At 62.2% G+C, this 54,656-nt stretch carries 59 protein-coding genes and 2 pseudogenes (1 of these 61 running past the window's edge); 28 read left to right on the plus strand and 33 right to left on the minus strand.

What is annotated here, in order from left to right; translation table 11 throughout:
• Positions 1–145, minus strand: a 145-nt coding sequence (locus tag H147_RS0103255) for a helix-turn-helix domain-containing protein (protein ID WP_211216506.1), incomplete at its 3' end; no start/stop codon positions are given.
• A 105-nt stretch (positions 146–250) separates the two neighbouring features.
• Positions 251–361: pseudogene (locus H147_RS20465) on the minus strand (cation transporter); the annotation flags it as partial.
• Between the two features lie 92 nt (positions 362–453).
• Between H147_RS20465 and H147_RS0103265 the strand changes: the two are divergent.
• Together H147_RS0103265 and H147_RS19275 are read left to right on the plus strand one after the other, a co-directional pair.
• Positions 454–900: a MerR family transcriptional regulator gene (locus tag H147_RS0103265; protein ID WP_019953910.1), complete on the plus strand. Its 447-nt coding sequence runs from the start codon at positions 454–456 to the stop codon at positions 898–900.
• Positions 897–1,232, plus strand: a pseudogene (locus tag H147_RS19275) (YnfA family protein). The gene H147_RS0103265 and the pseudogene H147_RS19275 overlap by 4 nt, the downstream one beginning before the upstream one ends.
• A 20-nt stretch (positions 1,233–1,252) precedes the next feature.
• Here H147_RS19275 and H147_RS0103275 read toward each other — a convergent pair.
• The gene (locus tag H147_RS0103275) at positions 1,253–2,566 is read right to left on the minus strand and encodes an MFS transporter (protein ID WP_019953912.1); all 1,314 of its coding nucleotides are present in this window, start codon (positions 2,564–2,566) and stop codon (positions 1,253–1,255) included.
• Position 2,567: 1 nt separating this feature from the next.
• Positions 2,568–2,825, minus strand: coding sequence for a metal-sensing transcriptional repressor (locus H147_RS0103280; RefSeq protein ID WP_019953913.1), 258 nt, complete (start codon positions 2,823–2,825; stop codon positions 2,568–2,570).
• Positions 2,826–2,897: 72 nt separating this feature from the next.
• On the opposite strand from H147_RS0103280, the gene H147_RS0103285 reads away from it, so the two are divergent.
• From H147_RS0103285 to H147_RS0103295, 3 genes are read left to right on the plus strand one after another with little or no spacing between them, the layout of a single operon-like run.
• On the plus strand, positions 2,898–3,248 hold the full coding sequence (locus H147_RS0103285; RefSeq protein ID WP_162561621.1) for a hypothetical protein: 351 nt from the start codon (positions 2,898–2,900) through the stop codon (positions 3,246–3,248).
• Positions 3,249–3,305: 57 nt separating this feature from the next.
• Positions 3,306–4,031 carry a HupE/UreJ family protein gene (locus H147_RS0103290; protein ID WP_019953915.1) on the plus strand — a complete coding sequence of 242 codons (726 nt, stop codon included), beginning with the start codon at positions 3,306–3,308 and terminating at the stop codon, positions 4,029–4,031.
• Between the two features lie 15 nt (positions 4,032–4,046).
• A complete protein-coding gene (locus H147_RS0103295) occupies positions 4,047–4,901 on the plus strand; it encodes a hypothetical protein (RefSeq protein ID WP_019953916.1) in 855 nt (284 codons plus the stop codon).
• A 305-nt stretch (positions 4,902–5,206) separates the two neighbouring features.
• Here the strand turns inward: H147_RS0103295 and H147_RS0103300 are convergent, their stop codons facing one another.
• Positions 5,207–6,694, minus strand: a complete 1,488-nt coding sequence (locus tag H147_RS0103300) for a fused MFS/spermidine synthase (protein ID WP_043699342.1) — start codon at positions 6,692–6,694, stop codon at positions 5,207–5,209.
• Positions 6,695–7,161: 467 nt separating this feature from the next.
• On the opposite strand from H147_RS0103300, the gene H147_RS0103305 reads away from it, so the two are divergent.
• The 3 genes from H147_RS0103305 (at position 7,162) to H147_RS19280 (ending at position 9,859) form a co-directional block, all read left to right on the plus strand.
• A complete protein-coding gene (locus tag H147_RS0103305) occupies positions 7,162–7,662 on the plus strand; it encodes a peptidase associated/transthyretin-like domain-containing protein (RefSeq protein WP_026352212.1) in 501 nt (166 codons plus the stop codon).
• A 71-nt stretch (positions 7,663–7,733) separates the two neighbouring features.
• Positions 7,734–8,282: a ferric reductase-like transmembrane domain-containing protein gene (locus H147_RS0103310; protein ID WP_245541095.1), complete on the plus strand. Its 549-nt coding sequence runs from the start codon at positions 7,734–7,736 to the stop codon at positions 8,280–8,282.
• 326 nt (positions 8,283–8,608) lie between these two features.
• Entirely contained in the window at positions 8,609–9,859 is a 1,251-nt protein-coding gene (locus H147_RS19280; protein WP_110570901.1) for a cation:proton antiporter, read from the plus strand.
• A 398-nt stretch (positions 9,860–10,257) separates the two neighbouring features.
• Here the strand turns inward: H147_RS19280 and H147_RS0103320 are convergent, their stop codons facing one another.
• The 3 genes from H147_RS0103320 to H147_RS0103330 form a co-directional block, all read right to left on the minus strand.
• Complete coding sequence (locus H147_RS0103320) at positions 10,258–10,929, minus strand: outer membrane protein (protein ID WP_019953921.1); 672 nt, start codon at positions 10,927–10,929, stop codon at positions 10,258–10,260.
• A gap of 372 nt (positions 10,930–11,301) precedes the next feature.
• On the minus strand, positions 11,302–11,739 hold the full coding sequence (locus H147_RS0103325) for a helix-turn-helix domain-containing protein (RefSeq protein ID WP_162561622.1): 438 nt from the start codon (positions 11,737–11,739) through the stop codon (positions 11,302–11,304).
• 111 nt (positions 11,740–11,850) lie between these two features.
• Positions 11,851–12,093 (minus strand): autoinducer binding domain-containing protein, encoded by a 243-nt coding sequence (locus tag H147_RS0103330; RefSeq protein WP_019953923.1) that lies wholly within the window; start codon positions 12,091–12,093, stop codon positions 11,851–11,853.
• A gap of 110 nt (positions 12,094–12,203) precedes the next feature.
• On the opposite strand from H147_RS0103330, the gene H147_RS20240 reads away from it, so the two are divergent.
• The gene (locus H147_RS20240; RefSeq protein WP_162561623.1) at positions 12,204–15,413 is read left to right on the plus strand and encodes a VWA domain-containing protein; all 3,210 of its coding nucleotides are present in this window, start codon (positions 12,204–12,206) and stop codon (positions 15,411–15,413) included.
• Positions 15,414–15,415: 2 nt separating this feature from the next.
• Entirely contained in the window at positions 15,416–16,288 is an 873-nt protein-coding gene (locus H147_RS0103340) for a hypothetical protein (RefSeq protein ID WP_019953925.1), read from the plus strand.
• A gap of 265 nt (positions 16,289–16,553) precedes the next feature.
• Here the strand turns inward: H147_RS0103340 and H147_RS0103345 are convergent, their stop codons facing one another.
• Positions 16,554–17,915, minus strand: coding sequence for an aminotransferase-like domain-containing protein (locus H147_RS0103345; RefSeq protein WP_019953926.1), 1,362 nt, complete (start codon positions 17,913–17,915; stop codon positions 16,554–16,556).
• A gap of 248 nt (positions 17,916–18,163) precedes the next feature.
• Here H147_RS0103345 and H147_RS0103350 point away from each other — a divergent pair, with 248 nt between their 5' ends.
• Genes H147_RS0103350 through H147_RS0103380 form a run of 7 tightly spaced genes read left to right on the plus strand, consistent with a single transcriptional unit; the run spans position 18,164 to position 23,838 of the window.
• Positions 18,164–18,646: an MSMEG_0572/Sll0783 family nitrogen starvation response protein gene (locus H147_RS0103350; RefSeq protein ID WP_019953927.1), complete on the plus strand. Its 483-nt coding sequence runs from the start codon at positions 18,164–18,166 to the stop codon at positions 18,644–18,646.
• A gap of 54 nt (positions 18,647–18,700) precedes the next feature.
• Positions 18,701–19,666, plus strand: coding sequence for a Nit6803 family nitrilase (locus H147_RS0103355; protein WP_019953928.1), 966 nt, complete (start codon positions 18,701–18,703; stop codon positions 19,664–19,666).
• Position 19,667: 1 nt separating this feature from the next.
• Complete coding sequence (locus H147_RS0103360; protein ID WP_019953929.1) at positions 19,668–20,792, plus strand: MSMEG_0568 family radical SAM protein; 1,125 nt, start codon at positions 19,668–19,670, stop codon at positions 20,790–20,792.
• Positions 20,789–21,331, plus strand: a complete 543-nt coding sequence (locus H147_RS0103365) for an MSMEG_0567/Sll0786 family nitrogen starvation N-acetyltransferase (protein ID WP_019953930.1) — start codon at positions 20,789–20,791, stop codon at positions 21,329–21,331. The genes H147_RS0103360 and H147_RS0103365 overlap by 4 nt, the downstream gene beginning before the upstream one ends.
• Positions 21,328–22,302: a sll0787 family AIR synthase-like protein gene (locus H147_RS0103370; protein ID WP_026352214.1), complete on the plus strand. Its 975-nt coding sequence runs from the start codon at positions 21,328–21,330 to the stop codon at positions 22,300–22,302. Before H147_RS0103365 ends, H147_RS0103370 begins: the two co-directional genes overlap by 4 nt.
• The gene (locus H147_RS0103375) at positions 22,295–22,573 is read left to right on the plus strand and encodes an MSMEG_0570 family nitrogen starvation response protein (RefSeq protein ID WP_019953932.1); all 279 of its coding nucleotides are present in this window, start codon (positions 22,295–22,297) and stop codon (positions 22,571–22,573) included. Before H147_RS0103370 ends, H147_RS0103375 begins: the two co-directional genes overlap by 8 nt.
• Positions 22,555–23,838: an MSMEG_0569 family flavin-dependent oxidoreductase gene (locus tag H147_RS0103380; protein WP_019953933.1), complete on the plus strand. Its 1,284-nt coding sequence runs from the start codon at positions 22,555–22,557 to the stop codon at positions 23,836–23,838. Before H147_RS0103375 ends, H147_RS0103380 begins: the two co-directional genes overlap by 19 nt.
• A 206-nt stretch (positions 23,839–24,044) precedes the next feature.
• On the opposite strand, the gene H147_RS0103385 is transcribed toward H147_RS0103380, so the two are convergent.
• On the minus strand, positions 24,045–25,610 hold the full coding sequence (locus H147_RS0103385; protein WP_019953934.1) for an ABC transporter substrate-binding protein: 1,566 nt from the start codon (positions 25,608–25,610) through the stop codon (positions 24,045–24,047).
• Positions 25,611–25,704: 94 nt separating this feature from the next.
• Complete coding sequence (locus tag H147_RS0103390; protein ID WP_019953935.1) at positions 25,705–26,883, minus strand: alpha-D-ribose 1-methylphosphonate 5-triphosphate diphosphatase; 1,179 nt, start codon at positions 26,881–26,883, stop codon at positions 25,705–25,707.
• Positions 26,884–26,918: 35 nt separating this feature from the next.
• Here H147_RS0103390 and H147_RS0103395 point away from each other — a divergent pair, with 35 nt between their 5' ends.
• The gene (locus tag H147_RS0103395) at positions 26,919–27,593 is read left to right on the plus strand and encodes a DUF1045 domain-containing protein (protein ID WP_019953936.1); all 675 of its coding nucleotides are present in this window, start codon (positions 26,919–26,921) and stop codon (positions 27,591–27,593) included.
• On the opposite strand, the gene phnN is transcribed toward H147_RS0103395, so the two are convergent.
• The 4 genes from phnN to H147_RS0103415 are packed head-to-tail and all read right to left on the minus strand — an operon-like array spanning position 27,575 to position 30,397.
• Positions 27,575–28,117 (minus strand): phosphonate metabolism protein/1,5-bisphosphokinase (PRPP-forming) PhnN, encoded by a 543-nt coding sequence (gene phnN / locus H147_RS0103400; RefSeq protein ID WP_019953937.1) that lies wholly within the window; start codon positions 28,115–28,117, stop codon positions 27,575–27,577. The two genes, H147_RS0103395 and phnN, sit on opposite strands and share 19 nt — an antisense overlap.
• Entirely contained in the window at positions 28,114–28,797 is a 684-nt protein-coding gene (gene phnL / locus H147_RS0103405; protein WP_026352217.1) for a phosphonate C-P lyase system protein PhnL, read from the minus strand. Before phnL ends, phnN begins: the two co-directional genes overlap by 4 nt.
• A 2-nt stretch (positions 28,798–28,799) precedes the next feature.
• Positions 28,800–29,570 (minus strand): phosphonate C-P lyase system protein PhnK, encoded by a 771-nt coding sequence (gene phnK / locus H147_RS0103410; RefSeq protein WP_019953939.1) that lies wholly within the window; start codon positions 29,568–29,570, stop codon positions 28,800–28,802.
• Entirely contained in the window at positions 29,567–30,397 is an 831-nt protein-coding gene (locus H147_RS0103415; protein WP_019953940.1) for an alpha-D-ribose 1-methylphosphonate 5-phosphate C-P-lyase PhnJ, read from the minus strand. Before H147_RS0103415 ends, phnK begins: the two co-directional genes overlap by 4 nt.
• A 56-nt stretch (positions 30,398–30,453) precedes the next feature.
• Here H147_RS0103415 and H147_RS0103420 point away from each other — a divergent pair, with 56 nt between their 5' ends.
• A complete protein-coding gene (locus H147_RS0103420; protein WP_019953941.1) occupies positions 30,454–30,738 on the plus strand; it encodes a hypothetical protein in 285 nt (94 codons plus the stop codon).
• Positions 30,739–30,740: 2 nt separating this feature from the next.
• Here the strand turns inward: H147_RS0103420 and H147_RS0103425 are convergent, their stop codons facing one another.
• From H147_RS0103425 to phnG, 3 genes are read right to left on the minus strand one after another with little or no spacing between them, the layout of a single operon-like run.
• Entirely contained in the window at positions 30,741–31,823 is a 1,083-nt protein-coding gene (locus H147_RS0103425; protein WP_019953942.1) for a carbon-phosphorus lyase complex subunit, read from the minus strand.
• On the minus strand, positions 31,823–32,383 hold the full coding sequence (gene phnH / locus H147_RS0103430) for a phosphonate C-P lyase system protein PhnH (RefSeq protein ID WP_019953943.1): 561 nt from the start codon (positions 32,381–32,383) through the stop codon (positions 31,823–31,825). Before phnH ends, H147_RS0103425 begins: the two co-directional genes overlap by 1 nt.
• Positions 32,383–32,838, minus strand: coding sequence for a phosphonate C-P lyase system protein PhnG (gene phnG, locus H147_RS0103435; protein WP_019953944.1), 456 nt, complete (start codon positions 32,836–32,838; stop codon positions 32,383–32,385). The genes phnH and phnG overlap by 1 nt, the downstream gene beginning before the upstream one ends.
• An 88-nt stretch (positions 32,839–32,926) precedes the next feature.
• Between phnG and phnF the strand changes: the two genes are divergently transcribed.
• Together phnF and H147_RS0103445 are read left to right on the plus strand one after the other, a co-directional pair.
• The gene (gene phnF / locus H147_RS0103440; RefSeq protein ID WP_019953945.1) at positions 32,927–33,634 is read left to right on the plus strand and encodes a phosphonate metabolism transcriptional regulator PhnF; all 708 of its coding nucleotides are present in this window, start codon (positions 32,927–32,929) and stop codon (positions 33,632–33,634) included.
• Between the two features lie 64 nt (positions 33,635–33,698).
• The gene (locus H147_RS0103445; RefSeq protein ID WP_019953946.1) at positions 33,699–34,886 is read left to right on the plus strand and encodes an alpha-D-ribose 1-methylphosphonate 5-triphosphate diphosphatase; all 1,188 of its coding nucleotides are present in this window, start codon (positions 33,699–33,701) and stop codon (positions 34,884–34,886) included.
• Here H147_RS0103445 and H147_RS0103450 read toward each other — a convergent pair whose 3' ends face one another.
• The 5 genes from H147_RS0103450 to phnC all read right to left on the minus strand — a co-directional run bounded on the left by H147_RS0103450 (position 34,887) and on the right by phnC (position 39,538).
• Positions 34,887–35,501, minus strand: a complete 615-nt coding sequence (locus H147_RS0103450) for an LbetaH domain-containing protein (RefSeq protein ID WP_019953947.1) — start codon at positions 35,499–35,501, stop codon at positions 34,887–34,889.
• The gene (phnE, locus tag H147_RS0103455) at positions 35,501–36,829 is read right to left on the minus strand and encodes a phosphonate ABC transporter, permease protein PhnE (protein WP_019953948.1); all 1,329 of its coding nucleotides are present in this window, start codon (positions 36,827–36,829) and stop codon (positions 35,501–35,503) included. Before phnE (H147_RS0103455) ends, H147_RS0103450 begins: the two co-directional genes overlap by 1 nt.
• On the minus strand, positions 36,826–37,698 hold the full coding sequence (phnE, locus tag H147_RS0103460; RefSeq protein WP_019953949.1) for a phosphonate ABC transporter, permease protein PhnE: 873 nt from the start codon (positions 37,696–37,698) through the stop codon (positions 36,826–36,828). The genes phnE (H147_RS0103455) and phnE (H147_RS0103460) overlap by 4 nt, the downstream gene beginning before the upstream one ends.
• Positions 37,699–37,765: 67 nt before the next feature.
• A complete protein-coding gene (gene phnD / locus H147_RS0103465) occupies positions 37,766–38,668 on the minus strand; it encodes a phosphonate ABC transporter substrate-binding protein (RefSeq protein ID WP_026352218.1) in 903 nt (300 codons plus the stop codon).
• Between the two features lie 51 nt (positions 38,669–38,719).
• A complete protein-coding gene (gene phnC / locus H147_RS0103470) occupies positions 38,720–39,538 on the minus strand; it encodes a phosphonate ABC transporter ATP-binding protein (protein ID WP_019953951.1) in 819 nt (272 codons plus the stop codon).
• 223 nt (positions 39,539–39,761) lie between these two features.
• Here phnC and H147_RS0103475 point away from each other — a divergent pair, with 223 nt between their 5' ends.
• The 3 genes from H147_RS0103475 to nikR all read left to right on the plus strand — a co-directional run bounded on the left by H147_RS0103475 (position 39,762) and on the right by nikR (position 42,504).
• On the plus strand, positions 39,762–40,820 hold the full coding sequence (locus H147_RS0103475; protein ID WP_019953952.1) for a hypothetical protein: 1,059 nt from the start codon (positions 39,762–39,764) through the stop codon (positions 40,818–40,820).
• 2 nt (positions 40,821–40,822) lie between these two features.
• Positions 40,823–41,959 carry an acyltransferase family protein gene (locus H147_RS0103480; RefSeq protein WP_019953953.1) on the plus strand — a complete coding sequence of 379 codons (1,137 nt, stop codon included), beginning with the start codon at positions 40,823–40,825 and terminating at the stop codon, positions 41,957–41,959.
• Positions 41,960–42,039: 80 nt separating this feature from the next.
• Positions 42,040–42,504: a nickel-responsive transcriptional regulator NikR gene (nikR, locus tag H147_RS0103485; RefSeq protein ID WP_019953954.1), complete on the plus strand. Its 465-nt coding sequence runs from the start codon at positions 42,040–42,042 to the stop codon at positions 42,502–42,504.
• On the opposite strand, the gene arsJ is transcribed toward nikR, so the two are convergent.
• The 7 genes from arsJ to H147_RS0103520 form a co-directional block, all read right to left on the minus strand.
• Complete coding sequence (gene arsJ / locus H147_RS0103490) at positions 42,488–43,744, minus strand: organoarsenical effux MFS transporter ArsJ (protein ID WP_019953955.1); 1,257 nt, start codon at positions 43,742–43,744, stop codon at positions 42,488–42,490. The genes nikR and arsJ overlap by 17 nt on opposite strands.
• Positions 43,741–44,739, minus strand: coding sequence for an ArsJ-associated glyceraldehyde-3-phosphate dehydrogenase (locus H147_RS0103495; RefSeq protein WP_019953956.1), 999 nt, complete (start codon positions 44,737–44,739; stop codon positions 43,741–43,743). The genes arsJ and H147_RS0103495 overlap by 4 nt, the downstream gene beginning before the upstream one ends.
• Positions 44,736–45,569, minus strand: coding sequence for an arsenate reductase/protein-tyrosine-phosphatase family protein (locus H147_RS0103500; RefSeq protein ID WP_019953957.1), 834 nt, complete (start codon positions 45,567–45,569; stop codon positions 44,736–44,738). The genes H147_RS0103495 and H147_RS0103500 overlap by 4 nt, the downstream gene beginning before the upstream one ends.
• Before the next feature lie 75 nt (positions 45,570–45,644).
• The gene (locus H147_RS0103505) at positions 45,645–46,262 is read right to left on the minus strand and encodes an ABC-type transport auxiliary lipoprotein family protein (RefSeq protein ID WP_019953958.1); all 618 of its coding nucleotides are present in this window, start codon (positions 46,260–46,262) and stop codon (positions 45,645–45,647) included.
• A gap of 4 nt (positions 46,263–46,266) precedes the next feature.
• Positions 46,267–47,961 carry an MlaD family protein gene (locus H147_RS0103510; protein WP_019953959.1) on the minus strand — a complete coding sequence of 565 codons (1,695 nt, stop codon included), beginning with the start codon at positions 47,959–47,961 and terminating at the stop codon, positions 46,267–46,269.
• Positions 47,961–48,746: an ABC transporter ATP-binding protein gene (locus H147_RS0103515; RefSeq protein WP_019953960.1), complete on the minus strand. Its 786-nt coding sequence runs from the start codon at positions 48,744–48,746 to the stop codon at positions 47,961–47,963. Before H147_RS0103515 ends, H147_RS0103510 begins: the two co-directional genes overlap by 1 nt.
• Entirely contained in the window at positions 48,746–49,888 is a 1,143-nt protein-coding gene (locus H147_RS0103520) for an ABC transporter permease (RefSeq protein WP_019953961.1), read from the minus strand. The genes H147_RS0103515 and H147_RS0103520 overlap by 1 nt, the downstream gene beginning before the upstream one ends.
• A gap of 212 nt (positions 49,889–50,100) precedes the next feature.
• Here H147_RS0103520 and H147_RS0103525 point away from each other — a divergent pair, with 212 nt between their 5' ends.
• A complete protein-coding gene (locus tag H147_RS0103525) occupies positions 50,101–50,952 on the plus strand; it encodes a universal stress protein (RefSeq protein WP_019953962.1) in 852 nt (283 codons plus the stop codon).
• A 10-nt stretch (positions 50,953–50,962) separates the two neighbouring features.
• Here H147_RS0103525 and H147_RS0103530 read toward each other — a convergent pair whose 3' ends face one another.
• Both H147_RS0103530 and H147_RS0103535 read right to left on the minus strand, forming a co-directional pair.
• The gene (locus H147_RS0103530; protein WP_019953963.1) at positions 50,963–51,280 is read right to left on the minus strand and encodes a phasin family protein; all 318 of its coding nucleotides are present in this window, start codon (positions 51,278–51,280) and stop codon (positions 50,963–50,965) included.
• Between the two features lie 74 nt (positions 51,281–51,354).
• Positions 51,355–51,789, minus strand: coding sequence for an endonuclease/exonuclease/phosphatase family protein (locus H147_RS0103535; RefSeq protein ID WP_169379850.1), 435 nt, complete (start codon positions 51,787–51,789; stop codon positions 51,355–51,357).
• Between the two features lie 45 nt (positions 51,790–51,834).
• Between H147_RS0103535 and H147_RS0103540 the strand changes: the two genes are divergently transcribed.
• Genes H147_RS0103540 through H147_RS0103550 form a run of 3 tightly spaced genes read left to right on the plus strand, consistent with a single transcriptional unit; the run spans position 51,835 to position 54,350 of the window.
• A complete protein-coding gene (locus H147_RS0103540; RefSeq protein ID WP_019953965.1) occupies positions 51,835–52,497 on the plus strand; it encodes a DUF2238 domain-containing protein in 663 nt (220 codons plus the stop codon).
• Positions 52,498–52,506: 9 nt separating this feature from the next.
• Entirely contained in the window at positions 52,507–54,012 is a 1,506-nt protein-coding gene (locus H147_RS0103545) for a malonate--CoA ligase (protein WP_019953966.1), read from the plus strand.
• Entirely contained in the window at positions 54,009–54,350 is a 342-nt protein-coding gene (locus H147_RS0103550; protein WP_019953967.1) for a hypothetical protein, read from the plus strand. The genes H147_RS0103545 and H147_RS0103550 overlap by 4 nt, the downstream gene beginning before the upstream one ends.
• Before the next feature lie 4 nt (positions 54,351–54,354).
• Here H147_RS0103550 and H147_RS0103555 read toward each other — a convergent pair whose 3' ends face one another.
• Positions 54,355–54,656: the end of an ABC transporter permease gene (locus H147_RS0103555; RefSeq protein ID WP_019953968.1), read on the minus strand. 460 nt of this gene lie beyond the right edge of the window; only the last 302 of its 762 coding nucleotides appear in the window; its start codon lies off the right edge, out of view; the stop codon is at positions 54,355–54,357.

A 54,656-nucleotide genomic window follows, 5' to 3' on the forward strand; every position in this document is an offset into this window, starting at 1 on the left:
GAAACGCAGGTTCAACAATCCCCTCCCGCAAATACTTCTTGATCGTGTTGCGAGACACGCCCGTCCGCCGCGCGATCTCGCGAATGGGCATCTTGTCACGCAGCGCCCATTTCCGGATAACTTTTAAAAATCCCATGTCTATCACTCCAAGTGCTCCCAGCTGATTCAAGCCGGGGTAAGGTTGCACATGGGTCAATTCTCGATGACAATTTCTGCTGCTGCCGGGTCAGTTCTCAGTGACAATCAACACGCTGACCCCTGGCAGCCGTTCGACCGCCGTCCTGATCTTGGCGGCACAGGACGCGCAATCCATCCCCGAGACTGTCCATTCCTGCGATTCGGCCTCTGATTTTTGTGCCATTTCAAGCCTTTCCCTCCGGAGCCTTGGCACCGATTGTAAATGTTCAGGTATCTGTCTAATCTCTCTAGTAACTAGAGGTGCAAGGACAAACTATGCTGACCATCGGAAAAATCAGCGATGCCGCGGGGGTCAAGGTGCCGACCATCCGCTACTACGAAGAGATCGGCCTTCTGCCCGAGGCCGAACGCAGCGCGGGCAATCAGCGGCTTTACGGCCAAAAGGCGCAAGAGCGGCTGACCTTCATCCGCAATGCTCGCGAACTCGGGTTCCCGCTCGATGCCATACGCGATTTGCTCAGCTTGTCCGACCGTCCCGACCAGTCTTGCGCCGCAGCAGATGCGATAGCCTCGGCGCAGCTTGCAGCAGTCGAGGCGCGCATCGCGCGGCTGACTGCACTCAAGGCAGAGCTGGAGCGGATGCTGGTCCAATGCGCAGGTGGTATGATTGCCGATTGCCGCGTGATCGAGGTTTTGGGCGACCATGCGAAGTGCCATGCGGACCATGCCCCGACCGGACACCTGACCGAGGTTGCTGGATGAGTTCCGCCCCGACGGTGGCGCTCTATGCCCTTGCCGCAACGGCCGAGATCGCTGGGTGCTTTGCCGTCTGGGCCTAGATGCGGCTTGGTGCCTCGGCGCTATGGCTTGTTCCCGGTCTTGCCTCGCTTGCGGCCTTTGCTTGGCTGCTGACGCTCGCCCCGACTGATGCTGCCGGGCGGGCTTATGCCGCCTACGGCGGAGTCTACATTGCGGCGTCCCTGGTCTGGCTTTGGATGGTCGAGGGGCAGCGCCCTGATGGTTGGGATGTCACCGGGGCTGCCATCTGCCTGATCGGGGCGGCAATTATCCTGTTCGCGCCGCGAGCAGCTTGAGGTTGGGGGCGCCGATCCGGTCAGGCCGTCCGTCGCGGCCACTGCGGATGCAGCGGATCGATCATTACGGCATGCTGATGTGCCCCGTAACGCCCTTCGCGGAGGTGCGGATGATCGGGAGCTAGGTCTGCGTGGTCGTGGACCAATTCTACCGGGTCCGCTGCGGGCCAGAGCCGGAAAACGGCAACCATTGCAGCCGCGCCTACCGCAGCCAACCCAATGGCGGCCTGCGCCAGCCCGAACGCTGAACCGAGCCACCCTGCGAGCGGATAGGTGATCAGCCAGCATGCATGCGACAGCGCGAACTGCGCAGCAAAGACGGCGGGTCTGTCTGCGGGGCGGGCGGAGCGGTTCAGGATACGCCCGATGGGGGTCTGCGTAAGGGAAAAGCCAAAACCGATCACCGCCCACAACGCCATCAGCGCGCCCAGTCCGGGCATCAGCGGTGTTGTCGCCACGCCCGCCACCATCAACCCGGCCCCGGCCAGCATCACTGGGCGGTCAGCCAGACGTTCCAACAGACGTGGCAGCAGGAAAGCCGCGAGCATCGACCCCGCGCCAAAGGCCGCAAAGGCCAGCGCCACTTGCGATTCGCCAAGACCGAACCGTGCCTGTACTAAAACCACCGTGTTCACATAGATCATCGCCCCGGCCGCCGCGACTGCCAGCTCCATCACCATCAGCCCCCGCAGGCGCGGAGTGGCCAGATATATTCGGATGCCCTTGGTTGTGCTGGCCCAGAACTGGCCCGCCTCTCCCGGTGCCCGCGTTGGCAAAACAACCGTGACCACCAGCAGCGCGGACAGCACAAATCCCGCGACTGTCCCGCCGAACAGCATGGGAAAGCTGACAATGGTCAGCAGGGCGGCGGCCAGCATCGGCGACAGCAATTGCTCCAGATCTTCAGTCAGCCGCATCAGCGACAGCGCGTTGGTATAGTCCCTTTCGTCAGGCAGCACGTCGGGGATCGTCGCCTGAAACGCTGGGGTGAATCCGGCCGAGGCCGCTTGTAGCACAAAGATCAAAACGTAAACCTGCCAGACCTCGGCGACGAAGGGCAGGAACAGCACGACGCCTGCGCGGATCAGGTCCAGCGCCACCAGAAACGCCCGGCGGGGCAACCGTTCGGCGACGGCGGCGGCAATCGGGGCCAATGTGACATAGGCGATCATCTTGATTGCAAGGGCCGTGCCCAGAACCAGACCGGCATTCTCACCCGCCAGCTGCCAGGCCAGCAGACCCAGCGCCACAGTGGCAAGGCCCGTGCCCAAAAGGGCGATGACCTGTGCGGCGAACAGATGGCGGAAAGTGCGGTTGCGGAGCGTGTTCAGCATCTCAGAGAAGCTTCGTCAGGGCTTTGATCTCAGCCAGATCGTGATCGCCCCCGACCGTGACACAGTGGTCGATATGGTCATGGATCAATGCCCGCTTCGCCTCGGCCACCGCGCGTTCAACGGCGTGCAGCTGAGTTGCCAGATCGACGCAGGGCCGCCCTTCCTCGATCATGCCGATGACGCGGCGCAGATGCCCTTCGGCGCGCTTGAGCCGGGTGGCGATGGCGGCGTGACTTGCATGGACATGAGGTTTTGACATATATCGAGCCTATCCCCCCTAGGGGGATGAGGCAAGCAAGGAACAGGGGAGTGCATCCCCGAAGGATAAGGCATGAAAAGGCAGTTGGCAGGGTGGGGCAGGCTTTTGTCGCTGTGTGCGGCCATTGTGATGGCGCTATCGCTTGCCGCAGCGCCCGCCATCGAGGCCGTCAAGCATGGCCCCGGGGCTATGGTGGCCGAGGCCGATCACCGCGCCTATCATTCCGAGCACGGCCATTCCCATCCCATGCCAAGCGGCCACCACGATTCTGGCGATCATGATCATGTCAGCGCGGCTGTTCTTGCATCGCCTGGAGCCGCGTTCCATGCACCACCAACGAGCACCCTTCAACCGGAAGGCATGGTCGCCGACGGCACGATCCGCGAGGGCCCGCGACGGCCACCGCGTCTGATGATGATCTGAGCCGCCGCCTGCGTCAGCGGGCGGTCAGACAGTTTCATCAGTCAGGATACCAATGACATGACACCCACCTTCCGGGCGCTTTTGCGTCAACCTGTGCAATGGCCAGCCCTTGCTGCGCTCTGCACCCTTCTTGCCTCCCTGCTTCTGGCAGGTGCGGCCCTTGCCCATAACGTCACCGAAGGCGACGCAGGCTATGTGCAAGAGGTAACGGGTTTCCGCCCCATCGCCTTCATGTACCTCGGCGCCAAGCACATGGTGACGGGCTATGACCACCTGCTGTTCCTCGCCGGGGTGATCTTCTTTCTGTACCGGTCAAAGGACATTGCCACCTATGTCAGCATCTTTGCCATTGGCCATTCGGTCACGATGATCGCAGGCGTCTGGTGGTTCATCTCGATCAACGCCTACATCATCGACGCGATCATCGCGTTCTCGGTGGTCTACAAGGCGCTGGATAACCTTGGCGCGTTTCGGTTGTGGTTCGGGGTGCAGCCCAACACCAAGGCGGCGACGCTGATCTTCGGTCTGCTGCATGGCTTCGGCCTCGCCACCAAGATCCAAAGCTACGAGATCTCACCCGACGGGCTCTTGGGCAACCTCATTGCGTTCAACGTGGGGGTGGAGCTTGGTCAGTTGATGGCGCTCGCCCTGATCCTGACAGCAATGACCCAATGGCGAGCGCGGCCTGCCTTCGCGCGGCAAGCCTACGCTGCAAATGTCCTGATGATGGTGGCTGGCTTTGCCCTGATGGGCTTGCAGATCACCGGATATTTCGTCGCCTGAAAGGAGGGCTGACCCATGACCAACCGTTTCGACACCCCGAAAGCCCCTCTGCGTGCCGAACCCCGGCCACAAGCCGCAACGCAACATGTCCAGTCGGTGCCCGCCACCCCCGGCGGCCTGATCCGGTCAACCCTGATTGCGGCAGGGGCGGCAGGGGCAGTCCTCGTCCTCTTCTGGCTTCCCGCCGAATACGGCATCGACCCGACTGGCGTCGGCGCTCTGACCGGTCTGACCGAGATGGGCGAGATCAAACAACAGCTCTCCGCCGAGGCAGAGGCCGATGCACAAGCGGCCGCAGCTTCGGCCGTGGCCCCCGCAATCCCGACCGCCGCCGTGGTGTCGGAGGAGGTCCTGCAACGCCTTGACAGGATCGATGCCCAGCTTGCCACCCTTGCCACCGCGATCGGTGCCCCCGTCGGCACAGCAGAACCGGCTCCTGCGCCCGAATCTGCACCGGAGCCCGCGCCGGTCGCCGAAGTCCCTGTCGCCCTGACCCCCGACTCCGACCCCGTCGAGGCGGCAGTAGCTGAGGCTACCGAAGCCGCCCCTGCGGCTTCAGAATGGCGTGACGAAGTCAGATACACTCTTGCCCCCGGTGATGGGATCGAGGTGAAGCTTGTGATGGAGGAAGGCCAAGTCGCCCGCTTCGCCTGGTCCGCGAACGGCGGTGTCGTCAACTACGATACCCATGCCGACGGCGGCGGACAGAGCATCAGCTACGAACAAGGCCGCGCCGTTCCGGAACAGGAAGGCGAATTGGTGGCAGCCTTCACCGGCAACCACGGCTGGTTCTGGCGCAACAGGACCGATGCACCGGTCACGCTGACCTTGCGGACAGCTGGCCAGTATGCCGAGATGCGCGCGCCCTGAACCTACTCGCACCCGGTCACCTTCTTGGTGACCGGGTGCGGTCAGCGAAAAGTGCTTTTCGTTTGTGCTCGAACCATGTCAGCTCTCCAGAGAAGGTTGGACGGCAGTCGTGTTTCCTCCGCCAGCAAAGAAACTGTTGTTCGACGTTCATAAATTACATTGTGTTGCGCCCGGTCGGCTCATGTTGCAGATGACCGTCCGCATACCGCGCGGCGTTTACGGACCCCTGTCGACGCATATTTGCGCAAATACCGATCTCCTGAACCGGCGCTGTTTCCAACAGGATTTCGGACTTTCGCCGCCGCCTATCGATGGCCGACCCAGCCGCGGTCGTCTGTAAACGCTTGGCCCGGCGTGATCTCTATCATGTGATAGCCGTCAGGTAGCGCATCAACAACGGACAGCGGGTCCTGAGAGGCCGCCAAAAGAACATTGGCAACACCACGCGCGCTGACCGGCCCCTGAACGGCTTCAACATGCGGGTAAAGATCGGTCAAGATAGCGTGCAATCCGCGCACAAGAGGTCCATCCGGGGTATCAATCAGGTTCACGTAGACCGGTCCCGCGACAATCGCCTGGACCCGCGCGTAGGTCTCGCGGGTGGCTAGATGCGCCGGAACAGAGCCGGACGAAAAAGCATCCATCACGACCGCATCAAAACGCAGATCCGTTTCGTTGAGAAACACCCTGCCATCGGCGTGAACGATGCCAAGTCGGCCACCCGGCGCATCATCCGTACTTGCGTCATAACCGGCCCGTGCGATCATCGCACTTGCCCACGGCATCTGTTGGCGCACGACTTGCGTGACAAGCGGGTCGATCTCGACTGCGAGGGCCCGCGCCATCGGGCGCGCCTCCAGCAATTTGGTCGGCAATGTGTAGCCGCCGCCGCCAATAAACAGCACCGACGGCGCCGGTCCCAGATCGCGGTCCATGCGCGCCCATATCCATTGGACATAGGGCATCACCAGGTTGGCCGACGTTGCGTTTCTTGTGTTGTTCTGGTCGGTGCGTTCCGCCGCCTGTTGGGTGCGGTCGGCGATAAGATACACCACCCCGCCCTGGCGCACCACGTCGATGCACGACAGGCCGGATTCATAGCGACACACCGAACCCGCAGTCAGGCTTGCCGCTACAGCGAGTGTCGCCAGAGCAATTGACACAATCGATCCTGGACCCTGCGCAGTGGGCGTGTCGTCTTCGCCGTTACCTTCAGAGGGTCCGTTTCGGATAAAAAGAACACACAAAAGCGCCGCAGCGCCGCAACCGGCAAAGGTTGTGACCGATCCGAACAGAGGAAGCGCGATGAACCCGGCGAGGATCGCACCGAAGATCGCACCAACCGAGCCTGCCGCAAGAACCAGGCCAAGCGACGATCCTTCCCTGCCCGGTCTTGCCTCGACGGCCAGCTTCGCAAGGAATGGCGACGGCAAGCTGACCAGCACCGATGCCGGGAAAAAGGTGACAAAGACGGCCAGCAGCATGCCGCCGGTATCGCGGGCGCCGGATGCGTAGACAAAGGCAAGAACCATGGGCGACAGCGCCATCAGCACCGCCGTCATGACAAGCGCCATGCGCACGTTGGCCACTGCACGGGCACGTGGGCGTTCCGCCACAAAGCCCCCGACTGCGTTGCCCAGCGAAAAGCCCGCCAAAATGGTCGCGATCACCGTCGTCCAAGTCAGCAGCGAGGTGCCGAAAAACGGGGCCAGCACACGGCCTGCTGCGATTTCATAGGTCAGCCCGAGCGTGGACAGAACAAGGATCAGCCCGATGGTGGTCCAGAACCGCATGATTGCCTCCTCAGTCGCTGGATCGACGTCGTCTGACCTGCCTAGTGCCAATTTCTGTCGGAAACCAGCGCCAAACCCGATCGGGTGCCCTGCGTGGTTGAAAGACATCCCAACGGCAAAGGTCGATGATATCTTATCTCTGCCCACCTCAGACAATCGAAGATCATCTTGAACCGCGCGGATGTGCGGGACACCAAAGCCGACTGCACAAGCAGTCCAAGCGGTCATTTCCGGCATGCGGACAGAGCCTTGGGCGGCAGGGCGGTTTTCGCCTGTCGTATCTGTCATAATTGACGGACAAGGCTTGGCATTCCCATCACGAAACAGTGGGTCGCCTTCCAGAGGGTGCCCTTCATCCCAGATATTACGCTATCGTCGTTCCGCGCGACGCCCAATGATTACGTGTTTTCTGTTGGCTGGGGTATCCGATCCTTCGGGTGAAGCCATAAGGTTGATGGAGACTTGGAATGATACAGAATAGAACCAACCGTCGGAAATTTCTCGCGACAAGCGGTGCCGTGTTCGGCGCGACGCTGGTCACAGGCGGCTCCGGGCTTCTTGTGCCCGCGAGCGCGCAGGGCCTGGCGCCGACACCCACGATGCGCGGGGGCGCCAACAACTATATCGCCGGAGCGCCGATCGTCGACCGCATTGGGAACGGCGGTTTCTGGATGACGGGCAGCGTGCGTCGCGCGGGCGACGGCGCACCTTTGGCGGGCCAGCGCGTGCAGATCTGGGCGCATACAACCGAAGGGCACGAGCGCGATCCGCACAGCCATGGCGCCACACTTACCGATGAGAATGGTGAATTCCGGCTTGAGATGCCACAGATCGTACCCGCTTTTGGCCGGCCACACGGCCACCTTGCGTATGACAGCGGAGAGTTCAAGACGGTCTTTCTCCGTCCGATCATGCCAAGCGCCGGCGATACGAGCTTGAGTGCGCATTTTGTACTGGAGCCGGTCTGATCCCAACATTTTCGGTCCGCGCGATCCTGATCTGGGTCTGCCTTGCGCTTTTTGTCGTCATACCGCTTGCGGTGGCGGCAACCAGTCCGTTGCTCGCATGGCGCGCACCCGTTTACATCGCGGCGGGGTTTGCTGGCGTGATCGCGTTGGTGATCTTGCTTTTGCAACCCTTACTGGCAGGAGGGTATCTGCCGGGCCTGCCCACGACATTCGGCAAGCGTGTCCATCGCTGGACCGGCTTTGCATTGGTGGCGGCCATAATCATCCATGTAGGGGGGTTGTGGCTGACCAGCCCGCCCGACGTTGTCGACGCCCTGCTCTTCGCCTCACCGACACCGTTCGCGGTTTGGGGCGTGACGGCGATGTGGGTCTTGTTCGCTGCTGCGTTGCTCGCAGCTTTCGGACAGCGGTTGCGGGTACGGCCACAGACGTGGCGTCTCGGACATGCGGTCCTTGCGCTTGTCGGCGTCGCGGGCAGCGTGGTTCATGCGATGCTGATAGACGGCACGATGGGAACGCTGTCAAAAACCTTGCTCTGTGCATTGGTCATCGGTGCGACGATCAAGGTTCTATACGATCTGCGCGTCTGGTCGCGTATCACCCGCCGCCGGATCGGATGATTGTCTCGGATACCTCTTTCTGGCTTGGCAGCACTCTGCGTCGGCCAGCATGATCCGGACGCGTGCAGGATGTGGATCGCATACCCAAGACGGAACGAACAAGTATCACGTCGTCGGGCCTGCGATCCTCGCATGTCCTGCGTGATTGGCAACATGCGGTCAGAGCCTCCTCCAGATCGATAGGGTTGGTCAGAACCCGACGCTGGTATGGTCACACCCGAATACCCTGGAATGCCAACGACCCCGCACCTAGAATGACACACCACATCAGCGTCCAACTGAATCGTTTGGCGATCACTCAATAAACAAAAGGACGCCTTGCGACGATGAATAATCCTGACCCCTTTTTTGGCTTTTCTCAGATGCATGTGCTGATGGCGGCAGTCGGCGCGGCGGTATTCATTGCCCATCTGCTGCCGCGCATATTGTTCAAACGCGGGGCTTCATCCTCGGCGATCATGATGCTGGCGGGACTGGTGATCTTCAACCTGATCCCCGGCATGCCGGCAATTCCTGATCCGACCGTCTCACCCGCTCTGTGGGAGACCACCAGCGAGATCGTCGTCATCATCGTTTTGTTCGCGACAGGTTTGCAAATCGACGACATCAGCAGTTGGAAACGCTGGCGACCCACAGTGCGGCTTTTGGTGATTGCGATGCCGCTGACGATTGTCGCGATTGCGCTACTGGGATGGGCTCTGGCGGGCATGACGGCGGCAGGCGCAGTGCTGTTGGGTGCGGTCTTGTCGCCCACTGATCCTGTGCTGGCGGGCGACGTGCAGGTTGGTCCTCCGCTTGAGGGCCGCGAGCATCCGGTGCGCTTCACCCTCACGGCTGAGGCCGGCCTGAATGACGGCCTGGCCTTTCCTTTTGTCTATCTTGGCCTGATCATCGCGGCACAAGGGTCGGATGCATCGGTCTGGTTCGCGGAATGGTTCACGCGCGACTTGATCTACCGCATCGTCGTGGGCGCGCTGGTTGGTGCTTTCATTGGCTGGTTGTTGGGGCGCAGTCTTTTTTCGTCGTGGGGAAGCGCCGCGATCGAGAAAAGTGGCCCAGGTGTCCTTGCTCTGGGGGCGGTCCTGTTGTGCTACGGGTTGGTCGAACTTGTCGAAGGATACGGCTTCATCGGTGTTTTCATGGCCGGTCTGGCGTGCCGCCGTGTGCAAAAGCAACACCATTTCCACAAACGCCTTCACGCGTTCAGTGAAGCAATCGAACACGTTCTGACCGTTTTTCTGCTGTTGCTGTTGGGAGGCGTGTTGCCGGCACTTTGGCCTGCGCTGGATTGGCGACACACGTTGATCGGCTTTGGGCTTATCCTGATCGTCCGGCCTTTGGTGGGCTGGCTGTCTTTGTGGCGGACGGGTTTACCACCGGGTGATCGACTGATCGTCAGCTTTTTCGGCGTGCGCGGGATCGGTTCGATCTATTACGTGGGCTATGCGACCGGACATATGGAATTCGTGAATGAGGACCCACTCTGGGCACTGGTCGCCTATACGATTTTCGCCTCGGCTTTAATCCACGGTGCAACAAGTTTCTTGGTCGAGCGTCATGCCTCACGTCCTGCCTAAGCAAGGCCCCGCTTTTATGGGCGCAACCGAGACAGCCACCGCAAACACACAATCACGACCCATCCGCGCATATTGGCGGGTCAATATGTGAAGACGGCCGAGAAAACGACCCGGCCAAAGGCCTTCAGAACCCATCATCAAAGGGTCTTGCATCCGTCTGCCCAACGATGCCCGTCGGCCGTCAGAGAGATTACGGCCATCTGACCCAATCAATTGCAGCACGGCAAACGCATGGCGGCATCGTGGAACGCTGTACCGATCAGATTTCTGCAAGCGTTTTCTCTCAGGTTCAACGGCATTGTATCGTGCCCGCCCAAGTATGATCTGTCGATCGGTGTTGCGGGCAGACCGGCATCAGGAACACTGATCAGACAGGATGCCGGTCCAAGTGGTATCGTTTAAAACCTGTACGAAGCTCTGAGCGACATCGTCGTGGCGTCGATATCGACGGACGTATCGAAACTGTCATCGAATTGATGGCGCAGAATTTCACCGCCGACCAGAATGCTTTCGGTTGCCTTGAAGGCGATACCAGCGCCAAAGAACGTACCGTCGGTGTCTTCCGATTCCAATTCAAGTCTTGCAAGTCCGGCGGTCGCATAGGGCAGCAAGCGCCCAGCATCGTAACCGGCGCGCGCCTTCAGCCGCAGGATCGATCCGTCTGTGTCGACTGGAATTGTTGCCGTCGTGCCGTCAAATGTGCTCGTTCCTTCGTCGAGTGTGATCACATCATAGTCGACCTCACCACCCAGAACCAATCTGCCGACGCCGTGCATATAGCCGATGTGCAGCCCGTACCCGCTACCGTCGATGTCATAATCCGCAAGTTCATTCGGCGTATCGCTTAGCGGAGACACGTCACCGATCCTGATCGACGTCTCAATCGTCACATTGCCAACCTGACCGCCAACGTACAATCCGTCCCATCCGCTTGCTGAACGAACGGGTAGCGGCGTCGCCGGCACAACCGGCGCCTGTTCCATGACAGGTTCGGCCAGACCGCCGGCAAAGGCAGGAAATGCGTTGAACCCAAGGGTTGCGATCGCACAACTCGTTATCATCTTTTTCATTTCAGTTCCTGTTTTCAGAGGCGCCCAAAGTGGGCATCGCGAAAACCTGATCACTGATTGACAGCGGCAAGACCACTACCAGTTGGTAGTCGCCAGCGACAAAGCCACGGTGATCGCGGCATCAGCCCCGGGGGACGGGCGCGAAACGGCCTGCGCAAAGCACGCCTTGCTGCGCGTGCAGACGCACCCCGCAAGGTGCCGATGAGGCCGGTCCAGAGATTTGCAAACGACTGCGCCGTGGTCGGCCGTCGGCAGGCCGAGACCCCCAAAGACGGCTGCAAACGCGGGCGATCATGGAAATCATGTCGCCATTTTCGTGAAATCAACTCTCAACCAACCCGCTGACATCGCGCGAGGCTGCAGCGGCTTTGTCTATTGTCGGTTCTTGACCCGATGATCCGCTGGCACGCTATGGTGTTGGGACTGCAAGGTCACATTCCGGGATGGATAAGTTGCGGTTCCACTGCCTGCCGTTGCGTCCCAATACTTTTTCAACAGATATTTGGTCGTCGGCGCGTCCAGCTTTCTTCGGGCATTTGCCAGATGCAGATCAACCGTGACCGGCTTGATGTCCAATTCCTCCGCGATGGCCTTGATCCGTAATCCGGCTGACAAAAGGTCGAGACATTCGATTTCACGCGGGCTTAGCATCTTGATCAGCCCGTTCGGGACCAAACGATCGCTGAGCGCGAACAGCAACCCTCGGATGTCGGCAAAATAGCTGGCGTGAATCGCTTCTACCTCATTTCCGCTCAGGCTTGATCCAAGGTTCCAGGCCTCTGCGCCTTTCACCGAGGGGAATCGTGTCACAAGAGAAAAGCCGGCGTTGAAACCAACATCTCCTGCCGCTTCGATCAGGCCTTTCTGGCGCGGCGTCAGATAGTGATAAGCGTCGAGATATGACTGCCCAGTTTTTATGGGCTACCGCGATTTGAGGCAATAGACCAGAAAAGGGTCATCCTGCTGATAGCCATTCTTGTCGTAGAATTGCTGAAATGCTTTCGGCATCGTGGTGCGGATGGTCGGGGCCAGGCCCTGCGGATCAAGCCGGAGGTAGATGATTTTGTCGAAACCATGCGCTTTCAGGTATTCGCTTGTGGCGGTCCAACAGGTTTCCGGGTCGGCCCCCGAGGCGATTAGGTGATAGATGTCATCCGATTTCATCAGACCCCCTATGGAAAACCATAGCTATCATTCAACGCGGATACACCAGATTTTTCAAGCTCGTTTGACTTTCAGGTGCCCGACCGGGCTGCCTTCGCAAGGAATTGAAAATGCGATCTGCCCTATATGCCTTTTTCCTGACCATCTGGGTCATTTCACCAATTGCCTCTTGGGCACAGGACCGGGCGAGTATTCTGATACTTGACGCATCCGGGTCGATGTGGGCGCAGTTGGATGGCGGAAAATCGCGGATCGAGGTGGCGCGTGATGTCTTGGCCGACTTCCTGTCCGCCCGCGACCCCGCACAGCCCCTTGGCGTGATCGCATACGGCCACAACCGCAAAGGTGATTGCGCGGATATCGAGGTGCTGGCCAACGTGGCAACGCAGGATGGCGCCACGCTTGGTGCGCGATTAAGGGCGCTGAACCCACGCGGCAAGACGCCGCTTGCCGATGCCTTGCGCCTTGCGGCCTCGCAGATTCCGGCGACGAGCGAAGAGGCTGATATTGTGCTGGTCACAGACGGGCTGGAAACCTGTGGCGGCGATGTCTGTGCCGTCGCTGCGGAATTGGCCGCGAACGGTATTCCGGTGCGCGCTCATGTCGTTGGCTTTGGCCTGACCGAAGGAGAGATCGCGCAGATTTCCTGCATCGCAGACCAGACGGGTGGCCTCTTGCTGTCCACCCAGTCCGGGGCGGAACTGGCTGATGCCTTGGTCCGCACGACCGCTCCGGTCATCGTTGAATCCTTGCCCGCAGGTCAGGCGCTGATGAATGTCACGATCCGCGCCGATATTGCGGGTCGTCCGGATCAGGTTGCAATCCGTGCCGAAAACGCGGCGACAGGGAATGTGCAGGACTTCGGCATCCTTGATTTCGCCCAAGCGGCAGCCTTGCCCGTTCTGTTGCGCGAAGGCGATTGGACCATCATCGCGGATGCGGGTGAATTGGGCGGTGGCCAGTTGGACATCACCGTTTTGGCCGATGACAATCGCACCATTTACGTGCCGTTCCGGGGCTTGCTGCCGACACTGGACATGCCGCCCCCAACGGGCGCCTTTCGTGCGGGGATCAACGCATTGATACCCTACCGTGTCTTGCAGGAAGGGCTGGCGACAGGCGGCGGTGACTTCATCTTTTCGCTGCTACCACTTGATGCGACGACGACAACCGACCGGCGCTATACCTATTCAACACAAGACAGCCGCGTTGGAGGGCATGTCGGCGCCTTCCAGCACCCGCCGGTGCCCGGAGACTACCTCGTGGCCTTTTCCCGCAACGCAGCCTTGCCGATCGAAGAGGCGATGAAAACACTTGTCGTCACATTCGTGGACCGCCCGGAGGTGACGCTGGTCGCACCGCCTGCGGTGGCACCCGGCGCACAGATCCCGGTCACGATTACGGGCGGCATGGGGAGCAATGACCGCCTTGAGGTCTGGCGCGATGGCGCGCTCGTCTCTTGGGATCACAGCGTCAACTTGCAGGATTTCTTTGACAATCGATATGGCCCGGCCAAGCCGCTGATCGCCCCTGAAGAGGCTGGCGCATACGAGGTGGTCTATGTCTTTTCAGAGCTTGATGCCGCCACAAATGTTGCAGCCCGCCTGCCCCTGACCGTTGGCACATTGCTGGACTTTCAAGAGGAGGCATCGCTTCCACCTGGACCACAGAGCGCTGGATCCCGTGTCGCGGGTTATGAACAAAACTCTGATCGGGGCGGATTTGATATCGCCGCGACCCCGCTGGACCAACCAGACCCCCGCTTTTGCGATGCGCTGTGTGCGGCAGACCCGAATTGCGCGGCCTGGACCTTTGTCAAAGCAGGTCTTCAGGGCCCGCAAGCCATGTGCTGGACGAAATATGCCAGCGGCGAGGCGCGCCAAAGCGAGTGTTGCGTTTCAGGTGTGATGGCTGATCTGGCCCGTCTGGGACCAACCGCGCAGGTGACGGCTGTTGCTGCGGATGACGCCGATGACGTCGCGATGAACGACGATGTCGGCTATCGCTGCGATCAGGCGATCTGTCTGATCGAGGATGCCACGACGGGGCTGAACTTTGCCCTGCCGCAGGGCTGGTTCACGGACCTGCCGACATTGGAATCCGCTGTCGCTGGTGGTCAGCCGGGCGCGCCGCGGGTGAATTTCATGTCCGACAGCAACGGGCAGACCGAAACAATTGCACTGAACCCGCATCAGTGGACCACGATGAACGGTCCTTGCATGGATTTATCGATGGGGCAGTTGTGTTATTTTGAAAGCGCCGACCCGACCGTCGCACAGGTCGCTGCCGTGCTGTCCCAGACCCTGCGCTGGACGTCGCCGGCGATGTCGACGGTCGAGATCGACATGACCCACGGGCCGGATGCCGTTTTGCCACCCGCGCTGATCGGCTATACCTGCGCGCAGGATGGTTTCCCCTGCATCATCGTCGATGAGCCGACGGGCATTGCGCTGGTCATCCCTGCGCGCTGGTTCACCGATATCCCGGTGCTGGAACCAGCGCCGCCGGGCAGCACGCTGGATATGGCACGACTGACCTTCTACAGCCCGATGGAAGTGCCGGATGTGATTGCCATCAACCCGCTGGACTGGTCGCCAGATCGCGGCCCATGCACTGAATTTCGGTATGGGCTTGCCTGTCTGACGACAGCAGGCGCGCCATCGACGCAGGCTGCCTTCGACTTGATCGTCGACAAACTGTTCTTGACCCGCCCCGCGGTGCGCGCCGCGCCGGCTGCTGACCCACAGGACGCCTTGGCCGCCATTATCGGGACGCTCGCGCAAGAAGATCCCGCTGCGGCCGCCGCAATGGCCGGTCTTTTGGGTGCGGCACAGGGTGCCGTTCACGGCGGCAGTGACGCAATGCCGGGGGCGATCATCAGCCATGGCTATACACCCGGTCCGGTCTTGAAACGCTGCCCGCTTGATGCGCCCTGCGCTTTTGCGCAGCCGGACGTGCAACTGGCTGGGGCCATGCCCTCGGGCTGGACGGTCGAGGTGGCTGTGCGGCAGCCCGACACCTCCATCGCCACATGGTTCACCGATGTCGATCCGGCCGGCAATGTCAAACGCATCGGCCTTAATCAGCCAGGCGGCGAGGCGTGCATCGACACCCGCGCCGGACCGTTGTGCGAATTCACCCCCTATATCGCCGGTTCCGAGATGGACGTGATCGCGCGGACCCTGACACGCGGCGGTATCGCCGAGGCCGAGGCGGCCTTGGCCGCCTATCAGAGCGTTGTTCCACCCCAGGGCACGATGATGACACCCGAAAGCGTGGGCGCCCTGCTTGAGCGGATCAGAACCGGACAAGGAAATTGACCATGCAGACACCATTTCAACGCCTTGCGGCGTTCGCCATCGCCACTGCGGGATCGTCAGCTTTTGCTCAGGACCTCTGCGGCCCGCTGGTTGCCAGCTATGAAAATGATGGGCTGCGCTTCACCTCCATCGCGGCAGATCAAACCCGCGAGATTCTGGGGGCGGAGTTGACGGCGAGCCGCCCCTCTGACACTGCCATTCTTGTTGCGATCCCGGGCTTCAACCTCTCATGGTACGAAAGCTCTGCCGAAGCGATTTCGGCCCTTGTTGGGTCGGACGGAAACTGGATCTATAACGGCCCGGCCGCATGTGACCCCGATATGCAGGACCCGATCACCTTTACCGAAGACGAAGGACTGATCGTCGCGCCGCCCCCCGATGATCTGGTTTTTACCCCCGAAGAGGGGTTGGAAATTGATCCCGATGGCGCTGTCTTGACCCCGCGCGACGGGCTGTGGAAGGCAACGGTCGGGCCGACACGTATGGAAGGTTGCCCGGCGATGATGGCGCAGGCTTTTCCCGTCTCGCCAGGTGCTTTGCCGGGGATGGAGGGCGATACCAGACGGATGTCCTTTTCGCGGCCCTTCGATCCGAACGCGCTTGAAATGACCCAGTCCTTGCGAAGCGCGTGGGTCGAGGTGGGGCCAAACACCTGGATCACCGAAGCGATGCCCGGGGCCTTTGCGCAAATCCCTCAGGGGCAAAGCGGCGGTTCGCGCCTGCTGATGGAATTGACCGTGGCAAGTCCAGATTTGATCCTTTTCGACCGCACGATCGAAATCATTCTGCCCGACGTGGCAACCGCGATGATGGGGATCAGCCCGGATGGCTGCCGGGTGCGGGGCAATGAACGATGGGAAAGGATCGGCGACTAGGTCCGGATCGGGACGTATCCTGGACCAGACGACCACAGCCAGTCGGCGCATGATTGACACGCGTGCCAATCGGCGCTGTGCCGGATTACATCGGCGGCGACCGCACGACAAGCCGCGACGATGGCCACTTTCTGGCAGCGACGGGCGCCGGACAGGCCCGCTGGCCTGGACAAGAAACGGAGCCTTCCCTGCCCCGGATTTCACATCAGCGCGGTCATACGGTGATCACGATCGAAAGGTGCTGTCAAACATGCGGCTGCAAGCGTTAGTCCGCGGCCGACATGATATAGGCAAGAAGGCCGATGGCATCGCGCAACTGCGTCCGCTGAATCTGGCCCCCAAGACAGACCCGGATCGATTCCGTGGGCTCGCAAGAAACGGTAAAAGCATCTGACGGCATGATCCCCAATCCGGTGCCCGCCATGCGCCCGATGATTTCGGCCCGCGTCACACCATCCGGCAAATGCAGCCAGATATTGAAGGCATGCGGGGCAGCTTCAAAACGGAACGCGCTCAGCGCCTGAGCCGCGATGGACTGACGTGCCTGACTTTCGTCGCGGACAAAGCGGCGGATGCCGTCCGCCGTGCCGTCGATGATCCAGCGCGTCGCAAGCGCCATCATCAAAGGTGACGGCATGACAGAGATGATCTTGATCTGATGCGCCAGTTCACGGGCCGCGTGACTGTTGGGCGCGACAGTATAGGCAAGCCGCAACCCCGCACCGATACATTTGGCAAGCCCGCCGATATGCCAGACCAGATCAGGCGCGAAATTGGCCAGTGGTGCCGGGGGGTGTGGCGGAATGAAACCGTAGGCGTCGTCCTCGATCAGTGGCAACCGATGCGCGGTAATCACATCGGCGATGGCCTGCCGCCGCGCAAGAGAGATCGTGCGCGTCGTGGGGTTGTTCAGCGTCGGGTTCAGATAAAGCGCCTTTGGCCGATGCTCGCGGATCGCCGCATCGAGCACGGCTGTATCAATCCCATCCGCGTCACCGCGAAGCCCGACCAAACGCAGCCTGAGTCGCGCGCAGATACTGCGTATTCCCGGATAGGTCACATCCTCGCATAACACGACATCGCCGGGCTGCGTCAGGCTCATGAGGATCGCAAGGATCGTCGGATGCGCACCGGGCGTCACGGCAACCCGGTCAAGCGACGGGACAAGGCCGCGCAGCGACAGCCATGTCGATGCCGCTTCTTTGTCGATCTGGCTTCCTGTGGATGATTGGTATCGCAGCAAGTCGATCAGATTGGCAGTGACCGTCTGCACGCCCGCTTCCATCCGCTCCAGAAGAGCGGGTTCGCTTGGCTCCGGCGGCAGGTTCATCGTCAGATCGACATCGGCCTGTCGACGATGTTCGCGCTGGGGGTCTTGGCGTTTGGTCCCGATTGCAAAGGTCCCGCGCCCGACGTGGCTGTTCACAAGGCCGCGGTCCCGCGCCTCGACATAGCCACGCGACACGGTTGTAAAGTCGATCCCCAACCTGTCAGCAAGCTTGCGCTGCGGCGGCAGGCGGACGCCGTCGCGCAGGGTGCCATTTGCGATCGCCTCTGCGATTGCATCGGCAAGCTGGAGATAGCGGGCGGGCCCGTCGGCGCGCAGAATCGGTGTCCAGTCCTTCATCGTGAAACGCTATCGCGCGGAGATCAGTAATTGAAGCGTTTTGTATGGATTTTGCGGCAATTGCGCATTTTTTCTTTTTACAAAGACGGAAGATTGGTCAGTTCTGCCAAATAAAACGCAGTGCCCCTGCGTTTGACGCGATTATTGTATGCATAATTGAATCAAATATTGATTGGATTTTAGACCGTGCGGCAGGGTGATGAGGCATCACGGCCAGTCACGGCCGACCAACCCAAGGGGAGCCTGATATGCCTGCAGTCACGCAAGAAAAACACAAGGACGGCGACTTTTTCGTCGATTACGAAGACAAGGTCTTTGAAGATGTGAAGGCAGAGCCGGGCCAGAAGGCGCTGGTGACTTTCCACACCGTCGCCTTCGAAGGCTCGATCGGCTTGGTGAATATGCTGAACGCCATCCGTCTGGCCCGCAAGGGGTTCGAGACATCCATCCTGCTGTACGGGCCGGGTGTCACGCTTGGTATCCAGCGCGGATTTCCGACACTGGGCGATGCGGCGTTTCCGGGGCACCAGAACTTTGCCGATAACCTCAAAAAGTTCATGGCCGAGGGCAGCAAGATCTATGCCTGCCGTTTTGCCTTGCAGGCGCTTTATGGCCACGGCGAAGCGTCGCTGCTGCCCGGCATCATCCCGATCGCGCCGCAGGATGTGTTGGACCTCAAGCTGCTGCATGTCCGCGACAATGCGGTGATCGTCGATACCTGGACGCTTTAGTCACGCCGCGCCGGGGCGTCTGGCGTCCCGGCTGACCCCTTTGGGAGAAATGCCATGTCACGCAGCGTAAAGGCGGCAGCCGTCCAGATCGCACCGGATCTGACCAGTCGCGACAAGACATTGGCGCGCGTTCTTGACGCGATCGACGAGGCTGCGGGAAACGGGGCCGACCTGATCGTCTTTCCCGAAACCTTCGTGCCATTCTATCCCTATTTTTCATTCGTGCTGCCCCCCTGCAAACAGGGCAAGCCGCATCTTCACCTCTACGATCAGTCTGTCACGGTCCCGTCTGACGCCACCCGCCGCGTCGCCGAACGCTGCGCCCACCATGGTGTCGTCGTAGTGCTTGGCGTGAATGAACGCGACCACGGGTCTTTGTACAATGCGCAGCTGATTTTCGACAGCGACGGCACGCTTTTGCTGAAGCGGCGCAAGATCACGCCGACCTATCACGAACGGATGGTCTGGGGCCAAGGCGACGGTGCCGGTCTGCAGGTTGTTGACACAAGTGTCGGTCGTGTCGGTGCCTTGGCGTGCTGGGAACATTACAATCCGCTTGCCCGCTATGCGCTGATGACACAGCATGAGGAAATTCATGTCGCGCAATTTCCCGGATCGCTCGTAGGTCCGGTATTCGCGGAACAGATCGAAGTCACGCTACGCCACCACGCCCTTGAATCCGGCTGTTTTGTCGTGAATGCCACGGGCTGGCTGACTGATGACCAGATCGAAAGCATCACACCGGACCCCGACCTGCAAACGGCCCTGCGCGGCGGCTGCATGACCTGCATGGTCACCCCCGAAGGCCGTCACGTCGTGCCACCACTGACCAGTGGCGAAGGCATTCTATACGGTGATCTGGACATGGCGCTGGTGACCAAGCGCAAGCGAATGATGGATTCCGTGGGCCATTACGCGCGGCCAGAGCTGCTTTCGTTGCAGCACAACACCGACCTGACGCCGACACGGCACGTTACGGCAACCGGCCCCCAATTTCAGCCGATCCCATTGGAGGATTGATATGCAAGCAACAACCGGCGATCTGATCAACGACCTGCAGACCCGCGGCATGCGGCTGGTCGATCCGCATGCGGGCGCCGACAGTCGCCGTGGCGGTGCGGGTCCGACCGATCACAAGGCGATCACCATCGGGGGTCTGACCGTGATGATCCCGGTGCATACCGCGACGGCCTTTGACTCGCCCTATCTGGTCGAAGCGCCCGATGCGGCGGGCAATGCACGTGTGCTCAAGGACGGCGCGTTCTTTGCCGACGTGCAGTTCCCGCAACGGGCAAAGTTCCTTGACCTGTCGACGGCAGAGGGTGTCCCTTACGGCCATATCGCGCAATTGCATGCCAAGGACGTGCTGGCGACCACGGTGTTGCAGACCTGTATCCGCTATGAAAGCCGCAAGAAAACCTGCAAGTTTTGTGCGATTGGCCAAAGCCTTGCCGCGGGCCGCACGATTGCCCACAAAAGCCCTGCGCAACTGGCCGAGGTCGCCCGCGCCGCTGTGCTGTTGGATGGCGTCAGGCACATGGTCATGACGACCGGCACGCCCGCAGGCAAGGATCGCGGCGCCAAGGTACTGGCCGACAGCGCCGAGGCCATCCGCGCCGCCGTTGATCTGCCCTTGCAGGCGCAATGCGAACCGCCCGAGGATGACGCATGGCACCGCCGCATGAAAGACGCGGGTATCGACAGCCTTGGCATGCATCTGGAGGTCGTCACACCGGCGCTGCGTGCGCAGATCATGCCGGGCAAGGCGCAGGTATCGCTGGACAAGTATTTTGACAGCTTTGGTGCGGCGGTGGATGTTTTCGGCTGGGGGCAGGTGTCGACCTATATCCTTGCGGGGCTGGGCGATACGCAAGACGCGATCCTGTCGATGTGTGAACGGCTGACCGCAATCGGTGTCTATCCGTTTGTTGTGCCGTTCGTGCCTGTCACCGGCACTCCGCTTGAAAGCCATCCCGCGCCGACGGCGGCTTTTATGCACGGGGTGCTTGGCCCGCTGTCGCAGATGATCGTCGATCAGGGAATGCGGGCAGAGGATATCAAGGCAGGCTGCGGCCGCTGCGGGGCCTGTTCGGCCTTGTCGGCCTTTGAAAAATTCAAACAACCGGCACAGGCGCGCGCGCTATGATCATCGAACGCCCCGAAGCCTTTGTGACCCCGGAATTCCTGATCCGTCTTGCGACAGAAAGCTGGGAAATCGGCGGCGCTGCGTCTTTGCGGCATCGCACCTTTGTTGCGGAACAGGGCATCTTTGCAGGTCATGACCGCGATGCCATCGACCGGACGGCCTTGCCGCTGGTGGCCGTGTCCACGATGGCGTCAGAGGCCGATGAGGTCGTCGGCACCGTGCGCATCCACGAAGACAGCCCCGGCATCTGGTGGGGGTCGCGTCTGGCTGTTGCGCCCGATTACCGCCGTGTCGGGCGGTTGGGGGCGGAATTGATCCGGCTTGCGGTCGGCACGGCGCATGCGCGCGGCTGCACCGCATTTCTGGCGCATGTGCAGATGCAGAATGTCGCACTTTTTGAAAAGCTGAAGTGGCGGTCGCTGGGCGAACACGATCTGCACGGCCACCCGCATATGCAGATGCAGGCCGATCTTGCGGCCTATCCGCCTGTCATTGATCCCGCACGCGGGTGGATGGCGCTGACACGGCGGGCGGCATGACTGATCTGGCGGCGCTTGCTGCGCATCTGGCCGCGCATCCGCATGTCATCGGCAAGCGCGACATCGACGTCGCCTGCGCCGCGCTTGACCTGACGCAGCACAGCCCCGGACGCCCCGGCGACGATGCCGCCGCGATCCGCGACGGCGACGGCTGGCAGTTGATGGCGACCGAAGGGTTCATGAACGATTTCGTGGCCGCGGCCCCGTGGTTCGCGGGCTGGTGCGCGGTCATGGTCAACATGAACGATATCCTTGCAATGGGGGGCAGACCGACAGCCGTGACCAACGCGCTATGGGCGCCCGACATAGCCATCGCACAGGAAATCCTGCGCGGGATGAAAGACGCGTCAGACGCCTATGACATCCCGATTGTCGGGGGGCATACAAACCTGCACACAGCGCAGCCGCAACTCGCTGCGGCGATCTGGGGTCGCGCCAACGCGCTGATCACAAGTTTTGACGCGCAGCCCGGGGATGTCGTGATCACCTGCGCGGATCTGCGCGGCGCCTATGCGGGCGACAGCAGCAACTTTCCCGCCTTTTTACAGGCACCCAAAGACCGCCTGCGCGCAGATATGGCGATTTTGCCGGCATTGGCCGAAGCCGGTCTTGTGACCGCAGGCAAGGATATCAGCCAAGGCGGCATCGCCGGAACAGCGCTGATGCTGGCGGAATGCTCCGGCGTGGGTATCACGATCGACCCCGCCCGTATCATGGCCCCGGATGGCGACCTGACACGGTGGATGACGGCCTTTCCGAGCTTTGGCTTTCTGTTGACCGCAACCCCCGAAAACGCGGCCGCTGTGCTGGCACGCTTTCATGCGTGCGATATTGCGGCCACCGTGATCGGCGATGTTGTTGCGGGCAGCAGCCTGAGCCTGTCTGACGCCGCGCGCGCGCATCTGGTCTGGGATCATGCCGCAGCCCCCTATCTTGGCCTTGCCCCGCCCAAGGAGCCTGCCCATGCCTGAGACGATTTTCCGCATCCGCTGGCCTGACGGGACCGAGGAGGACTGCTATTCCCCGTCGACCGTGATCCATGACCACCTGACGGCGGGTCAGACCTATCGTGTGGATGATTTTGCAGTGCGCAGTCGCACCGCGCTTGATCTTGGCGCGCGGCGGGTTGCGGCGAAATACGGATTCCGCTGCAGTTCTGCCGATGCACAGGCGGCCAAGATTGCCACCGCTATCGCCCGCTATCACCCCGAGGAGAGTGTCACATGTCTGTCAATCCGCTGACGCCCGCACCGCGCGCGCATGTCACAACTTTGATCGTTGGCGCCGGACAGGCGGGCATGTCCGCGTCCTATTATCTGTGTCAGGCGGGTATCGATCACGTCGTGCTGGAACGCTACAAGCGGTTCCACGCATGGAAAGAGGATCGCTGGGACAGCTTTTGTCTGGTGACCCCGAACTGGCAATGCAACCTGCCCGATTTTCCCTATCGTGGCGATGATCCGACGGGCTTTATGCTCAAGGACGAGATTGTCGCCTATGTCGAAGGTTTCTGCGACAGTTTCGACGCCCCCCTGCACGAAGGCGTGACGGTGACCCGCGTCGAAAAGGTCAACGGGATTTTCGAGGTCGACACCGATCAGGGGCTGTGGTCCGCTGACAATGTCATTGTCGCATCCGGCGGATACGACCGCCCGATCACGCCGCCCTATGCCAGCAAGCTGGCACCGGGTATCACGCAGATCCATTCCAAAACCTATCGCCGGCCGTCGGATATCCCCGAGGGTACTTGTCTTGTCGTCGGCACCGGCCAGTCGGGTGTGCAGCTGATGGAGGATCTGCGTCTCGCCGGCCGTGATGTGCGGCTGGCTGTCGGACCTGCACCGCGCAGCCCGCGCTGGTATCGGGGCAAGGATGCGACGGACTGGCTGCACCAGATGGGGTATTACAAGATCACGATCGCGGAGCAACCTGACCCGAAAGCAACCGAGGCAAAGACCAACCATTACATGTCCGGCCGCGACGGCGGCCACGAGATCGACCTGCGGCGCTTTGCGCTGGACGGACTGCAAATGTACGGGTCGGTGTCGGATATGGATGGGACCAAAATCCGGTTTCTACCGGATCTGGCGCAAAATCTTGACGACGCCGACAAGAGCTATGTCGGCATCCGCACGATGATCGACGCCTATATTGCGCGTGAAGGGATTGATGCACCGCCTGCGCCGCCGTTCGAAAAAGTCTGGCGTCCAGACACCGAGATCACGCAAATCGACGCTGCGCTTGAAGGGATCACCTCTGTGCTTTGGTGCATCGGCTTTCGGCCGGATTATGACTGGCTCCGGGTCGATTGTCTGGACGTGCGCGGTCGCCCGATCCACACGCGCGGCGTCTGTGACGAGGATGGCATTTTCTTTCTGGGGCTGGGCTGGCTGCACACGTGGGGATCAGGCCGGTTTCTGAGCGTGGCAGAGGATGCCGCCCATGTCGTCAGGACAATCGCGAACCGGCAAGAGGCAACCGGCAAGCGGATGACCCTTGCAGTCTAGCCATGTGGCGTCGCTGCCCCGTCCGGCATGGGCGATACATGCGAAATGCGGGTATCGACCGTCACAGTGGCCCGGCCCATTCGGATGCCGCAGACGCGGCACCCATCCCATCGACAAACGGACGTGCGGCAGATCGCAGGCGATGCGCGACCTGACCTTGCGCAAAGGCACGGCTGGTCGCCCAAGCAGACGCAGCTTGTGCAGGTCTACTCCACCGTAACCCAGCGCAGCATGAAGAAATTGTCGGGACGCTGGACAAGATCGATGCCATCGCGCGCGGCCCATGCAAGCGGTTCGGTATAAAGCGGGACATAGGCCATGTCGTCCTGCAGGATGCCCGCGATTTCATCCAGCATCGCCTGCCGTGTGCTGGTGTCGATCTCTTGCTGGACCAGCGGCAGCAATGCGTCGATCCGCGCGTTCGAATAGCCGCCGAAATTCCATGTACCCAGCTGTTCGGTCGGCGTATGTGCCAAAAAGCGGATCGGGTGTTCGGCATCGAACGTGCCCGGCGACCAGCCCAGCAGGTACATATCGTAATTGTCGCCGCGCAATTCGTCCCAATAGGTCCGCACAGGGATGGTTTCGAGCTGCGCCGTCATGCCGACCTGCCCCAGCATCCCGGCCATCGCCTGACAGACCGCCTCGTCATTGATGTAGCGGTCGTTGGTGCATTTGAAATTGAAGGTGAAGCCATCGGGATAGCCCGCCTCGGCCAGCAGGGCGCGCGCCGCCTCGGGGTCGAGCGCGGGGCGGTCGGCATGGATGTCCGAATAGCCCGACAGCCCGGCGGGTTGCAGCTGCGACGCGGGTTCTGCCATGCCTGACAGCAAAACCTGGTTGATGGCCGCGACATCAATTGCCGCCGCGACGGCCTGCCTGACACGGACATCCTGGAACGGATTTGGCGTATCCGTTCCTCTCAACGTTGCCTGATCGTGGCCAAAGCCCAGAACGATCACCCGCGCCTCCAACCCCTCGAAGACCTGAATGCCGTCCGTTTCACGCAGACGCGCGACATCACGGATCGGGATCGGCGCCAGCATGTCGACATCGCCCGCGATCAATGCGGCCAGACCCGTTGCGGCATTGTCGATCGGATTGAAAATCGCCTCGGTGATGTTGTGTTCGGGGGTGTCCCACCAGTCAGGATTGGGCACCAGCCTGATCTCGACGCCCGGTTCGCGCGCGGTCAGGATAAAGGGGCCGGTTCCGTTGGTGTTGAGCGTGGAATATGTTTCAGCATCGCGGGCGGGCGTCTCTGCGCCGTTGGCTTCGGCCCAGGACCGGCTCATCATCATCCAATTGGCGATGCTGTCAGGAAAGATCGGGTTGGGGGCGGACGTGACGATATCGACGGTGAAATCATCGACGACGCGCACTTCGGAAACAGGCGCGAACCATGATCTGACGTCGGATTGTTCGGAAATACCCCGTTCATAGGAAAACAGCACGTCATCGGCGGTGAACGGGCTGCCGTCATGGAAGGTGACACCTTCGCGCAGCACGAAACGCCAGCCGTTCTCGCCGGTCAGCGGCTCCCAGCTAGTGGCCAGCGACGGTTCCAGCATCATGTCCTTGCCGCGCCGGACGAGACCTTCGTAGACATTGTTCAGAAACGACGTCACCGGCGCAAGGTTGGCGGCATGCGGGTCCATGGTCTGCGGGTCGGTCGTGCCCGCCCAACGGAATGTTTCGGCCTGCGCCAGCGATCCTGTCATCAGAAAAGTCGTCGCGGCCAGCGTGCGCAGCAATGTCCGGGTGCGTGTCATGTCATGGTCCTGTCGTCGTGTTGCGGTTTCAACGGCATTTGCTTGGCAGGCCGCACGAACCCCGACTGTCGCAGAAAATGCCGCATAAACCACCTCACTCACGATCAAGTGAAGCAACCGCATCGGCGGCAGGGCGGGACACCGCTGCGGTATAGGTCTGCTGGATCATCGCAGTCTCGTCGAGAAGCCGGAAAACGACCAGATCGGCCCGTTGACCCAGGGCGAGCCTGCCCCTGTCGGTCAGGCCGACGGCTTGCGCTGGGGCCGCAGTGACGGTCCGCATCCCGCGCGCAAGATCATCCCAGATCAACCCCAGCCGCACTGCTGCCAGCAGCAAGGACGCCGGCACATAATCGGATGACAGGATGTCGAGCCGGTCGCAGGCCGCAAGATCCGCCGCCGCCACATTGCCCGAATGCGACCCGCCGCGGATCAGGTTCGGCGCGCCCATGATCGTGGCGATGCCATGCGCGTGGCAGGCATTCGCCGCCGCGACGCTGGTGGGAAATTCGGCCAGCGTCACACCGTTGGTATGGCTGGTCGCGACCTGCGCAGGTGTCGTGTCGTCATGGCTGGCCAGCACCGCACCAAGGCGGCGGGCGGCTTCGACCGTCGCGGCCTCATGCGCGTGACCGTATCGCGCCTGCAAGCCATACAGGAAATCGACATAGCCGCGAAAATCCTCTGCGCTGAAATTATGTTTTCCGCGCACATAGGTTTCGAATTTGGAGATGTCGGAAAACTGCCGCTGGCCGGGCGTGTGGTCCATCATCGACACGATGCCGATCCGGTCGTCCTGGGAAAATTCGGCCAGTTCCTCGACCAGCGTTTCGGAACAGATTTCCGCGCGCAGGTGCAGGTGGTGGCTGATCTGCAGATGACCCGCCGCGCGCATCGCAAGGATTTCATCGGCCATCTGGCGGGCATATTTGCCATAGCGCTTGCCGCCGCCCGACAGGATAGACCCGACCCTGATCGCGTCGAACACCGTCGTGATCCCGCAGCCCGCCAATTCGCGGTCATGCGCCATGATCGCCGCGCGATAGGGCCAGTCCACCTTTGGCCTTGGTGCCAGATGCCGTTCAAGGTTGTCGGTATGCAATTCCACCAGACCGGGGGCAAGGTAATCGCCCCCCAGATCGACCGCGCCTTTCGGCACGGTGGCCCCTTGGGCCATATCCGCGATCACGCCATCCTTGATCGTCAGCGATCCCGTGACCACCTCGCCTTCAAGGATCAGGCGGGCGTTGGCAAGAATGGTAGGCTCTGTCATGTCGGTGTCACGATACTGTTGCTAAGGGTTTGGCCATGTTCGAAAGATTTGCCATTTTCTATACACCGACCGGCGCGCTCGCCGATTTCGGCGCGGCATGGCTGGGCTGGGATAGCGCGGCGGGACGCGCTGTGCCGCATCCCCGGATCGCAGGGATCGATGTGGCAGCGGTCACGGCGACACCGCGAAAATACGGGCTGCACGCCACAATGAAAGCGCCGTTCCGCCTGTCCACCGACAGCGGCCCTGCTGCGCTGCAACAAGCCGCGGCGGAGTTTGCGCAGCGGCATGCGCCGGTTGCTTTCGGGCATCTGGCCCTGGGGCATGACCACGGTTTTGTCGCCTTGCGCCCTGTCGCGGCCCCCCCTGCCCTGTGGGATCTGGAACGCGCCATCGTGACGGAGCTTGATCATCACCGCGCACCCTTGACCGAGGCTGATATCGCCCGCCGCCGCAAGGCAGCCCTGACCCTGCGGCAGGACCGGCAGATGCTGGACTGGGGCTATCCTTATATCTTCGACGATTTCCACCTGCACCTGACGCTGAGCGGGCAATTGCCCGATGCGCAGGCAGCGGCGGTCGTTGCCGCCTTGCAGCCGATGGTCGCGCCGCTGATTGCGGACCCCTGCATCATCGACGCTGTCACGCTGATGGGGCAGGATGTGGCGGGCCTGTTTCACCAGATCCACCGCTACACCTTGACCGGATAAAGCAGACGCAGGATCGCGCCGACAGTTGCATCAAGCTTGCCGCTGTTGTCGATGGTCACCGCGTCGACACCCGCAGGCAGCGCATGATCCGCGCGGTCCAACCGGCGCGCAATGTCGTTCGCGGTTTCACGCCCCCGCCCGGCAAGGCGCTGCGCCAGCACTTCGCGGTCAGCGCTCAGGTTAATGATGAGGCAGGGATCAAACCGTGCCTGCGCGGCGGGCAAGGCGGACCGGGACAGGTTCACCAGCATGTCGCGCCCCGCTGCCAGATCAGCGCCAACCGTTGCGGGGATGCCATAGCGCAACCCATGCGCCGCCCAATGCAGCGCAAAGGCGCCTTGGGCGGCCATCGCGTCGAATTCAGCATCGCTGACGCCGTCGAAATCCTCGCCGCCCGCATCCGCAGGCCGCGTGATGACGCGGCGCACCAAGCCAAGACGCGGATCGCGTGCGGCAAGGGCTGCCATCACGCTGTCCTTGCCCACACCGGACGCACCCACAATCGCGATAAACCGTCCGGTCATGCGGCAAGGCCGGGGGTGAATCGGGTCACGTCCACTTGCCGGTCGCATAATTCCTCGCGCGCGGCATGGTCGTGGAAGATGCCGATGATCGCGGCACCGCGCGCCTTGGCCTCCTGCACCATCGCCAGCACCGTGGCGCGGTTGACGGGGTCAAGGCTCGCCGTGGGTTCATCCAGCAACAGCGCGGGATAGGGAAACGCGAACCCCCGCGCGATATTCACCCGCTGCTGTTCGCCCCCCGAAAAGGTCGTAGGGCTAAGACCCCAGAGCCGCTCGGGGATGTTCAGCCGCGCCAACAGATCGGCGGCCTTGGCCCGCGCGTCTTCAGGCGCGGTGCCTGTGACCAGCAAAGGCTCCGCCACCACGTCGATCGTCGGCACACGCGGCACCACGCGCAGGAACTGGCTGACATAGCCCAGCGTCCGGCGGCGCAACGCGATGATGTCACGCGGCACAGCGCTGGCCACATCGACATCGCCCACCATGATCCGGCCCGCGGCGGTCAGGTAATTGCCATAGATCATCCGCATCAGCGTGGATTTTCCCGCCCCCGATGCCCCGACCAACGCCACACATTCGCCCGCTGCCACCCGCAGGCTGGCCCCCGCCATAACGGGGATTTCGGTGCTGCCCTGATTGTGCAGGGTAAAACTTTTCGACACGTTTTCGACGCTGATCATCTTCACACCTGCAAGACAGAGGACACAAGAAGCTGGGTATAGCCATGCTGCGGATCGTCCAGCACCTGATCGGTCAGGCCGGTTTCCACCACATGGCCATCCTTCATCACCATCAGCCGGTCGGCAAGCAGCCGCACGACGGCCAGATCATGGGTGACGATAATCGCACTCAGCCCCATGTCGCGCACGAGGCCGCGCAGAAGGTCCAGCAGACGCGCCTGTACGGACACATCAAGGCCGCCTGTCGGTTCGTCCATGAACACCAGACGTGGCCCCGTGACCAGATTGCGCGCGATCTGCAAGCGTTGCTGCATGCCGCCGGAAAAGGCGGTGGGGCGGTCGTCGATCCGGTCCTCGGTGATCTCGACCCTTCCCAGCCAGTCGATCGCCTGTGCGCGGATATCGCCGTAGTGGCGCGCGTTCACCGCCATCAGGCGTTCACCCACATTGCCGCCCGCGCTGACATTCATCCGCAGCCCGTCGCGAGCGTGCTGGTGGACAAAGGCCCAGTCGGTGCGCCCCAGCATCCGGCGTTCGGGTTCGGACATGGTGACCGTGTCGCGCAAGCCTTCCGCGCGGGTGGCGAAACGCACCGCGCCATGATCGGGCTTCAGATGGCCTGCCAGACAATTCAGCAAGGTGGATTTGCCCGACCCGCTTTCGCCGACGATGCCCATGACCTCGCCGGGGTAGAGATCAAAGCTCACATCCGCGCAGCCGATGCGCGCGCCATAGTATTTGGCCAGATTTTCGACCTGCAACAGGGGGGTCATGCGGCCTCCTCCACGCGGGTTGCGCAATAATCGGTGTCCGAACAGATGAACATCCGCCCGCCCGCGTCATCGGTGATCAGCTCGTCCAGATAGCTGGTGGTCGATCCGCAAAGTGCGCAGGCATGCTCGGCCTTGGTGGGCTGGAACGGATAGTCGTCGAAATCCAGACTGACGACTTTCGTATAGGGTGGCAGCGCATAAATCCGCTGTTCGCGGCCCGCGCCGAACAGCTGGATCGCGGCCATGTCGAGTTTCGGATTGTCGAATTTCGGGATCGGGGACGGGTCCATGACATAGCGGCCTTCGACCTTAACCGGATAGGCATAGGCGGTGGCGATGGCCCCATGCTGGCTGATATCCTCGTAAAGCTTCACATGCATCAGCCCGTAATCCTCTAGCGCGTGCATCTTGCGGGTTTCCACCTCGGAGGGTTCCAAAAACCGCAAGGGTTCGGGGATCGGCACCTGATAGACGATGATCTGGTCCTCGCGCAGCGCCTGTTCGGGGATGCGGTGGCGGGTCTGGATGACGCTGGCCTGCGTGGTTTTCTCGGTCACGGCGACACCTGCGGTGCGCTGGAAAAAGCGCCGGATCGACACAGCGTTGGTCGTGTCATCGGCCCCCTGATCGATTACCTTCAGCGTGTCGTCCGGCGTCAGCACGGCGGCCGATACCTGCACGCCACCCGTGCCCCAGCCATAAGGCATCGGCATTTCGCGGCTGGCGAAAGGCACCTGATAGCCGGGGATGGCAAGACCCTTGAGGATCGCGCGGCGGATCATGCGTTTGGTCTGTTCATCGAGATAGGCAAAGTTATACTCGGTCATGATTTTGCCCTGCTTTCCTTGGAAAATGGCATGGGTAAGCGAAAGGGGATGTGCCGATGGACCCGTTGCTGTCTGCCGAATGCGCCGAGACGGTCAGCATCCTTTACGCCGTGATCTTCGGCGCGGGCGATGCCTGTGTGCAGGTCAGCACGGGGTCGATCCTCACGGCTTTCGCGGCCTTCATGGTGCTGGTCGTGCTGGCGCAATATCTCGCACGCAGGCTTTGGGCGCGGGTCACAGGCGCGGCCAAACCGCCAGAGGAAACCCCGCAAAAGCCGTTCTCGCGCCACCCCGATTATGACGGCGGGCCGATCAGGTCGACGCGCAGGCGCAAGGACTGATCTCATTCCGCGGCCTCCCGCACCTGCTGCGCATCGCGGCGCAGTTTGCGGATCAGTTCCAGTTCGGACTGGAAATCGACGTAATGCGGCAGCTTGATGTGTTCCAGAAACCCCGTCGCCTGAATGTTGTCGCAGTGATAGAGCACGAATTCCTCGTCCTGCGCGGGCGCGCCCAGATCATCCTCGCCCAGTTCCGCCCAGCGTAGCGCGCGATCGACCAGCGCCATGGAAATCGCCTTGCGTTCGGTCATGCCGAAAACCAGCCCATAGCCGCGCGTGAACTGGGGCGGCTGGGTCTTGGAGCCTTGGAACTGGTTGACGGTTTCGCATTCGGTCAGGGTAATCTCCCCGATCTCGATGCTGAACCCAAGTTCGGGAATGTCCATCTCGACCGCCACCGTGCCAATCCGCAGTTCCGCGACAAAAGCGTGATTGCGCGCGTAGCCGCGCTGGGTCGAATAGGCCATCCCGAGGGTGAACCCTTCATCCGCACGGGTCAGCGCCTGCAGTCGCAGCGCGCGGCTTGCGGGCAGTTCCAGCGGCGCGCGGGTCAGATCGGGCGGTGTCGTGTCGCCCGCCGGTTCCGGCTGGATCAGATTTTCGCGGTCTAGGAAGCCCATGATATGCGGCGTCGGGCCTTGCAGCGGCTTGGCCTCGGCCACCTGCCCCGCCTCGCCATCGGCCGCGAGTTTGAAATCCAGCAAACGGTGCGTGTAGTCAAAGGTCGGCCCCAGCACCTGCCCGCCGGGGGCGTCCTTGAACGTGGCCGATACGCGCCGGTCACAGGCCATCGCCCCGGTATCCACCGGCAGCGATGCGCCGAAACGCGGCAGCGTGGTGCGATAGGCGCGGATCAGGAAAATCGCCTCGATCAGATCGCCGCGCGCCTGTTTGATCGCGAGCGCGGCGAGGTCAGGATCGTAGAGCGAGCCTTCGGCCATCACGCGGTCGACGGCCAGCGCCATCTGTTCGCGGATCTGCGCGACGCTGAGTTCGGGCACCGCCGGATCGCCGCGCCGTTCCTCGGCCAGCCAGGCATGGGCATTGTCGATGGCGCGTTCGCCACCCTTGACGGCAACATACATCAGCCAACCCTCGTGCTGCGCGGCAAGGCGGCCAGCCGGTCGCCGCAGGTGAAGATGAAATCGAGCCCGCGCGGGAACAGCGTGGCATTACGCTGGAAGGCGGCAATGTCGGGCAAGGACAGATGCGCCTGATCCTTGATCCCAGGTCCGCGCAAGACAGCACCTGAATCGGTGAGTTTCGGCAGCTCGATGATCAAAGTGGCGGACCTGTCGGGATAGTCCGATGTGCCCAGCGGAAAGGCCTCCAGCGGCAGGGTGTCCCATGCGCCATAGGCGAATTGCGCCTTCTGTGCGCTCACAAAAGGCGCGCCGCAGTGAAAGGTGATCCAGTCACGCAGGGCTTGCGTGTCATGCCCCGCCCCCAGAAACAGCGGCGTTTCAGGATCGCAGAGCGTCAGTAGTGCGACACCTGCCGCGACCGACACCCGCGCAGGCGGCAGCGCCCCCGCGACTGTCACGATCTTGCCAGGCTGCGCCATCGCGGTCATGATCGCGCGAAAGGCATGGGCGGCATCCACCGGCGGTGCGGCGAACCCGCCGTCGAGCGTTTGGGTCTGCATCAATCCTCTCCTCTCACAAGCGTGAAGAAATCGACCTTAGTCGCGGCCGCCTTTGCGGCGCGAGTAGCCTTCCGGTCGGTGGCGGCAGCACGCAAAGGGGCCAGCACTGTGCTTTCCACCTGCCCTGCCACATCCGTCTGCATCAGCGCGTCGATCAGCGCGGCCTGCAGCGCATGGGTGCGGTCGCGTCCTTGCACATAACCATGCCCGACCGTGCCATCCGCTAGCCGGATTGAGGCGCGGGTCACCGACATCTCGCCCAGATTGAAGGCGGCACCGACCGCCCCCGCACGCCCGCGCACCATGACGGCACCGATTTCAGGCGCGCGCAGGACGCTGTGGGCGGGCGTCATATCCGCCGCTGACCAAAGCGCTGCCACCTCGCCCCCAGGTGCCTTGGCCAGAAGGCCAAGCCAGGCCTTGCGCGCCGCCTGAGAATCATCTGTCGCCTGCATCTAGACACCTGTCGTCAGTTACTATACAACTAGACAAATCATAGCCGAACCGTCCTGCCCTGCCAATCCCTGCAAATGTGAAACTTCCATGACACGCACCCCGATCTGGCAGGCCATCGCCGCCGCCCTGCGCGATGAAATCGCGGATGGTATCCACCGCCCCGGCGACAAGCTGCCGACCGAAGCCGCCCTTGCCACCCGTTTTGGCGTGAACCGGCACACTGTCCGGCAGGCGCTGGCGGGACTGGCTGCCGAAGGTCTGGTGCGCCCAAGGCGCGGTGCGGGTGTGTTCGTGACCGCGACCCCCACCGATTACCCCATCGGGCCGCGCGTGCGGTTTCACCAGAACCTACGCGCCGCGGGACGCAGCCCCGCCAAACAGGTGCTGGTGCTGGACACCCGCGCGCCCAGCCCCGCCGAACGCGACGCGCTGGCGCTGCATGAGGGGCTGGTGCATGTCTATGAAGGGCTGTCGCTGGCTGACGGACAGGTGATCGCGCTGTTCCGCTCGGTCTTTTCCGCGGCGCGGTTTCCCGATCTGTTGGCCCATCTGCGCGATGATCCCAGCGTCACAGCCGCCCTGCGCGCCTGCGGGATCAGCGACTATACCCGCGCCAGCACGCGCATCACCGCAAAACTGGCCAGCGCGACGCAGGCGCTCCATCTGCACATCACTGAAGGCGCGCCGATCCTGCGCACCAGCAGCATCAACGTCGATGCCGACGGCCAGCCTGTCGAGGCAGGGCTGACATGGTTCGCAGGCGATAAGGTGACGCTGACCCTTTCTGATCCGTGAAACGTCACAAGGGTGACATACTCGAGGGTTATCCACAGAGAAACATTTCAGGTTGAGCAGTAACATGACACGCACGCACACGCTGCGCCTCGCCGGCGCGCAGGTTCTTCATGACGGCGATCTCGCGCAAGGCGACGTCTGGGTCGACGGCCCGGTGCTATCGCAACGCGCTGGCGCGCCGGATCGGACCGTCGATCTCTCGGGCTATCTGGTGCTGCCAGGCATCATCGACCTGCATGGTGATGCGTTCGAGCGGCATCTGGCGCCCCGCCCGTCTGCCCCGTTTCCGGCCCGGATCGGGCTGCAATCGGTGGACCGCGACGCCGCATCCAGCGGTGTGACCACCGCGTGGATGGCACAAAGCTGGGGCTGGGAAGGCGGCGCGCGCGGCCCCGATTTCGCCGTGCAATTCATGCGCGATCTGGCGGCCTACCGCCCACGCGCGCTGACTGATCTGCGCATCCAGCTGCGCTGCGAAACCTATACCGTCGATACCGCCGACCAGCTGATCGCCGCCGTGCGCGAGCATGGGATCGATTATGTGATCTTCAACGACCACCTTGGCGAAGCGCTCGACATGATCAAGACCGACCCCGAGAACCTGTCCGTCTGGGGCAAACGCGGCGGGCGCGATCTGGCGGGGTTCATCCGCCTGTTGCAGGAGACCAAGGCATTGTCCGCACGTGTGCCACGTTACCTGTGCACGCTGGCCGCGGCCTTTGACGAATTGGGCGTGACATACGGCAGCCATGACGACCACGATGCGGCCACCCGTGACTACTACGGCATGATCGGTGCCAAGGTCTGCGAATTCCCGACCCGCCATGCGCCTGCGAGTGTCGCCAAGGCCAACGGTGATCCGGTGCTGATGGGTGCGCCCAATGTCGTGCGCGGCGGGTCGCAATCGGGCAATATCGCCGCGACCGACCTGATCCGTGCGGGGCTCTGTGACGCGCTGGTGTCCGATTACCATTATCCGTCGCTGGCCAACGCGGCCTTTGCGCTGGCGGACAAGGGTATTCTGCCTTTGGGCCGCGCATGGGAAATGATCTCGACCAATGCGGCGCGGATCATGGGGCTGAACGATCGCGGCGTGATCGCCCCCGGCAAACGTGCCGATCTGGTGATCTGCAATTCCCAAACGCGCGAGATCGAAGGCACCTTGGCCGCAGGCCGCTGGTCGCATCTGTGTGGCGATCTGGCCGACCGGATCAGCAGCGCGCCCGCACGCATGGCCCATGCGGCCGAATGATCATTCGTAGCGGTCGAGGAACTCTTCGGCGCGCAGCTGGCGGAAATCATCCAAGGCTGCGCGCAACCGGTCGTGCGGCCAGTCCCACCACGCGAGCGCCATCATCCGGTCGGCGACAGACGCGCTGAACCGCGCGCGCAAAGGCACCGCAGGAATACCCGCAACGATCATGTAAGGGGCCACATCCTTGGTCACGATGGCCCCGCCCGCGATCACCGCGCCATGTCCGATCGTCACCTCTGGCCGGACCTGCGCGCCGTGGCCGATCCATGTGTCATGGCCGATCACCGTGCGACGGGTGCGCCTGTGCGCGAACCAGTCGGCATCATCAGCCGCATCGTCAAAATAGGACGCGGACCGATAGTGAAAGTGATGCAGGCTGGCCTTGTCCATCGGGTGATCGGTGGCCCCGATCCGCACGAAGGCCGCGATATTGGCGAATTTGCCCAGGGTGGTATTGGCAATGTCGGCATAGCGGTCGCAATAGCTGTAATCGCCGATACTGCTGTGGGCGATGCGGCTGCCCTGCCCGATCTCGACATATGCACCGAAAGTGGCATCATCGATGCTGCACCCGTCGTGGATGAACAGCGCATCCGCGCGCAACCTTGCCATCAATGTCCGCCTTCATCGCCCTTGATCAGCTTGCGCCGCAACCAGCCGGAAATCGTGTCCATCACCATCACCATGATCACGATCAGGATGATGTAATAGGTCACCTTTTCCCAATCGTTCTGGGTCTGCATCGCCTGTGTCAAGAACAACCCGATCCCGCCGCCCGTGATCGCGCCTATGATCGTCGCACTGCGGGTGTTGGATTCAAAGTAATACAGGATCTGGGACAGCAGGATCGGTGTCACCTGCGGGATCACGCCAAAGCGGTAGCGCTGGACCGGTTTCGCGCCTGTCGATTGCACACCTTCGATCTGCTTTTCATCGACGTTTTCCAGCGCTTCCGAGAAACTTTTGCCAAAGCCGCCCACATCGGTGACCAAGATCGCGAGCGCCCCTGTCAACGGGCCGGGGCCAAAGGCGCGGCTGAGGACGATGGTCCAGATCAGCCCGTCCACCCCGCGTACGAAATCGAACACCCGCCGCACCGCGAACCGCAAGGCCACCACGGGGGCAAAGTTCTTGGCGGCCAGAAATGCTAGCGGCAGCGCGATGATGGCCGCGCCAAAGGTGCCAAGGAAAGCCATCAGCACGGTTTCGCCCAAGGCCCAGAACACATCCGTGTGCCGCCAAAGCGAATTGTCCCAGAAATCGGCCCAGGCGCCGGCGATATTGCCACGCGCAGGGTCGATCTGGTCGCCGAACAGGATATCGCCCAGCCCTGCGCCGTAATAGGGGCTCGCCAGCGTGAAAAAGAACAGCTCCCAGCCTTTGGAATAACGGAAAACTTCGGCCTTGGATCGGGTATAGGTCAGCCGCCCCGCGTCCGCGGTGATGGCCACGCGCGTGTCGGAGGCGTTGACCCATGCAGGCGCGGGATCGGGCAGGTTCGTCACCACCACGTCATCGACCAGTTGCAGGGTGATCGTCTCGAAATCGGGGCTTTCGTAGGTGACCAGCGTGTCGGCGAGATAGCGGACGACATGCCCGCCGCCCAGATCGACGACCATGTTGCTGCCATCCACCTGCACCCAGTCGGGGGTCTCGCCCTCGGGATAGTTGCCCTGCCGCGACCCTTCGATGGCGAAACTCAGTTCCGCATCGCGGTTGTCGCGCGCGACATGGGTCTTGTAGCTATAGGCATCGGCGACCAGCGTGCGGGCGTTGTCCATCCGCGCGCGGTCGGCCAGCCCCGCCACATCGAAGGCGATGAAGACATAGACGAAATAGGCAAAGATCACGGCCGGCACGGCGAGGGCCACACGTTTCTTGCGGGTGAACAGATCGGCGGTTTGCTGGCGCAGGTCGCCATTGGTGGACAGCATCGTCATGCCTGATATCCCTTGACCAGTCGGTTACGGTAATGGCTGGAAATCTGGTCGAAAAACACGATTGTCAGGAACAACAGCACGAAAATCGCCGCCGCCAGATCAAACCGGCCCATGCCGAATGTCATCGCGTTGCGCAGTTCGTAGCCGATACCGCCCGCGCCCACGAACCCAAGGATGGCCGAGGCGCGGATGTTGATCTCGAACCGCATCAATGTGTAGCTGAGGTAATTGGGCGCCACCTGCGGGATCACGCCCAGCAGCATCCGCTGCGACCAGTTCGCCCCGACCGACGCGAGACCCTCGACAGGTTTCAGATCGGCGTTTTCGGCCACTTCGGAAAACAGCTTGCCCAACGCGCCCGCGGTGTGAAACGCGATGGCGATCATCGCGGGGATCGGCCCGCCGCCAAGGATAAAGATCAGCACCAAAGCGATCACGATTTCAGGCAGCGCGCGCATGATGTCCATCATGCGGCGGAACAGCGGGATCAGGCGGGGCCATTTCGCCAGCCCGCGCGTCGACAAAAGCGACAGGATCAGCCCGAGGATCGCACCGACCAGCGTCGACACAGCGGCGATGTTGATCGTCTCGATCAGCGCAGGAAAATAGGTGACAAGATTGGCGGGCATCTGGTCGATCTTGTCCCAAGCCTCGGAGACGACGCCTGCGGGAAAGTCGAAAATCCGCGGCAGACCTTCCCAGAAGCCGCCGGCGCTGCGTTCCTCGACCGTCTGGAAACCGGTGATCATCAGAAGGATGAACACAGCCAAAATGATCCCGCCATAAGCCCGTTTGCGGCGTGTCATCGCCATATAGCTGTCGCGCATCGACTGCGTGCCGGTGCTGCCTGCTGCTGAGATCTCTGCCATTGCCCTGCCCTGTCACAATAAAATCGGGCCCGGCACTGACCGGACCCGATGCGCGGCTTTGTCAGCCTTAGTTCATCTGGCTGCGGCGGACCGCGATGATGGTTTCATAGGCCTCGTGACCGATGGGCGTGAAACCGGCGGTTTCACCGGCTGCCACACCATATGCGCAAGCCTCGTCATTGGCGTGCAGGTTGGCTGTCAGTTCGATCATGGTGGCTTTCACGTCCTCTGGCAGAGCCGTGCGCAAAACGATCGGACCTTCGGGGATCGGCTTGGATTTCCAGATTTCGACCAGATCGTTCATATCGACCAGACCGGCGTCCACGGCACGGCGCAGCGCGCCCGAGTTATAGCCGTCTTCCCAATCGCCCAAGCCGTCGGCCCAGGTGACACCACCGGCGATATCGCCATTGGCGACAGCGACGATCGTCTGCTCGTGGCCGCCGGTGAACACGACGTCGGAGAAGTGTTCGCCGGGCTCCATGGAATAGCCTTCGGCGGGGATCTCGACCAGCGGGATCAGGTAGCCGGAGGTGGAGTTCGGATCACCGAAACCGAAGACCTGACCTTCCATGTCGGCGAGCGAGGTGATGCCGCTGTCGGCGCGGACAAAGCCGATGGAATGATAGGTAAACGACCCGTCAAGGTTGGTCTTGACCAGCACGGGCTCGACCGCATCGGGGTCTTCGACATAGACGGCGGCATAGGAAGAAGCACCCAGCCATGCCATGTCAAGCGTGCCACCGATCAGGCCCTGAATGACGCCGTTGTAGTCAGCGGCGGTGAACAGGCGCGTGGGCACGCCCAGCGCTTCTTCGGTATAGGCGCGGAAACATTCGTTGGACGCCAGACGGTCCTGCGCGTTTTCGCCGCCCAGCAGGCCGATGCGGAATTCGCTGATCGCTTCCTGCGCAAAGGCAGGTGCTGTCAGGGCAGTCGTCATCAAGGCAGTTACAATCAACTTTTTCATGTCAGTCTCTCTTGGTTGGATGCGCCCCGTGACGGGGCACGGGGGAAAGGGTCAAAGAGCGGCGGCTTTTTCCATCAGGGCAGTCGCGGCCGCGCTTTGTTCGATCTGGGTAGAGGTCATGCTTTCGGAGAAGCTGTCGTCAGCCCCGTAGATGTCGCGGGCGACGCCGGTCGTCAGTTGCTCGGGCACACCGTCGAAAACGATCCGTCCGTCGCGCATCCCGATCACGCGGTCGCAATAGCGGCGTGCGGTATCGAGCGTGTGGAGGTTGGCGATCACCATGCGCCCGTCCTCTTCGTGGATGTCCCGCAGCGCCTGCATCACGACCTGCGCGTTCATCGGGTCGAGCGACGCGATGGGTTCGTCGGCAAGGATGATGCGCGGGTCCTGCATCAGCGCGCGCGCGATGGCGACGCGCTGTTGCTGGCCGCCCGACAACGCCTCGGCCCGTTTGGGCGCATGGGCTGCCATGCCGAGCCGGTCAAGGATGTCGATGGCGCGGTGAATGTCATCGGTAGGATACAGGTTGAACATCGTCGCGAACGTCGACTGGCGGTTCAGCGTGCCGTGCAGCACGTTGGACACCACATCCATGCGCGGCACCAGATTGAATTGCTGGAAGATCATCGCACATTGCGATTGCCAGCTGCGCTTGGCCGCGCCGCGCAGGGCTGTCACATCCAACCCGTCAAATGTGATCTGCCCAGATGTGGCATCCGAGAGCCGGTTGAGGATGCGCAGCAAGGTGGATTTGCCCGCCCCCGACCGGCCAATGATCCCGATCATCATGGGTTTGTCGACCGTGAAACTGGCCGCATTCACAGCGGTATTTGCGCCGAACGTCTTGGTCACTTTGTCAAATGTCAGCATGATCAGCCCCTTTTGTCTCGGGAACGGATAGACAGGCTGCGATTCACATTTGTGTAGGTTCCAAGAAGTTTCTGTGACGGTGCGTTACGGTCCATCGGCCGGTGCAGACGACCCTACGTTCGCGAAGCGGCAACAAAGCCAGCAGGCAAGTCATATTATTGCCATTTATCTTGCCTATTTGACACAAATCGTTCGAAGATGCCGCAAGTTGAGGGAAAGCCAGATGACGACAGCCTTGATGGCCCGCTACGCCGATCTGCCATGGATGCGCAACGCGCAATTCGACACCTGGTTCATCCTGGGGCTGATCGGGATCCCGCTGACGGTGCTGGCGGTGCTGACACTGGAACCCGCGTTGTTCCTGCCGATCCTGCTGCTTGACCTGTGGCTTTTGGGCTATCACCACGTCATCTCGACCTTCACGCGGCTGACCTTCGACAAGCAAAGCCATCGCGAGAACAAGTTCATCATCTACGGCATCACACCGATTGTGGCGGCAGTGACGGGCTTGATCGTCTGGTTCACAGGCATCTGGGCGATCGTGACGATCTATTTCTACTGGCAATGGTTCCATTACGCGCGCCAAAGCTGGGGTATTTCGCGCACCTATCGCGGCAATGACCCCAAGGCCGCCTATGAAAACGGCTGGTTCGACCAGGCGATTTTCTATGCCGTGCCGGTCGCAGGCATCCTGTCACGCTCGGCAGAACAGAACGACCGCTTCCTCGGGCTGGAATTGTGGTCGATCCCCGTGCCGCAGATGATCGCCGATCTGGCACTTTGGGTGGCGCTGGGGCTGGTGCTGGTCTGGGCCGCACTGCGGGTGCGCGCCGCGATGCAAGGGCGGCTTGCCATCGTGCACACGCTTTACATGGCGACGCATTTCTTCATCTTCGGGCTGGGCTATATCTTCATCACCGACATCAACGTCGGCTGGCTGATGATCAACATCTGGCACAATGCGCAGTACATCCTGTTCGTCTGGATGTTCAACACCAAGCGGTTCAAGAACGGGATCGACCCCGATGCCAAGTTCCTGTCCTATATCAGCCAGCCCGGCAGGCTGCTGCATTACCTGCTGGTCTGCGTGGCGATTACGGGCGTCGTTTATTGGGGTGTGCTTGGCGCGATCGACTGGCTGTTCTTTGCAGGCGTGTCGGCGACGATCGTGTTGTACCAGATCGTGAATTTCCACCATTACATCGTGGACTCGCTGATCTGGAAAGTCCGCAAACCAAAGATGCAGGAAACATTGGGCCTGTCGTCCGCCCCCGGTGAATAACCATGATGCGGGCGACCGGGTGGCTGGCCGCCTCTTTTGCCCAAAGACCCGGCGACAACCCCTGGCTTGACCTGCTGCGAACGGTCGCGATTACACTGGTGCTGTTGCGCCACGGGCAGCGCGTTATCCTGCGTGACGTCGATCCCGCAACCTACGGAGTGTTTGATTTTCTGGGGCTGAACGGCTGGGTCGGCGTCGATCTGTTCTTCGTGCTTTCAGGCTATCTTTTGACGGCAAAACTGCTTGCCCCGCACAGAGATGCGGGGGTGCGCCTGTACCTACAGGATCGTGCAAGGCGCATTCTTCCGGCCTATCTGGCGGTGCTGACCCTGACGGTCGCGGGCGTCTTTCCGGGTTTTGCCGTGGACGGGGAAGACCTGACGTGGCGCGTGATCTATCACCTCCTGTTCTTGCAGGATGTGCTGGCAAGCGACATCAACGTCGTCTTCTGGTCGCTTGGGGTCGAGGTGAAATACTACCTCGCGCTGCCCTTACTTGTCTGGCTTTTGCTGCGGTTGCGTAGGCTTGCTGCGCGGATCATGGTTCTGGCTGTGCTGCTCGCGGCAGGCGTGGCGCTGCGGACCGGGCTGTACATGCAGATGGACCAGCCGGTCGATTATCCGACCTTCTGGGTCGCGCTGCGCAGCCCATTCTATGCCTCGCTGGATGCGTTGCTGATCGGTTCGGGCGTCGCACTGCTGACGACAGCGGGCAAGCAACTTGCCCCCCCGACGGCCCTGTCCGTTCTTGTGGGCGTTCTGCTGGTGTCGCTGGTCTGGCTTGGGTCGGATGATTTCATGGGGACCATCACGCTGTGGGACTCAAGCCTGCAACCTGTCGCAATTGCCGTATTGTGCGGCACAGCTGTCTGGGCATCAGCGTCGCTGCACAGCGTTCCCCTGCCGGCAAAGACCCTGTTTCGCATCGGCGCGCGGCTGTCCTACAGCCTCTATCTGGTGCATTTCCCCCTGATCCCGCTTGCGCTGGCTCTGAGCGGCGCGGACAGCGGCCTGCTGTTCTGGGCCGCGTTTCTGGGCCTGTCGCTGGGCTTGTCCGTACTGATCTATCTGGGAATCGAACGCCCGTTCCTTGCCCGGCGCGGTGGTGCTGCTCACGGCGCGGATCACGCGGTCCGCTAGTGGCAGTTCCGAAAGGAAACGGCGTTGCCCTTCGCACCGCTTTGGCCGATGCTGGCCACACATATGGCAGGTAAGACCCGATGAAGCGTATCACGATGACCCTCGACGATGATCTGTTGGCCGCGGTGGATGCGCATATGGATGCATCCGGTGCCACCAACCGCTCAGAGGCGATCCGCGATCTGGTGGCGCGCAGTCTTGCGCCCGAGGCACCGGACGACGCCATGTGTCTTGGCATCGCGAGCTATACGATCGAACCCGAGATGCGCGATCTTGCCCGCAAAATCCCGCAGGTCAGGCAGGATCATCACGACCGCTTCGCCGCCGCGCTGTCGGTGCCGGTGGACCATTCCACATCGGTCGAGGTTGCCGTGCTGAAAGGGTCGGTGGCCGAGGTTGCGGCCATCGCCAATGCGCTGTTTCTAGAACGCGGCGTGCGGCACGGGCGACTTGCGCTGGTGCCCGTCATCGTCGAGGATCACAGCCACGCGCACGGCAACGGCGCGCCGCACCGGCATGCCAAAGTCGTCAACCGGTTTCAGTGACAGCCCGGTCCAGCCGCCCCGCCGCCAGCGCGGACAATGCGACCATCACCGTCGCGGTGCCCAGCATCAGCGGCAGACCGCCCGCCTGATAGGTCAGCCCCGACAGCAAGGTGCCCAAGAGCCGACCCGCCGCATTGGCCATGTAGTAGAACCCCACATCCATCGTGACCCGTTCCGCTTTGCTGAAGGACAGGATCAGATAGGAATGCAGCGCCGAATTGACCGCGAAGATCGCGCCGAAGACCAGCAGGCCCGCGACCAGCACCAGCGTCAGCCAAATCTGCGGACCCGTTGACAGCACCGCCGCCGAAGTCAGGATCGCAGGCACCGCCGCCAGCGCCCAGGCCCAATTCCGCGCCGCCCCGATCAGTTCTGCCGCTGGCCGTGCGTCCGCGCGCAGCAGCTTGGGCGCGGCGGCCTGCACCGCGCCATACAGGATGATCCAGACCGCCATGAACGTCCCGATCATGAAAAACGCGTTCCGGTTGCCCGCGATTGTCCCGTCCGACAGCACGGCATAGAAATAGATCGGGATGCCGACGACGAACCAGATGTCACGCGCGCCGAACAGAAAGACACGCGCCGCACTCAGCCAGTTGACGTTATGGGATTTGGAAAAGAGTTCGGTGAATTTGGCACCCTTGCGCCCTTTGGGCAGGCCGGAGGGCATGAAGGCCAGCACAGCGCACAGGATCACGGCCAGCACCGCCGCCATGGCCAGCACCGCCACTGTGAAGCCCAATGTCGCAAGCAGCGCCGCCCCCAACAGAAAGCCGCAGCCTTTGACCGCGTTTTTCGATCCGGTCAGCAGCGCGACCCAGCGGAACAGCCCAGCCTCGGGGGCCAGTATCTTGACGGCGGATTTGGACGCCATCTTGGCCAGATCCTTGGCCACCCCGCTCGCCCCTTGCACCAGCATGACGAAGACGACTGACGCACCGATGGCCCATGTCGGGTCAAGCTGCGCCAGTGCCAGCAACGCCAGCACCTGCAACCCCAGCCCCAGATAAAGCGTCAGGGTCAACCCGAACCGCGCCGCGATCCAGCCTGCGGACAGGTTCGTGACGATCCCGGCGATTTCGTAAAGGACAAAGAGATAGGCCAGCTGCACAGGCGAAAAGCCCAAGCTGTGAAAGTGCAACAGCACCAGCATCCGCAACGCGCCATCGGTCAGCATGAACGCCCAATAGGATGCGGTGACGGCGATATAAGCGTTCAGCCCCGCTGGTCTGGCCGTCACAGCGACGCCCCGACCATCAGCGCCACATCGGCAAGCCGGTGCGCATAGCCCATCTCGTTGTCATACCAGACGTAGAGCTTCACCTGCGTCCCGTTCACCACCATGGTCGAAGGCGCATCGACGATGCCCGACCGCGTGTCGTTGGTGTAGTCGGCGGACACCAGCGGGCGTTCCTCATAGCCCAGGATGCCTTTGAGCGGGCCTTCGGCTGCGGCTTTCATCAGGGCGTTGATTTCCGCTACCGTGGTCGGACGTGGGACCTCGAACACGCAGTCCGTCAATGATCCGTTCAGCAGGGGCACGCGCACGGCATGGCCGTTCAGCTTGCCTGCAAGTTCGGGATAGATCAGCGTGATCGCCGTGGCGCTGCCCGTCGTCGTGGGGATCAGCGAATTCAGCGCTGACCGCGCGCGACGCAGATCCTTGGCGGGGCGGTCCACGATGGTCTGGGTGTTGGTGACATTGTGGATCGTCGTGATCGACCCATGCGTGATGCCGATCCCGTCCAGCAGCACCTTGACCACGGGTGCCAGGCAGTTCGTGGTGCAGGACGCCGCGGTGATTATGTCATGGTCGGCAGGATCATAGATGCCATCATTGACGCCATAGACGATATTTGCGGTGCGCCCGTCCTTGACCGGGGCAGAGACCACGACCTTTTTCACCCCTGCCGCGAAATAGGGGGCCAGCTTGCTTTCCGTCTTGAAGACGCCGGTGCAGTCGATCACCACATCGACACCGTCCAGCGGCAGGGCCGTCAGATCCTTTGTCCCAATAAAGGGCAGCCGCGTGCCGTTGATCGTCACGCTCTTCGCGTCATGCGCGAAATCGGCGGCCCAGCGGCCATGCACGGTGTCGAATTCCAGCAGATGCGCCTGCATCGCAGGATCGCCAACGGCGTCGTTGATCCACGCGATCTTTGCGCCTTTTTCCAGCAGCGGCTTGAGGGCAAGCTTGCCGATGCGGCCAAGGCCGTTGATCGCATAAGTGGTCACAGCGATGCCTCCGTCTGGGTTTGCGCGATATAATCGACCGCCTTTTGCAGCGACATCCGGTCAAGGCTGGCGATGGGCAGCGCCGTGAACAGCTTGATCCGGTTGGCAAGCCCGCCAAAGGCGCGCTGAAACGCCAGGCTTTTTTCCGCGTCCGTGCCGGTGGCCTTGACCGGATCGGGCATGCCCCAATGGGCGCTGACGGGCTGGCCGGACCATGCCGGACATTCCTCGTTCGCGGCCTGATCGCAGACGGTAAAGACGAAATCGAAAACCGGTGCGTCGGGGCCATTGAACACGCCAATATTCTTGGAGTGCAGCAGCGATAAATCATGTCCCGTTTGTCGCAACAGGTCGAGAGCGAAGGGGTTCAACTCTGACCGCGGCAAAGTCCCTGCCGAATAGGCGTTGAAGCGGTCGCCTGCTTGCTTGCGCAGGATCGCCTCGGCAAAGATGGAGCGGGCGGAATTGCCGGTGCAGATGAAAAGCACGTTATACTTGGTCGTCGTCATCGGGCTTTTCTCAAGGGGCGCGGGCGCGCAAAGGTCGGGCCTGCCCCGACAGCAATCGTTGTAGAGGTATGCAAATGTCTCGTTCACACGGTCCATGGCGACCGTATATTGCAGGGATGTAGCCACACGATCCTGTGTGACCAGACCAGCCTGTACCAGCGCGGACAGATAGGCCGACAGGGTGGACGGCTTGATCTCCAGCGCCTGCGCCAGTTCGCCCGCTGGCACACGGTCGGGATAGCGCCGCATCAACAGGCGGAACACGGCCAGCCGCTGGGGGTGGCCAAGAATTGTCAGACGGGTGCAGATATCTATTTCCATATTTCACGAATATACGAAATATAGCACCTGCCAAGCCGGTTTTCGGGGTTTTACAAAAATTTCACAAAACACTCGTCAGGCGCTGGCCAGCACCCAATCGGCGATCGCGGGCAGCAGGCTGTCCACCAGCGCCTGAAAGCCCGCGACGATGGCGGGGGGTCCGTCATTGGCGACCGGCACCGACTGGTTGAACCGGCGCGTGGCAAGCACACGCTGGTCGCGGTCGTTCAGCACGGTCAGCGTCATGTCGATGGCGGCGACGGGGATACCGTCCGCCCCGATGGTCACATCGAACGCATCCACACGCGTCAGAAGCGCGCTGTCGGGGACCGGCCCGCCTTCGGCGGGTCCGACATAGCCGATGCGCCCCGTGGCCGAGATGCCGCGCACCAGCAGCGATTGCACGACGCGGGGCAGTTCGGCCGTCCAGCGCCCGTCGGGCAGATAGGTGATCGCGGCGGCATTGGGCCGGACTAGAATCCGGTCCGTGCTGATCGCCGCCGTCGTATCAGGCAGGGCGACAAGCAACGTCCGCTGCGTCTGGCGCCCTGTTGTGCTGCCGCCTGGCGGTATCAGGTCGTAGGTGTCGAGCGGCGTTCCCGCGGAATTCAGGGCAGACACGGCGCTGCATCCGCTCAGGGCCGCGGCCCCGCCGAAAATGGCCAGTCTGCGTGTCAGTCGGGTTGGGGTCATGGTGTCACCTCCGGTATTCGGGAACGCGGTTGTCCAGAATGAACCCCGCAGGATCGTTTTCGATCCGCCGTGTCAGGCCGTTCAGCGTCGCGATCAGGCCACGCGCCTCGGTGGCAAGGCGGGTCAGTTCCGTCAGCCCACCCGTGGAAAAATCGCTGATCCCCGGTGCCGATTGCGCAACGGCATTCTGCACCTGCGCGGCCACCGCATCCGCCCGCGCGATCAGGGCGCGCAGGTCCGCTGTGATGGCGGGCACATCGGCGGACACATTCTCGACCGCGACACTGATCCGGTCGGCAGCGGTCCGCAGATCGGACAGGACAGGCCCAAGGTCGGTCTGCAACACGTCATTGGCCGTATCAAAGGTCGTCTGCGCCGACCCCAGCGCGCCGTCCACCACGACAAGCGTGGTATTCAGCGCGGCCAGCGAGGTCTGCGCCTGCGCGATCAGATCGGTGGCGGACGTGATCGCCGCCTGCGTATCATCGGCCAGCGGTGTCAGGCGGCTGGTAAAGCCCGTGACATCGGCGGACACATCCTCGACCGCGATGGAGGCCGTTTGCACCGCCGTGCGCACATCGGCCACAATCAGCGGCAGATCGGTGTTGACGACCGTCTCAATAGTCGCGACAGCGGCGCGCGCCTCGGCGATGAAGGCAGCACCGTCACCTTCGACCAGCACCTCAAGGCTTTCGGAAGCGGTGGTCACGGCATCAAAAGCGATATCCGCATCGGCCAGCGTCGTTTCCAGTTCAACCAGCCGCGCGTTCAGCAGATCGGCGGTGTCCCCGAAACCATCCAGCGTCCGGCCCGTCCGCGTCTGGAGATCCTGCACAGCGGCGTTCGTCCGCGCCACCGTGTCGGACACCTGCGCCAGAATCTCCGGGATCTGGTCGCGCAACAATTCTTCGGCCAGCGTGAACGTACCCTCGACCCGTTCCAGCGCGGGGCCGGTGGTGTTCAGGACGGCATCGGCGGACACAAACGCCTGCTGCACCGCGACCAGCGCACTGTCGGTGCTGCGCAGCGTCGTTTCGACCGCCTCGCCGATCGTGTCGAGCCTGTCAGTGAACAGCGTTATCTGCGATGTCGCATCCCTGACCGTGCCGCTGATCTCGGAGAAATCGCTCAGGGCCTGATCAAGCTGACCACTGGTGCGGGACAGGTTGCGCAGGATATCGGCGACAAGCGCCTGATTTTCCGACCCGGCGAACACCTGTGCCTGTTGCAGCAATTGCCGCGCCTCGGCCAAAAGGTCCGGCGCGTCCTCGACCAGCGCCTGCACGGTGGACCGGCGGGACGGGATGATCGGCAGCCCGTTGCTGAAATCCTCCAACGGTTCAGGCTGTGCGTCCGTCACGGCCAGCGAGATAAAAGCCACCCCCGTTACGCCCTGCGACTGCAATTGGGCGACCGTAGCCGTGCTGACAGGCGTGGCGGCGTCGATCTGGATCACGGTGAAGACCTTGGAAGGGTCTTCCTCATAGATCCGCAACCCGATGACGGACCCCACCGCGATCCCGTTGTATGTCACCGCCCCCGACGCATCGAGGCCGGACACATCGTCGAACAGGATTCCGTAAGTCGCATATTGCCGGTCAAGCTGCACAGAAGCGAGCCAGATGAAGAAACCCAGCGTGCCGAGGATGGCGGCAAGTGTGAAAGCCCCGATCAGGACGAAATTGGCACGCGTTTCCATCAGTCAGTCTCTTTCCGGTCTGCCACCGGGGTGGCGGCCCTTGCACGGGGCCCATGAAAATATTCATGCACCCAAGGGTGATCAAGGTCCATCATCTCTTGCATCGTCCCCACGGCCAGCACTTTCTTGTCGGCCAGAACAGCGATGCGGTCACAGATCGCGTGCAGGCTATCAAGATCATGCGTCACAAGGAACACCGTCAGGCCCAGCGATATCTGCAATTGCTTGATGAGTTTGTCGAACGCCGCCGCACCGATCGGGTCAAGCCCTGCCGTGGGTTCGTCCAGAAACACGATTTCGGGATCAAGGGCGATGGCGCGCGCGAACCCCGCGCGTTTGCGCATCCCCCCCGACAATTCCGACGGATAGTTTTCCAGCGCCCTGTCCGGCAACCCCACCATACGCACCTTGATCCCCGCCAGCAGCGCACGCAGGTCGTCGTCAAGGTCGAGCTGTTCGCGCATGGGCGCTTCGACGTTCTGGCGCACGGTCAGCGATGAAAACAGCGCGCCATCCTGAAACATCACGCCCCAGCGGCGGCGCAGGGCGCGGTAATGATCGGCGTCGGTGTCGCGCACGCTTTTTCCGAACACCTCGATCTGCCCTTCGGCGGGTTTCAACAGGCCGACGATGGACCGCAGCAGCACGGATTTTCCGGTGCCCGACCCGCCCACGACGCCGATGATCTCGCCGCGTTTGACGTCAAGGTCTAACCCGTCATGCACCACGGTCGTGCCGAAACGCGTCACCAGCCCCCGCACGCGGATGATGGGTTCGTCGGTCATCACACCCCCACAATCGCGAAAAAGATCGAAAACAGCGCATCGGCCACGATCACCATGAAGATCGCCATCACGACCGAGGCCGAGGTCAGCCGCCCAAGGCTTTCGGCGTCGCCGCCGACCTTCATGCCTTGGTAGCAGCCGATGATCCCGATGATCAGCGCAAAGAACGGCGCCTTGATCATGCCGACGTTGAAGTGCCACACATCCGTGTTGCTGACCAGCCGCGACTGGAACACCGCAGGGGACACGCCCAGTTCGATCCACGACATGATCGCGCCGCCGATCAGACCGGAGACATTCGCGATCAGCCCCAAGGCAGGCAGCATGAAAATCAGCGCAAGCACACGCGGCACGATCAGGATCGCGACAGGATCAAGCCCGAGTGTACGCATCGCGTCGATTTCCTCGCGCATTTTCATCGACCCGATGGCGGCGGTAAAGGCCGACCCCGACCGCCCCGCGACGATGATCGCGGTCAACAGGATGCCCAGTTCGCGCAGGATCGAAATGGCAATCAGATCGACGACGAACACCTCGGCCCCGAACTGGCGCAGCTGCGCCGACCCCTGAAAGGCCAGCACGACCCCGATCAGGAACGCCATCAGTGCGACGATGGGCACGGCCTGCACCCCGACTTCCTGACAATGATGCACGACCGATGTCAGCCGCAACTGGCGCGGGTGCCGGATCACGCGGCCCAGCGTCGCGATGACCTGTCCCAGAAACGACACCATTTCCAAGGCGTTGCTGCCTGCCAGCGCAACACGGCGGCCCAGCTTTTCAAGATGGTCGACCAGCCTTGCAGGCGGCGTTTCGCCCGCATCCTCGGGCGGCAGGTTGTCGCCTACGGCCGCGATCAGCTGGGTCTGCGCGTCACTGGCCCCCGTGATACCTGACGCCGCGCCCGCCGATGTGCGCTGCGCGAGATCGAGCAGAAACCATGCACCCGCTGTATCCATATGCGACAAGCCGGCGATGTCGATCACCTCTGCCTGCGTCGCCTGATCCCTTGCGGCATCCAGATCGAGTGTCTGGAACGCATCTATCGTCAGCCGCCCCTGCACGCACAGCCGCCCGCCGTCGCTGTCAAAGCGGACGGGGCCGGACGGGTCCGGCTGCGCCTTGGTCGTGGTGGCTGACATGTGTTCCTCGGTGCAGGTCGGGTTGGCGATGTGCTGGCAAGGCGACCTTCGGGTTGCGGAGCCGCCGTCGTCCACACGTCGCACAACGGGGGGACGCGGGCAAGCGCGGGCTGCGAAGGGGTTGATTTGCGTCAAGGCCGGCGCGGATCAGATATGCGATAAACACGCAATGCGCGACGATATCGCCGCGCGCAATACAAAGGATGTGACCCATGGACAGACTGACAGCCCTGATCGTCGTTGATGCCACCTGTGATGATGACAGGATCCGCCATTACATCAGCAGCGTGCCTGCGCGCGGTGTGCATCTGTCCATCCTTGTGGTTGGCACCGCGCCGTCCCTGCCGATGTGGGCCTACGGGTCGGCGCCTTATGGCCCGATCATCTTTCCCGAAAACTGGCACGAGGCCTATCAGGCCGGCGGCAAGGATGTCGCCGACCGCGCCGATGCAATCGAGAAATTGTTGCAGACAGCAGGCATCGCCGGTGACGTCACATCGGCCTATTGCGAGGCGCCAATGCTCAACGACCAGGTCGCTGCGCGGGCCGCGTTATGTGATTTCGTCCTGCTCGATCCGGCGGTGTCGGATGCAAGCCTGACGTTTCAGCAGGCGATTGAAGGCATACTCTTCAAGACCCCGGTTCCCGTCGCGCTAAACGCCGCCGGAATCGATGAACTTGTCCATGCCAAGCGCCCGATGCTGGCGTGGGACGGCAGCCTGCCCGCCCTGCGCGCGCTGCACCGTGCCCTGCCGATCCTGCGGCAGGCGGACCAGGTGACCATTCTGGTGGTGGACCCAAACCCCGACGGCCCCGAAGGCCAGAACCCAGGCAGCGATGTCGCCACGTGGCTGACGCGGCACGGCTGCACCGTCACCGTGCAGCAATCGCCCAGCGCTGGGCAGGATATCGGCACTTGCATCCTGTCGCGTGCCAGCGAAATCGGCGCGGACCTGATCGTGATGGGGGCCTATGTGCATTCGCGGGCGCGCCAGCGTATCCTTGGCGGCACCACGCAGATCATGGTCAACCAGAAAGATCACGCCGTCCTGCTTGCGCATTAGGCGCGACGCCTCAGCTTGACCGGCCGGATGCGATCCCGCCGGTCATCGCGATCAGCTTGCCGGTCTCGGCCTGATATTGATCGAACGCTTTCTGAAGGAATTCAGCCTGCTTATGCTGTGCCTCGGCCAGTGACCGACACCGCAGCAGGGCCTGCTGCAAGGCGATGTCCTGCCTGAACCGGTCAGCGACGAAGGACGCAAGTTCGCCGCCTACCTCGGTCATTGTGTCGATCCATGGGGCGTTCATCCATGACATGGCCGGATTTACGGCGGCCATCACGTCAAGAACGTCGGGGGCAAAGCTGTTTTTTTCGGTTTCTCGGGTCATCGCCTGGTCCTACTTGGCCATCGGGATGCGCAATGATGCCACAAACCCCGCACCAGTCCCTTGACCTGCGTCAATCAGGCCGCGCGGTCGATTACCACATCGCCCCAGATCGGCAGATGGTCCGAGGCCCGCAGGCTTTGCGGTGTCTGCACGACGCCGCCGTCTGTCAGCGCAATGTCACGGCTGAGCGCGATCCTGTCGACTGTGGCCATCGGCATCGCGGCATGGAACGACTTGCCCGGCGCGTGAACCGTAAAATCCGCGCGCAGGGGCTCCAGCCCGCACGCGGGCGACCATTCGTTGAAATCCCCCAATATCGCCGTAGGCCGTCTGTCACGCGCGACGGCAGCACGGATCGCGGCTTCTTTGGCAGCGACGACATCGGTATCGAGACGGGCCAGAATATCCACGATCCGGCCCGTATCATAGCGCCCGTCAACGCCCTTGGCCTTGCGGATATTGTAGGATGCAAGCCGCAGGTGCTGGGGGTTGTGAGGAACCTTGGCCATATCCATGATATAGTGACGCCGGACACGCAGAGAAGAGCGAGAGCGATGAACCAGATTTCCGAATACAACAACAACCGCCTGCGGTTGCTGGCACCGCTCTGGATCATGATGGTGCTTGCCTGTGTCTGGTCGGCCTGGGAAGGCTGGTGGCCGCTCGCCGCGATGTCAGCCCTGACATTGACCCTGTCCACAGCCCCCGTTCTGCTGGCGTCGCGCTACAACATCGCGCTGCCGCTGCCGTTTCTGGTCGCGACCGTCGCGTTCATCATTGCATCGCTGATCTTTGGCGAAGTGTTCGATATCTATTACCGGATCTGGTGGTGGGACATGGCGTTGCATGCGTCATCCGCCGTTGCGCTTGGGATGATCGGGTTTTTGTTCATCTACATGCTGTTCGATGGCGACAAATTCGCGGCCCCGCCAAGTGCGATCGCCTTTCTGTCCTTCACCTTCGCGCTGAGCATCGGCGTGATGTGGGAAATTTTCGAATTCGGAATGGATCGCGCGTTCGGCACCACCATGCAGAAAAGCGCCGATGACACGATGATCGACCTGATCATCGACTCGCTCGGGGCGGTGATCGGCGCACTGGCGGGCTATGCCTATCTCAGGGGGCGGTCTGCCGGATTGCTGGGACGGCTGATCCGTGATTTCATAACGCTCAACCGGCACCTTTACGCGAAAAGCCGGTCGCGCCGCGACAAATAGGACCTGCCCTTGGCCAACCTGCTTTACGATGCGCTGATCGCGCCCCATGCCACAAACACGGCCCCTTTCCTGATCGGCGACGACGGGCGCAGCCTGAATTATGCTGATTTCGTGCAGCGTGCCGCACGGATCGCCAATGTGCTGACAGCACAGGGCGTGCGCCCCGGTGACAGGGTCGTGGCACAGGTGCCCAAGGTCGCGGATGCGGTCGCGCTTTATGCAGGCGCGGTGCAGGCGGGAGCGGTCTATCTGCCGCTCAACACCGGCTATACGCAGGCGGAACTGGCCTATTTCATTGCCGATGCAGCGCCCAAGGTCGTGGTCTGCGACAGCAGGGACGCAGGGGCGCTGCGCCCGCTGTGCCCCGATGGTGCTGCGCTTTTGACGCTGGGCGCGGATGGTCGCGGCACCCTGTCCGCCGCTGCCGATGCCGCACCAGGCCACTTTACCACCGTGCCGCGCGGCCCGGATGATCTGGCAGGGTTGCTCTATACCTCAGGCACGACAGGCAGGTCCAAGGGCGCGATGATGACGCATCGCAATCTTTTGTCCAATGCGCAGGCGCTGACCGATCTCTGGCGGATCACGGCACAGGACCGGCTGATCCATGCGCTGCCGATCTTTCACACCCACGGGCTGTTCGTGGCGCTGAACACATCGCTGCTGGCGGGGGCGCAAGTGCGGTTAATGGCGGGTTTACAGCCTGACGCGGTGATCGCGGAACTGCCGCAAGCGACGCTGATGATGGGCGTGCCGACCTTCTACACCCGCCTGCTGGCCGATGCGCGCCTGACGGCGGCGCTGTGCAGCCAGATGCGGCTGTTCATCTCCGGCTCTGCGCCGCTGCTGGCGGAAACGCATGACGCTTTTGCGGCGCGCACGGGCCATAAGATCCTGGAACGCTACGGCATGACCGAAACCAATATGATCACCTCGAACCCCTATGACGGCGCGCGCGTCGCAGGCACCGTCGGCTTCGCCCTGCCCGGCACCGAGGTCGTCATCACCGACCCCGCGACAGGCGCACCCCTGCCCCAAGGCGAAGTCGGCATGATCGAGGTGCGCGGCCCCAATGTGTTTTCCGGCTATTGGAACATGCCCGACAAGACGCGCGAGGATTTGCGCGAGACGGGCTTTTTCATCACCGGCGATCTGGGTGTGGCTGATGGCGACGGACGCATCAGCATCGTGGGCCGCATGAAAGACCTGATTATCGCGGGCGGCTACAACATCTATCCCAAAGAGGTCGAGGACGCGATCAACGCCGTCGCGGGCGTGCTGGAAAGCGCGGTGTTCGGCGTGCCGGATGCGGACCTCGGCGAACAGGTGGTCGCGGCAGTGGTGCTGGAGGCGGGCATCGCGCTGGCGCCCGCGGATATCGCGGCACAGGTCGCAGCCACCCTCGCCCGCTTCAAGCAACCGCGCCGCTATGTGCTACTGGACGCCCTACCGCGCAACACGATGGGCAAGGTGCAAAAGAACGTGTTGCGGCGCGATCATGGGGGCCTGCGATGAACGACCGGCGCAAAATGGCACCCGGCGATTGGCTGAACGCGGCTGCGTTTCTGGCAATCGGGGTGTTTCTGGGTCTGGCTCTGGATATGCTCTTGACGCTGGACTGGGCCGCTTTCTGGCTAACCGCGATCAGCATGGCCATCCTGTTCTGGGGTCTGATCGCGGCATCATCGGTGATCGACAGTCTGTTTGAGCGGCTGTTCCCCAGCGGCGTAAAACCCGCCCGCAACGCCCCGGCCAAACAACGCGGGCCCCTTGCAGTCCTGGCAAGCCTGCCCGCCGGTATCCTGATCGGACTGACCGGCGCGCAGTTCGGGCTGGGCGGGTTGCTGCTTTGACAGGTTAAACGTTGCTGCGATCCGCCCAGCCCGCAAAGGTCTTTTCCAGCGCAACCACGATGTAATAAAGAAAGATGCCCAGCAGCGCCAAGACGATCAGCACGGCGAACATCAGGGGATAATCGGAATTCGTCTTGCCGCTGTCGAACAGCGCCCCAAGGCCGCGCCCGTGGGGGGAGACGATCTCCATCAGGTTGGTGCCGATAAAGGCCAGCGTGACCGACACCTTCAGTGCGCCGAAGAATTCGGGCAGGGTCTTGGGCAGCGCGATTTTCCAGAAGATCGTGGATTGCGAGGCACCCAGTG

Source organism: Yoonia vestfoldensis DSM 16212 (genome assembly GCF_000382265.1).
Lineage (GTDB): Bacteria > Pseudomonadota > Alphaproteobacteria > Rhodobacterales > Rhodobacteraceae > Yoonia > Yoonia vestfoldensis.

What these genes read in the sequence shown, in the direction of transcription:
- H147_RS0103265 (WP_019953910.1), top strand. Translation starts at nt 454, where the DNA reads ATGCTGACCATCGGAAAAATCAGCGATGCCGCGGGGGTCAAGGTGCCG.
- H147_RS0103275 (WP_019953912.1), bottom strand. Translation starts at nt 2,566, where the DNA reads ATGCTGAACACGCTCCGCAACCGCACTTTCCGCCATCTGTTCGCCGCA.
- H147_RS0103280 (WP_019953913.1), bottom strand. Translation starts at nt 2,825, where the DNA reads ATGTCAAAACCTCATGTCCATGCAAGTCACGCCGCCATCGCCACCCGG.
- H147_RS0103285 (WP_162561621.1), top strand. Translation starts at nt 2,898, where the DNA reads ATGAAAAGGCAGTTGGCAGGGTGGGGCAGGCTTTTGTCGCTGTGTGCG.
- H147_RS0103290 (WP_019953915.1), top strand. Translation starts at nt 3,306, where the DNA reads ATGACACCCACCTTCCGGGCGCTTTTGCGTCAACCTGTGCAATGGCCA.
- H147_RS0103295 (WP_019953916.1), top strand. Translation starts at nt 4,047, where the DNA reads ATGACCAACCGTTTCGACACCCCGAAAGCCCCTCTGCGTGCCGAACCC.
- H147_RS0103300 (WP_043699342.1), bottom strand. Translation starts at nt 6,694, where the DNA reads ATGCGGTTCTGGACCACCATCGGGCTGATCCTTGTTCTGTCCACGCTC.
- H147_RS0103305 (WP_026352212.1), top strand. Translation starts at nt 7,162, where the DNA reads ATGATACAGAATAGAACCAACCGTCGGAAATTTCTCGCGACAAGCGGT.
- H147_RS19280 (WP_110570901.1), top strand. Translation starts at nt 8,609, where the DNA reads ATGAATAATCCTGACCCCTTTTTTGGCTTTTCTCAGATGCATGTGCTG.
- H147_RS0103320 (WP_019953921.1), bottom strand. Translation starts at nt 10,929, where the DNA reads ATGAAAAAGATGATAACGAGTTGTGCGATCGCAACCCTTGGGTTCAAC.
- H147_RS0103330 (WP_019953923.1), bottom strand. Translation starts at nt 12,093, where the DNA reads ATGAAATCGGATGACATCTATCACCTAATCGCCTCGGGGGCCGACCCG.
- H147_RS20240 (WP_162561623.1), top strand. Translation starts at nt 12,204, where the DNA reads ATGCGATCTGCCCTATATGCCTTTTTCCTGACCATCTGGGTCATTTCA.
- H147_RS0103340 (WP_019953925.1), top strand. Translation starts at nt 15,416, where the DNA reads ATGCAGACACCATTTCAACGCCTTGCGGCGTTCGCCATCGCCACTGCG.
- H147_RS0103345 (WP_019953926.1), bottom strand. Translation starts at nt 17,915, where the DNA reads ATGAAGGACTGGACACCGATTCTGCGCGCCGACGGGCCCGCCCGCTAT.
- H147_RS0103350 (WP_019953927.1), top strand. Translation starts at nt 18,164, where the DNA reads ATGCCTGCAGTCACGCAAGAAAAACACAAGGACGGCGACTTTTTCGTC.
- H147_RS0103355 (WP_019953928.1), top strand. Translation starts at nt 18,701, where the DNA reads ATGTCACGCAGCGTAAAGGCGGCAGCCGTCCAGATCGCACCGGATCTG.
- H147_RS0103360 (WP_019953929.1), top strand. Translation starts at nt 19,668, where the DNA reads ATGCAAGCAACAACCGGCGATCTGATCAACGACCTGCAGACCCGCGGC.
- H147_RS0103365 (WP_019953930.1), top strand. Translation starts at nt 20,789, where the DNA reads ATGATCATCGAACGCCCCGAAGCCTTTGTGACCCCGGAATTCCTGATC.
- H147_RS0103370 (WP_026352214.1), top strand. Translation starts at nt 21,328, where the DNA reads ATGACTGATCTGGCGGCGCTTGCTGCGCATCTGGCCGCGCATCCGCAT.
- H147_RS0103375 (WP_019953932.1), top strand. Translation starts at nt 22,295, where the DNA reads ATGCCTGAGACGATTTTCCGCATCCGCTGGCCTGACGGGACCGAGGAG.
- H147_RS0103380 (WP_019953933.1), top strand. Translation starts at nt 22,555, where the DNA reads ATGTCTGTCAATCCGCTGACGCCCGCACCGCGCGCGCATGTCACAACT.
- H147_RS0103385 (WP_019953934.1), bottom strand. Translation starts at nt 25,610, where the DNA reads ATGACACGCACCCGGACATTGCTGCGCACGCTGGCCGCGACGACTTTT.
- H147_RS0103390 (WP_019953935.1), bottom strand. Translation starts at nt 26,883, where the DNA reads ATGACAGAGCCTACCATTCTTGCCAACGCCCGCCTGATCCTTGAAGGC.
- H147_RS0103395 (WP_019953936.1), top strand. Translation starts at nt 26,919, where the DNA reads ATGTTCGAAAGATTTGCCATTTTCTATACACCGACCGGCGCGCTCGCC.
- phnN (WP_019953937.1), bottom strand. Translation starts at nt 28,117, where the DNA reads ATGACCGGACGGTTTATCGCGATTGTGGGTGCGTCCGGTGTGGGCAAG.
- phnL (WP_026352217.1), bottom strand. Translation starts at nt 28,797, where the DNA reads ATGATCAGCGTCGAAAACGTGTCGAAAAGTTTTACCCTGCACAATCAG.
- phnK (WP_019953939.1), bottom strand. Translation starts at nt 29,570, where the DNA reads ATGACCCCCCTGTTGCAGGTCGAAAATCTGGCCAAATACTATGGCGCG.
- H147_RS0103415 (WP_019953940.1), bottom strand. Translation starts at nt 30,397, where the DNA reads ATGACCGAGTATAACTTTGCCTATCTCGATGAACAGACCAAACGCATG.
- H147_RS0103420 (WP_019953941.1), top strand. Translation starts at nt 30,454, where the DNA reads ATGGACCCGTTGCTGTCTGCCGAATGCGCCGAGACGGTCAGCATCCTT.
- H147_RS0103425 (WP_019953942.1), bottom strand. Translation starts at nt 31,823, where the DNA reads ATGTATGTTGCCGTCAAGGGTGGCGAACGCGCCATCGACAATGCCCAT.
- phnH (WP_019953943.1), bottom strand. Translation starts at nt 32,383, where the DNA reads ATGCAGACCCAAACGCTCGACGGCGGGTTCGCCGCACCGCCGGTGGAT.
- phnG (WP_019953944.1), bottom strand. Translation starts at nt 32,838, where the DNA reads ATGCAGGCGACAGATGATTCTCAGGCGGCGCGCAAGGCCTGGCTTGGC.
- phnF (WP_019953945.1), top strand. Translation starts at nt 32,927, where the DNA reads ATGACACGCACCCCGATCTGGCAGGCCATCGCCGCCGCCCTGCGCGAT.
- H147_RS0103445 (WP_019953946.1), top strand. Translation starts at nt 33,699, where the DNA reads ATGACACGCACGCACACGCTGCGCCTCGCCGGCGCGCAGGTTCTTCAT.
- H147_RS0103450 (WP_019953947.1), bottom strand. Translation starts at nt 35,501, where the DNA reads ATGGCAAGGTTGCGCGCGGATGCGCTGTTCATCCACGACGGGTGCAGC.
- phnE (WP_019953948.1), bottom strand. Translation starts at nt 36,829, where the DNA reads ATGACGATGCTGTCCACCAATGGCGACCTGCGCCAGCAAACCGCCGAT.
- phnE (WP_019953949.1), bottom strand. Translation starts at nt 37,698, where the DNA reads ATGGCAGAGATCTCAGCAGCAGGCAGCACCGGCACGCAGTCGATGCGC.
- phnD (WP_026352218.1), bottom strand. Translation starts at nt 38,668, where the DNA reads ATGAAAAAGTTGATTGTAACTGCCTTGATGACGACTGCCCTGACAGCA.
- phnC (WP_019953951.1), bottom strand. Translation starts at nt 39,538, where the DNA reads ATGCTGACATTTGACAAAGTGACCAAGACGTTCGGCGCAAATACCGCT.
- H147_RS0103475 (WP_019953952.1), top strand. Translation starts at nt 39,762, where the DNA reads ATGACGACAGCCTTGATGGCCCGCTACGCCGATCTGCCATGGATGCGC.
- H147_RS0103480 (WP_019953953.1), top strand. Translation starts at nt 40,823, where the DNA reads ATGATGCGGGCGACCGGGTGGCTGGCCGCCTCTTTTGCCCAAAGACCC.
- nikR (WP_019953954.1), top strand. Translation starts at nt 42,040, where the DNA reads ATGAAGCGTATCACGATGACCCTCGACGATGATCTGTTGGCCGCGGTG.
- H147_RS0103500 (WP_019953957.1), bottom strand. Translation starts at nt 45,569, where the DNA reads ATGGAAATAGATATCTGCACCCGTCTGACAATTCTTGGCCACCCCCAG.
- H147_RS0103505 (WP_019953958.1), bottom strand. Translation starts at nt 46,262, where the DNA reads ATGACCCCAACCCGACTGACACGCAGACTGGCCATTTTCGGCGGGGCC.
- H147_RS0103510 (WP_019953959.1), bottom strand. Translation starts at nt 47,961, where the DNA reads ATGGAAACGCGTGCCAATTTCGTCCTGATCGGGGCTTTCACACTTGCC.
- H147_RS0103515 (WP_019953960.1), bottom strand. Translation starts at nt 48,746, where the DNA reads ATGACCGACGAACCCATCATCCGCGTGCGGGGGCTGGTGACGCGTTTC.
- H147_RS0103520 (WP_019953961.1), bottom strand. Translation starts at nt 49,888, where the DNA reads ATGTCAGCCACCACGACCAAGGCGCAGCCGGACCCGTCCGGCCCCGTC.
- H147_RS0103525 (WP_019953962.1), top strand. Translation starts at nt 50,101, where the DNA reads ATGGACAGACTGACAGCCCTGATCGTCGTTGATGCCACCTGTGATGAT.
- H147_RS0103530 (WP_019953963.1), bottom strand. Translation starts at nt 51,280, where the DNA reads ATGACCCGAGAAACCGAAAAAAACAGCTTTGCCCCCGACGTTCTTGAC.
- H147_RS0103535 (WP_169379850.1), bottom strand. Translation starts at nt 51,789, where the DNA reads ATGGCCAAGGTTCCTCACAACCCCCAGCACCTGCGGCTTGCATCCTAC.
- H147_RS0103540 (WP_019953965.1), top strand. Translation starts at nt 51,835, where the DNA reads ATGAACCAGATTTCCGAATACAACAACAACCGCCTGCGGTTGCTGGCA.
- H147_RS0103550 (WP_019953967.1), top strand. Translation starts at nt 54,009, where the DNA reads ATGAACGACCGGCGCAAAATGGCACCCGGCGATTGGCTGAACGCGGCT.